Source organism: Alkalibacterium iburiense, from assembly GCF_039521845.1.
GTDB lineage: Bacteria > Bacillota > Bacilli > Lactobacillales > Carnobacteriaceae_A > Alkalibacterium > Alkalibacterium iburiense.
In genome coordinates this window covers 1-57,671 of record NZ_BAAACW010000039.1, presented here as the reverse complement: position 1 = coordinate 57,671, position 57,671 = coordinate 1, and the positions used below count along the sequence as shown (strand labels likewise).

Sequence of the window (57,671 nt, the reverse complement as noted above, 5' to 3'; positions counted from 1 at the left end):
ATTAAAAGTCACCTTTACATTAACGAACAAAGATGAATGGGTTATTGATTACGAAGCGACCACAGATGCCACCACTCTCTATAATCCAACGAATCATGTGTACTTTAATTTAACAGGCGATGTCAAACAAACGATTTTAGATCATGAGTTACAAATCGCCAGTGATTACTATGGCTCTTTAAATGAAGAAACGTTGCCAACGGGTAAATTAGAAAAATCAGATGGGACACCTTTTGATTTCTCATCTCCTAAGCCAGTTAAAGAGGCTGTGTTATCTGATCATCCTCAAATTAAACCTATCAATGGATTGGATCATCCATTTGTATTAAACCAAAAAGAAGACGTTAAAGTGGTTCTATTTGATCCTGAGAGTGGAAGGGAAGTTAAAATGTTCACGGATATGAACAGTGTCGTTGTCTTTACGCATAACGTCGAAATAGACGATTATTTAATTGAAGGTGAACCGGCTAAGCAATATGCGGGACTGACATTGGAGACTCAAGTACTGCCAGATGCTATTAACCAGCCAGGCTTTGGAAATATTATTCTAAGACCTAATGAAACTTTCCATTCTCGAACAACCTACCAATTCGGAGTGAGAGACTAAGGAGATAAAGGAGCGCAGAAATGGCTACATTAAAAGATATAGCAGAGAAAGCTAAGGTATCTCCTTCAACTGTTTCTCGCGTATTGAACTATGACCCTACCTTATCAGTTGGAGAAGACACGAAGAAACGTATATTTGAAGCAGCTGAAGAATTAGAATATAAAAATATAAAGCGTAGTCCGGCTAAAGCAAAGGGTAAGATAGCCATCATAAACTGGTATACTGAAGAAGAAGAGTTAAACGATGTTTACTATATGTCTATACGCTTAAGCGCTGAAAAAGAAGCAGAAGCACTCGACTATGATTATATTCGAGTCTACAATAAAGAAACACTGATAGAAGATTCAGAACTTGTAGGGATATTAGCCATTGGTAAATTTAGTGACAAACAAATTTCTGTACTAGCCAAGAAAAATATTCCTCTCTGTTTTGTTGATTACTTGCCTAAAGGCGACTACGATAGTGTCATTGTGGACTTTAAAAAAGCCATTAGACGGAACATTGACTATTTGATTTCAAAAAACCATGAGAAAATTGGGTTTATCGGGGGAACAGAATCCTTTAGTGACGGGTCTGGCACATGGGTGGACCCGAGAGAGAAAATCGTCAAAACGTATTTAAAAAGAAAAGGCATGTACCATGAGGATTACTTTTTTACTGGAGCGTTTCGTGTAGAAGAAGGCAGAAGAAATATGCTGGAAGCTATGGAAACCATACCAGAAAGCGAGAGGCCGACCGCATTTATTGCTGCGAATGATGCTATCGCCATTGGGTGTTTAAAAGCCTTGTATGAAAAAGACATCAAAGTACCTAATGAAATCAGTATTATTGGGTTTAATGATATTTCTACAGCTAAATATATCACCCCAGCCTTGACGACCGTACGTGTGCACACAGAAGAAATGGGTCAAACAGGGATTCAACTTCTGCATGAACGCATCTATAATGGGAGAGAAGCTTTAAAAACAGTTATTTTGTCTACTAAGTTAATCGAACGAGAAAGTACGTAATAAATTGAGAACACTCTCTTGATATCAAGAGAGTGTTCTTTTCCTATTATAATTTATTTAACTTTTCAAATGCATTGTCTTTTGGCTCGTACCCTAACTTGACTCGTGCTGACTCAATATCCAGTCTTGGGAAGGTGTTATTTGAAAGCCCATTGACGAGCAAGTAAGGCTCATCAAGAGTAGCTTCTAAACAGCAGTCAATTAAATGGTTCATGTCTCTAGCTGAAAAGTAAGCAGCCATGCCTCTTAAATCTGTATCCTCACCGAGTTCACTATCATCTGATTTATAATCACCAATACGAATACCGATTGATTCAATTCCTTTTTTAAAGGCATAGTAGCTGGCTAAAGCTTCTAAGTAGGCTTTTGACACACCATATAAATCATCCGGTCTCACTTGGTCTGTGGTTTTGACTTGGACATTATCCGGATAAGCATCTGATGCGTGGATGGAACTAGCAAATATGATACGTTTAACGGAAGATTCTGCCGCTTTATAATATAAATTTTGAGGTAAGAAATAGTTTAACTCAACGAGGTCTTCATAAAAATCAGCTTCAGGATCTGGGTTTCCAGCTAGTTGAATGACATAATCCACTCCATCTAGTAAACCGTTCCACTCTTCCAGCTTAGAGAGATCAGCTTCTACTATCTTAGCATTTTCCTTTAAATCGTCTGGAAAATCCGAGAAGTCAATATCTGCCAAGACCAGGTCATACTTGTCTTTTAAGTGTCTGGTTAAATTTTTACCAATGGTCCCTGTTGCTCCTGTAATTAATATTTTTGTCATTAATCGTCACCCTTTACTATTAAACTTCTTCTTTAGTGTATGATTAGTCTAAAAGAAAATCAAAAGATACGCCTTTAAGTGGCAGTTTAGTTCCTCACGGTCCTAAAATATGCTAAAATTATTTTAAAGAGAGAAGATTGAGGAGCCAGAAAATGAAAAGTTTAGGTATCGATACATCCAATCAAACCATGTCTGTTGCATTAGTTGAGGACGGAAAATTAAGGGCAGAACGCGTGGTCAATGTCAAAAGAAATCACAGCATCCAGTTAATGCCGACTATTGAGGCCCTTTTTAAAGAAGTAAACTGGAAACCGAATGAACTGGATCGCGTGGTCACGGCTAAAGGACCCGGTTCATATACAGGAGTAAGAATAGGAGTCACCATTGCTAAAACTCTGGCCTTTACTCTAGGTATTGACCTAGTGGGAGTATCCAGCTTAAAAGTCTTGGCAGCTAATGGGGAACGCATTCCCGGTTCCTATATTGTTCCTGTATTCAATGCCAGAAGAGATAATCTTTATACTGGCCTGTATCACTACCGTCAAGATGAACTGGTGCAGGTGGAAGCAGATACGCATATATCGGCAGAAAAATGGGCGCATTATCTTAAGCAATTAAAGGCGCCTATCCAAATAGTTGGAGAAGATAAGGAACGATTTGAAGACCTATTCAAGAGCGTCTTAGGAGATATGCTCTATACGCTGCCTGCCGCTAGAGACTATCCAAGAGCTAGTGCACTGATAGAACTGGGGGAAAAAGAGGAAGCGGAAGACGTTCATGTATTCGAACCTGATTATATCAAATTAGCTGAAGCCGAACAAAAGTGGGTGGAGGCCAATCCGGGTAAACTAGAAGGAGGCGAGTGGGTTGAAAAACTTTAAAGAATGGTTTACGGATAAAGTGTCTAAACAGACAACCAAAGTATTGGTCCCTTTGAAAATGCGAATGAAACTCCAGCAACCCTTTTATGCCTTGACGGATGAACGCTTTTTAAAAGCTAAAGTAGCTGAAGATGAAGATGTGGACAGTATAGTGATCATTGAGAGGCTATGCTATAATGGTCAGACGCCCTGGACCCGATCAGCTATTATGCATGAAATCCGGTACAATAAAAATGCCTTTTACATTGTTGTATATGATGAAGATCAACCTGTTGCCTTTATCGGAGCCTGGTTTGTGGATGGAGAAGCTCATATCACAAATATTGCCACCATCCCTGACTATCAAAATAAAGGGATCGCTAGTTATTTAATAAAAGAAATCATTGCTTTGGGTCATGCAGAAGATATGAAGAAATTAACTTTGGAAGTCAGAGTCTCTAATCATACCGCTCAAAGTCTCTACCGGACGTTAGGATTTAAAGATGGGAAGATTAAAAAGAATTACTATGCCAATGACTATGAAGATGCATTGGAAATGACGCTCCCTCTTTATCCCCCTCAAGGGGACATATCTGAATGGAAATAACGGAGTGGAGTATTCGCCCCTATCATCCAACCGAAAGACAAGAAAAGACTTTCTACTCTATCGCGAAAGAGGCCTTTGCTTATGGATCGCCTTGGTCCCCTGCTCAATTTCAGGAGACTCTTGCTAGAGAAGAGTTGTTTTTCTACGTGGCCGAAAGGCATAAGGAGATTATTGGTTATATTGGTGGGCAAGTTCTGCCAGATGATGGAGAAATCTATACGATAGTGGTAGGTAAAAAGTATCAGAAGCAAGGGATTGCTGAACACTTATTACGCGCGTTCAAAGAAGAATGCACAAGGCAGGGAGCGGCTAGTATCTTTTTGGAAGTTCGCCTTTCAAATAAAGAAGCTCAGGCTTTTTACCTAAAGAATGGATTTGAAGAAATAGGGATTCGGAAGAATTACTATCGGTTCCCAAAGGAAGACGCCTTACTTATGAGGTGTTCACTTAGAAAGAAGGAAAAGGATGTCTAAAAAACGAATTTTAGCCATAGAAACAAGCTGCGATGAAACGAGTGCAGCTGTCATAGAAAACGGAGAAACTATTTTGTCCAATGTTGTGGCTTCCCAGATTAAAAGTCACCAGCGTTTTGGAGGAGTCGTTCCAGAAATTGCGAGTCGTCATCATGTGGAACAAATTACCCTGATTATTGAAGAAGCAATGAAGGAAGCCCATGTGACGTATGAGGAATTGGATGCCGTTGCTGTAACAGAAGGTCCCGGTCTTGTGGGTGCCTTACTTATAGGAGTCAACTCAGCTAAAGCTATCGCCTTTGCTCATGATATTCCGCTAATAGCGGTGAATCATATTGCCGGGCATATATTTGCCAATCAATTGGTTTCTCGCCTAGAATTTCCCCTTTTGTCTTTGGTCGTCAGTGGCGGACACACAGAACTCATCTACATGGAAAAAGAAGATTCATTTGAGATTATTGGTGAAACACGAGATGATGCGGCAGGAGAGGCATATGATAAAATCGGGCGAGTATTAGGGGTACCTTATCCAGGTGGCAAACATATTGATGAGATGGCCCATAAAGGGGAAGACACTTTTCATTTCCCTCGAGCAATGATGCAAGAAGACACTTATGATTTTAGTTTTAGTGGACTCAAAAGTTCCTTTATTAATACGGTTCACAATGCAAAGCAAAAAGGGGAAGAGCTCGATTCTGAAGATTTAGCAGCGAGCTTCCAAGCAGCTGTGATAGAGGTGCTAGTAGATAAAACCATTCGAGCGGCTAAAGAAAAGAATGTGAAGCAACTGGCTTTAGCAGGCGGAGTGGCCGCGAACAAAGGCTTGCGGGAAGCACTTGAAACCAAGGTAGCTGAAGAGCTGCCAGATGTTGAATTACTCATTCCCCCCTTGTCTTTATGTGGGGACAATGCGGCTATGATCGGTGCAGCAGCGTTTACGAAATTGAAAAACGAGCAATTTGCGAACCTAGCCTTAAACGGTACGCCGGGTCTGTCTGTTTCCTGAATATAGAAAAAACGAGCACTCTATGACCAGAGTGCTCGTTTTTGTATGCAGAATAGAAGAGTACACATTAAAGAGATGAATTCCACTCCTCTAATTTTTCATGGGAATCTTCCCATTCTTCCATTAATTGATCTTGCTGTTCTTGTAATGTTTTGTTTTCCTTTGCCAATTCTTCAGCCTTCGTCAAATCCTCGAATGTCTCAGGTAAACTTAAAAGCTTTTGGACTTCCAAAATTTTGTTTTCAATGTCTTCCAGTTCACTTTCAATCGCTTCAATTCGTCTAGTGAGTCTGCGCTGTTCTTTTTGAAACTCTTTTTGATCTTGATACGTGCGTTTGCTTTCTGATAATGGTTTATCTTCTTCAGCAGGACTCTCTTGACTGCCTTCATCTATACGTTTGAGAGCTTCTAACTCTTCCTTCTTTTGAACGTAATAGTCATAATCTCCCAAATATTCTACAGTGCTGTCTTCATTGAGTTCGATGACTTTAGTCGCTATGCGATTAATAAAGTATCTGTCGTGAGAGACGAAAAGAATCGTCCCTTCAAATTCAATCAGTGCATTCTCCAAGACTTCTTTTGAGTCGATATCCAAGTGGTTGGTTGGTTCATCAAGCATGAGGACATTATTCTTCTCCAATGCCAGTTTAGCTAAGGCTACTCGTGCACGTTCTCCTCCACTTAAAGAAGCAATCGTTTTTTCAACATCTTCACCAGAAAACAGAAAGGATCCTAGTAGTGTGCGGATAGATTGTTCAGGGAGAGTGGGGTGATCGTCCCACACTTCATTTAAAACGGTTTTGGACTGATTGAGCAGGGTTTGTTCTTGGTCGTAATACCCTATGTCTACTTTTGTTCCTAAGGAAATGTCTCCTTTTAATGGAGGAATCATCCCGATTAATGTCTTCAGTAATGTAGTTTTGCCAATACCATTAGGTCCAACAATAGCTATGGCATCTTGTTTGCGTATATCCAAGTCAATACCACCGGATAAAGCTTTCTCACCGTATCCGATATCTAAATTATCTGTTTGAATAACGACCTGCCCAGAGGGTCTATTGGTAAGAAACTGAAAATGGGCACTTTTTTCATCCCCCATGGGCTTAGATAAAGGCTCCATCTTTTCAAGTTGCTTGCGACGGGCTTGTGCCCGTTTAGTAGTGGATGCGCGCACGATATTACGTGCCACAAAATCTTCCAGACTAGCCATCTTCTTTTGTTGTTTTTCGAATACTTTCCATTCTCGTTTGATTCTTTCAGCCTTTAAATCCAAATAAGCAGAGTAATTTCCAGGATAATGAGACACACTGCCTCTGGAGACCTCATAAATCTCATTTACCACTTTGTCTAAAAAATACCGGTCGTGAGAGACAATTAAGAGAGCTTTTGTGTAGCTTTGAAGATAGCTTTCTAACCAGGCCAATGTATCGATATCTAAATGGTTTGTGGGTTCGTCTAAAACCAGTAAATCTTTCTTTTCTAATAATAAACGGGCTAAGGCCAATCGTGTTTTTTGACCACCAGAGAGTTGTTCAATAGGTGTATTGTAATCTTCTTCGTAAAAGCGAAAACCATGAAGGACAGATTTGATCTCACTTTCAATGCCATATCCGTTATTTTCCTGAAAGCGGATTTGAAGCGCATCATATCGACTAAGAAGATCTTTATATTCTACTGTATAGTGATCTAAATGCGGATCACTGATTTGCTTTTCCAACTGGGTCATTTCTGATTGAATAGCCATTAAAGGTTCGGCGATTTTGAACATTTCTTCCCAAATCGTGAGGGAAGACTCCAAGCCTGTATGTTGATCAAGATATCCAATAGTCATATCTTTTTTCTTGTGAATTTCCCCCTCATCTGGTTCCGTTTTGCCTGAAATGATATCCAGAAGGGTTGTTTTTCCAGCTCCATTTCGACCAACTAATCCTATTTTAGAGGAGTCTTTAATCTCTAAAGAAACATTATCAAAGAGCGTTTCAGCTCCGAAATGTCGTGCAATTTTTTGAGTTTGTAATACAATCATGATAGTTTCCTCTTTTTCTAAGCAATCTTATCTTCTCTTAGTTTAGCATAATCGCACACGTTAACAAACCCTATCTGGTCCCTGTTACGGGATAACTAACTTAAAGTAATATGTGCATAATCAGTGGTAACGTTCACAAATGAACAAGAAGAGTAATGGGCTGTTTATGAAACTTTAAGCTTTCCTTTAGAGATAAATCTTTATTTTACTCATAATAGTGGTATAATAAATTATGTTCTAAGGTCACTAGTTTGTGAATGCACAAAAAGAATTGACTGATTGAGGATGAAACCCTAAAGTTATATATTTAAAAGAGGAGAATAAACATGGCAGAAAAGAAAATACCAAAAGCAACAGCAAGAAGATTGCCTTTATATTATCGCTATTTACGCTTTTTATATGAAGCCGGAAAAGAACGAGTTTCTTCAGCTAAGTTAAGTGAAGCAGTAAAAGTAGACAGTGCCACTATTAGACGAGATTTCTCTTACTTTGGTGCACTTGGAAAAAGAGGATACGGGTACGATGTCGAATCCTTAATGAATTTCTTCAGTAAAAAATTAAATCAAGATCGCTTAACGAATGTTGCCTTAGTTGGAGTTGGAAATTTAGGACAAGCCCTATTAAATTACAATTTCCGTCGCAACAATAATATTCGAATCAGTGCTGGGTTTGATGTTCATGAAGACCTTATTGGAACAATTCATCAGGGTGTCCCTATTTATCATGTAGATGAATTGATTGAACAACTGGATATGCAGCAGATTGATGTGGCTATTTTGACCGTTCCTTCTGATATTGCACAAGAGATGACAGATAAGCTGGTTGAAGGGGGAGCGAAAGGGATTATGAACTTTACACCAATCCGAGTCACGGTACCTAAAGGCGTACGGGTTCATAATGTTGACTTAACAAATGAATTACAGACACTTATCTACTTCATTAACTATTACCAGGATTTTGCAGATGATTCAGAAGAAGAGGCAGATAATCCATTAGACGATCTTTTTTATAACGACTAGCACAGACAAAAGCACGACCCTACTTCCTTTATTAAATAAGGAAAAAGGGTCGTGCTTTTAGTTATGAGAGGAATCACTGCATGGATGTCAGTTTTTCTTCTGATGTTTTTTTATTCGATAATAGACTTCTGCTAAACGCGTCCCTTGAACAAAGTCTCTTGTCGCAATAAGGGCAAAAAGTATGGAGAAAAGGCTCCATCCGCTTGAACCTACTGAATCAATTGTAAAGTAAAGAAAAAGCAGGAAGAAGACATATTTAAAGCCAATTTGAAATTTGATTTGTTTTTCAGTCATCTTGAATCCTTTCTATCTTTTAGTCCTATTAAGACCTTTCATTTAAAGCAAGTTAAGAACAACTGCCATAATATTCATCAAGCAGTGAGCAATAATGGGAGTCCAAATATTTTTCGTTTTGTAGTAAAGCCACGCAAACACAAAGCCCATAGATGAATAAACTAACAGTAAACCGTCAAAATGGATAAAAGCAAAAAGTAAAGAGCTGACTACCGCTGCTCCTATGCCTCCGATTTTATCAATAAGCATACCGAATATGGCTTTTCTAAAGACAAATTCTTCCATTATTGGTCCGGCAATACCTGCTAGAATTAAAAAGACAGGGTAACTTGATACAATTTGCATAATCTGTTCTGTGTTTTGAGATTCCATGGGGGAATTTAAGACGATCACTTCGATGATGCTCGCAATATTTTGTACAAATAAGGCTATAAACACCCCTGCAATCCCCCAAGTGAGGATTTCTTTGCGCTGTTGTGAAAAAGAATCTTCGAAATCAAATTGCATCTGCTGTCTTCTAACAATCCATATCATTCCAAGAGCTCCCAAGCTGAACATCACAATGGAAAAAGTGAGGAAGAGTTCTGGTCCTGAAGATTCTGGAAAGTAAAAAGGCACAATGGCTGTGACTAACTGAATAATAATATAAAGTACAATGATTTGTGTAGCAGCTTTCTTATTACTTCGGTTAAGGTTCATTAGTTTCATCCTTTAGCAATTAAAATCCATAATACTAGTAATTTAACACAAATCAAGAAGGGTTTCCACAAAGGAAGAAATCTATTTTTTTCAAATTTAGGACTTGCAAGATTCATGAGTTTTGAATATACTAATAAGTGGAGTTAGCACTCGACACCTTAGAGTGCTAACACTCACATCTCACTAGTAGACTAGTGAATAAAAATAACGACTAATATTATACGGAGGGATTTCAACATGTTAAAACCTTTAGGAAATAGAGTACTGCTTGAAGTACAAAAAGTAGAAGAAACAACTGCAAGTGGGCTTGTATTACCAGATTCTGCTAAAGAAAAACCTCAGACAGCAAAAGTTATTGCCGTAGGAGAAGGCAGAGTATTAGATAACGGCCAACGTGCAGCGGTTGATGTATCAGTTGGTGACGAAGTCGTATTTGAAAAATATGCTGGTTCAGAAGTCAAATATGATGGAACAGAATACCTCGTTGTAAAAGATACAGACATTATTGCGATTGTGGAATAATTAAGTCGATCACTATTACTTAACTAAGGAGAGGACATACACATGGCTAAAGATATTAAATTTTCTGAAAACGCACGTGCAGCTATGCTTCGCGGAGTAGACAAGTTAGCAGATACAGTTAAAGTTACACTAGGTCCAAAAGGGCGAAACGTTATATTGGATAAGTCTTTTGGAGCACCTCAAATTACTAATGACGGGGTAACTATCGCCAAAGAAATCGAATTAGAAGACAAATTCGAAAATATGGGAGCCCAGTTAGTTGTTGAAGTAGCAAGCAAAACAAACGATATTGCTGGTGACGGGACAACTACAGCGACTGTACTAGCTCAAGCGATTGTCAACGAAGGAATGAAAAACGTCACAGCGGGTGCTAATCCTGTAGGCATTCGTCGCGGAATTGAATTGGCTACTAAAAAAGCAGTAGAGGCTTTACGTGACATTTCGATTAATGTTTCTGATAAGGAATCCATTGCTCAAATTGCTGCTATTTCTTCTGGAGATGAAGAAGTAGGAAAGCTCGTAGCAGATGCTATGGAAAAAGTGGGAAGCGACGGAGTTATTACGATTGAAGAATCTCAAGGAATCGAAACGGAATTAGATGTTGTGGAAGGAATGCAGTTTGACCGCGGTTACCTATCTCAGTACATGGTAACAGACAACGAGAAAATGGAAGCAAACCTGGATAATCCATACATCCTTATTACAGATAAGAAGATTTCTTCTGTACAAGATATTCTTCCAGTTTTAGAAAATATTATGCAGCAAAATCGTCCTTTATTAATCATTGCGGATGATATTGAAGGAGAAGCTTTACCAACTCTTGTCCTAAACAAAATCCGTGGCACACTAAATGTTGTAGCTGTTAAAGCTCCTGGTTTCGGTGACCGCCGTAAAGGCATGTTAGAAGATATAGCTATCTTAACGAATGGAACAGTTATCACAAGTGACTTAGGATTAGACTTGAAAGATGTCACAATCGATCAGTTAGGAAATGCTGGTAAAGTGACTGTTACAAAAGATGACACGACGATTGTTGAAGGTTCTGGAGAAAAAGAACACATCGAACAACGTGTGGCGATGCTACGTGCACAAGCAGAAGAAACAACTTCTGAGTTTGATCGTGAAAAATTGCAAGAACGTATTGCGAAGCTAGCAGGTGGAGTAGCGGTTATCAATGTTGGAGCAGCTACTGAAACTGAAATTAAAGAACGTAAACTACGTATCGAGGACGCTTTAAACGCAGCTCGTGCAGCTGTTGAAGAAGGTGTTATCGCTGGTGGTGGAACAGCCTATATCAATATCTTAGATAAGATTGAAGAAATTGAAGTAGAAGGCGACGAAGCAACTGGTGTACGCATTGTCTTACGTGCTTTAGAAGAACCTGTTCGTCAAATTGCTTCCAACGCTGGTTTAGATGGAAGTGTGATTGTCGAGCGCTTGAAACATGTGGAATCTGGTATCGGCTTTAACGCTGTTTCTGGAGAAATGGTTAACATGGTTGAAGCAGGTATCATCGATCCAACCAAAGTAACCCGTTCAGCACTACAAAACGCCGCATCTGTTGCAGCTTTACTCTTAACTACAGAAGCAGCCGTTGCTGAAATCCCTCAAGAAAATGACAACCCAGCTGGTGGAATGGACCCTAGCGCAATGGGCGGTATGATGTAATTCAATCGATTAAAAAGCGAGCACCTACAAGAATTGTCTTGTAGGTGCTTTTTTAATAACCAAAGTCGGACCTATCTGGGTTAACTCATAAATAAAAAAGGCGCGAGTTGATTGAGATAGCCGTATATCGATTAACTCGCTCCTTAGAAGGTGAGTGAGATAATCGAGTTAGCCCCAGCTCCATTAACTCACACAAAAAATTTAGCTGAGTTAATCGAGACAGGGAAAAAATCAATGCTGTGTTCCAAATAATTGTGTGGCATATAAAAATTCACCATCATAATGCACTCCGACACCAATTTCTTCGTAATCCGGTCGAATCATATTTTCATAGTGACCTTGGCTTTCAACCCAGCCATCGAAAATTAATTCAGCCATTTCTTCTTCGCTCATATAATACGTTGCCATGCCTAAATTTTCACCTGCGGCTCTATAATTATAATCAATGCCATCTTCATTAAAGACAGAAAAAGCATCCATTCCATTAGGACGTGTGTGTGAGAATTTCTCTTCTGTTTCTCTCGCTCGTATAATGGCTGCGGCCTTAAGCATATCATTAGATTGAAGAGGTTGACGATTTAGTTCGGTACGCAAGTCATTAACTAAATCAATAATTGTCAGTTCAACAACGTCATAATTGACATCAGTGTGCTTATTCATTAAAGAAGGAACTGGATTTTCTGAGTTTGAGTGACTGGAATCGTCTAATTGGATGATATCTTCGAAAATAGGTAGACTGCTCGTTCTAAACCGACGAATATCATTGGCATCCGGTAGATAAGATACTGTTGTTTCCATTATATGACCCACTCGGGTACCACTTAAAATCCCGCTGAAACCTAGCCAGAAACCGACTAAAACTGCCAGCAGGGTTAAGATTAGTTTTCTAATAAATTTCATTGTAATCAACCCTTTCTTTCCCCGTTATTGTATCAGAAAACCAGAGGGATAGTGTAGATAGAGTTTAATTGTCAAATTTTAGCTAAATGCCTTCATTTAGTCTATACTATTTTGTATACTAGAGAGACGATTGTAACTAAAAAGACTAAGGGTAGGTGTGAGTATAAAATGAAAAACATGAATTCTGAAAAAATGGGAACCATGCCCATTAAACGATTAGTTCTAACTCTATCATTACCCATGATGCTGTCCATGTTTGTACAGTCTTTATATAGCGCTGTAGACAGTATGTTTGTCGCTCAAATCAATGAAGAAGCTTTAGCTGCCCTATCTTTAGCTTTCCCTGTTCAAATGCTCATGATTGCCATACAAATTGGTTCAGCAGTGGGTATGAACGCGGAGCTATCTAAACGACTAGGAGAAGGAAGACGGGATCTGGCGAGTGCTGCGGCCAATCACGGGGTATTTTTATCTATCATGCACTATTTTGTTTTCCTGATATTCGGCTTATTTTTAATCCGCCCCTATTTTGAAATGCAGACAGATAATCAAGCTATCATTCAGTACGGCGTAGAATACACAACGATTATAACCACTTTATCTATTGGAAAGTTCATGCAAATCACTTATGAACGCATTCTGCAGTCAACCGGTCGCAGTTTTTACACTATGATTACCCAAGGCACTGGAGCCATATTAAATATTATATTAGACCCTATTTTAATCTTTGGTCTCTTTGGTTTACCGGCGCTTGGCGTATTTGGGGCAGCAATCGCTACGATTATAGCTCAAATCGTTTCCGCAACCATGGCTATCGTTATTAATGCCAAAGTGAATACCGATTTAGATATGCAGTATGTTGGCTTCAAACCAGACCTGGCTGTTATTAAACGAATTTACAGTGTGGGGATTCCTTCAATGGTTATGACGTCCATCACATCACTCGTCACATTGATATTCAACAATATCTTATTGCAGTTCACTACAACGGCTACAGCGGTATACGGAGTCTATACCCGGTTGCAAGGATTTGCTTTCATGCCCGTGTTCGGCTTGAATAACGGAATGATTCCTATAGTCTCCTTTAACTACGGAGCCAAAAACAAAGAAAGATTAACGGAAACAATAAAGGTCTCGCTTTTATTTGGCCTAGGTATTATGGCTATAGGAACGGTAATTTTCCAGTTATTCCCAGAGCAACTGCTTTATCTATTTAATGCGACAGGAGACATGTTAACCATTGGAACAGCTGCCCTTCGCACAATAAGCTTAAGCTTTGTCTTTGCTGGAATAAGCATTATGCTCGGTTCAGTCTTTCAAGCCTTGGGAAATGCGATGTACAGCTTGTGGATTCAAGTCTTCCGTCAGCTCATCATTTTAGTACCAGTCGCTTATCTTCTGTCCCTTACAGGAGATGTCAATGCGGTATGGTGGTCTAAACTCATCTCGGAAGTACTCACAGCTGGCTTTGCCCTATTGGCTCTGCGTTCAATATACAAAAAGAAAATCGCTCCAATGCGGTCTAAACCTGAAATAAAAGAAGAGAGACAATACGCTCCAAAATAAAACAAGAATCTATAAGTGTTGAGAGGAAGGACCATTATCTCAACACTTTTTTCTTTACCTAACATCTGCATCATTTATATAAATGCTATTAAATGATTTTTGATAAGCGAGTTTGATACACTAGTAAAAGAAGGAAGGATGAGTTAGAGAAAGGAAGAGACATATGATTCCTAAAATTATCCACTATGCCTGGTTTGGAGGAAATGAATTAGGTCCATTAGAAGAAAAATGTTTAAAAAGTTGGGAAAAATATTGTCCCGATTGGGAGATTAAACGATGGGACGAATCGAATTTTAACCCGGAAGACCATGGTCTCTACACAAAGCAAGCTTATGAAAAAGAAGATTGGGCCTTTGTTTCCGATGTCGCGAGACTCTATGCCTTAAAAGAATATGGTGGGGTTTATTGCGATACAGACATGGAATTAGTCAAGCCCATAGATAAGTTTCGCAAGTTTCCTGCGTTTTTTAGTTTTGAAATTGAAACGGAGATATCAACGGGTATCATTGGATCAGAACCGCATCATCCATTTATAGAAGAGTTATATGACGATTACGATGGCCGGGAATTTATATTACCCGATGGCTCAAGAGATGATAAGACTAATGTCATTCGGATTACAGAAATTATGATTGAGCGGGGACTGAAACCCAACAATACCTTTCAGGAAATAGAAGGCTGTACGATTTTTCCAAGAGAATATTTTTCACCTAAAGATTACTGGACGAGAGAAATTGCTAAAACAAAGAATACACATGGAATTCATCAATTTACAGGCAGTTGGTTATAAGAAGAGAAGTCAGGACTTTGTTCTGGCTTTTTTGTTTTGGAGAAAAAACTATTAAGAAAGAAGTACAAACGGTATAATGAAAGAAGTGAAAAATCAAGGGGAGGACGATTCGATGCGATTATTTAAAAATGGAAAAATTTATATGGAAAGAAATCAGTTTACTGAAAGCATGATTGTAGAAGACAACCGTATAATGAAAGTAGGAGCTAACGAGGAGTGTGCGGCAAAGTATACTGGGACTGAGGTTGTTGATTTAGAAGGGAAAACGGTATTGCCCGGTCTGATTGATACGCATCTTCATTTTTTAATGACCGCCGAGTACCTCTCACTGCTTCCGATTACAGATGTGACATCCATGAGTGAGCTTATTCAGCGCACGACACGTTACATAGAGGAAAACGGCTTAACTTCTGAAGATATTGTGTATACCGAAGGCTGGAATCATACCCAATTTACGGATGAAAATCGGCTCCCTACAAGAGAGGATCTGGATAAAATCTCTACAATCGTTCCTATAGCGCTTGTGAGAGTAGACAGACATATGATGAGCTTGAACACGGCTGCTCTTCATCGCTTTAACATTCATAAGGACACAGAACTGGAAGTCGGGGGAGAAATACAAAAAGATGTCAATGGAAATCCGACGGGTGTTTTGACCGAAGGAGCTGTGGATCTGGTTCGTTCCCAACTGCCTGTAAAAACAGTTAGTGAGAAGAAAGCCTTGTTGATGGATACGATGAGGTTAGCCAACAGTTTAGGCTTAACGTCCATGCATACGAATGATGCCAAAGATGAGAACATATTTGACACTCTGAAAATCTATGAAGACTTGGATGCAGACGGCCAGTTGACGATACGATTCTACCAGCAAATCTGGTTTAATAACGGAAAGTATATGCCTGATTTTTTAAATAGCTCTTATGCGTTCCATCAAGGAACAGCGTGGAATAAAATAGGGCCAGTGAAGTTGTTTATTGACGGGACACTGGGTTCTCGAACAGCTGCTTTAAGAGAGCCTTACGCAGATGATCCAGACAATAAAGGAATCCTGACTAAGTCACAGGAAGCCTTGAATCAAGAAGTAGCTATGGCCGTGGACAATGGCTATCAAGTCATCATTCATGGAATCGGCGATAGAGGAATTGAAACGATTCTCAATGCGTTTGATCAGGCACTGGATGGAAAACCGAATGATTTGAGACTGGGTGTCAACCATATGCAGCTGACGTCGGGTGTTGATCTTATCGATCGCGTAGCTGAAAAGGGCTACCTCACTTATGTGCAGCCTATATTTATTGACGATGACCTACCGATTGTTTATGACCGAATGGGAACTGAGCGAGCAGAAGGGTCTTATTTATTTAAATCGATGAAAAACAAAGGGATTCATCAGTCATTCAGCAGCGATGCCCCTATTGTTTCCTTCAATCCTTTTTACAACATTCAGTGCGCAGTTACACGAAATCGTTTAGAACACCCTGCTGAGCAGCCATACTTATCTGAAGAGGCTATGGATATATATGAGGCCATTGATGCGTATACGTACGAGGGAGCTTATGCTAGCTTTGAAGAAAATGAAAAGGGGCGTTTGAAAGAAGGCTTTCTAGCTGATTTCATCATTTTAGAACAAGATATATTTACAGTAGCAAAAGAGAAGATTAAAGACACTACCGTTGTGTCGACTTATGTAAACGGGAAAGAAGTTTACAAGAAGGAGAACTGATATGAAGGAAAGGTTATTGACAAAAGATTTTTTTAGAAATATCACCTTGATCACTTTGGGCTCATTTTTGTATGCCCTTAGTGTCAATGCATTTACATTGCCTAATGATTTATCAGAAGGAGGGTTGACGGGTTTTTCTCTGATTTTATTTTATTTAACAGATATTCCTCCTTCTTATACTATTTTCACATTAAATATTATTATTCTTGGTATAGGTTATAAATTCCTAGACAAGCAAACCCTTTATTATACATTGATTGCAAATGCCATCATCTCTGTGTTGCTTTTAGTTGTCACCCCCTGGACGTTTGTCCCTGAAAATCAAATTTTAGCCCCTATTGGAGCAGGTATTTTCATGGGTTCTGGTATAGGTCTGATCATGTTAGGTCGGGGAACAACAGCCGGGAGTGACATTATTGCGAAATTAATGCACAAATACTTAGGGGTGAGTATTCCAGCTGGCCTTTTATTGATAGATGTCTGTATTGTCGTACCGAGTGCTTTTATTATTGGAGCAGAAAATGCTTTTTTAACTTTAATTAATCTCTATATATCGAATAAAGTGATTGACTTTTTCCTAGAAGGATTGAATCCTAAAAAATCATTTTTTATTGTTTCCGAGAAATACAATGAGATTGCTTCTGAAATCGAAAAGCAGATTGGCAGGGGGATTACTATATTAAATGGAAAAGGGTATTTCACCCAAGAAGATAAACAGATATTATACATCATTATTAGTCGAAGAGAAGTGCTTCAAATTAAACGAATCGTTGAAGCGATTGACGATAATGCGTTCATGACTATTTCTCATGTTCAAGAAGTAGCGGGGGAAGGCTTTACTTATCTTTCGCCGGAAACACAAGCTGAGCGCATTACTGATGCGGAAGATGCCTGGATAGAAGAACAGAATAGTTGAAATCAGATAGAGGTAAGATAAAATAGTGATTATGTCATCAAACCAAGGAGGCTTATTGTGTGGAACCGATTATCCAAGTTAAAAACGTGTCTTTTGAAGTAGACAAACAAATGATTTTGAAGGATGTCTCATTTGACATTCAAAAAGGGGAGAGAGTCACCATCACAGGACCGTCTGGTGGAGGAAAAAGTACGTTACTGAAAATTATAGCCAGCATACTTACTCCAACAGGAGGAACTGTTTCTTATCAAAATAAGGATATTCAAGAAATGGATCCTTTAGACTACAGGAAAGACGTGTCTTATTTTTTTCAAAATGCGACGTTGTTTGATGAGACAGTGGAAGACAACCTGACTTTTCCCTTTGACATTAAAGATGAAGAGTTTGATAAAGAAAAATGTCTGCGTATGTTAGCGCGTGTCAAATTAGATGAGACGTATTTAAAAAAACCGATAAAAGAATTATCTGGAGGAGAAAAACAGCGGGTTTCAATAGTAAGAAATCTTTTGTTTCGTCCTCAGGTTTTATTGTTGGATGAAATCACGAGTTCACTGGATGCGGAGAACAAAGATATTATCTATGCTATTTTAGACGAGCTGACGAATGAAGAAGCTATTACCATTCTTTTCGTCACACATGATGCACGAGAGATTGAGATGTCTCACCGAGTCATTACTATTCATAAAGGGGAAGTGGAGAATACACAATGAATGAACAGTTAGAAATCAACAATGTATCCTTAATACTGACGACCTTGCTCCTGGTTATAGCTATCCTCGTAGCCTATAAGGAAAAACTGGGTTTAGGAAATGATATTCTTATTGCTGGAGTGCGTGCCTTTATTCAGCTGTTTATTATCGGGTATGTTCTAAAGTATATTATTGAAGTAAACAACTTCTTCTTAACTTTACTCATGGTGTTATTTATTGTCTTTAATGCGGGTTATAATGCCCATAAGCGGAGTGAAGGGATACCTAATACGTTGTTTATCTCCTTGTTCTCCATCAGTTTAGGAACAGCTGTCACATTAACTATATTAGTTTTGACTGGTGCCATCGATTGGACACCGACGCAAATTGTTCCTATCTCAGGAATGGTTGCGAGCAACGCTATGGTGGCTATCGGTCTCACATTTCGCACGCTCAACAGTAAATTTACTGATTTGAGACAACAGGTATTGGAAAAATTAGCTTTAGGAGCCAATGAAAAGCAAGCTTCAATGACCATTATCCGTGAAAGTGTGAAAACAGGCATGAGTCCGTCCATAGACAGCACTAAAACGGTAGGCTTAGTGAGCTTACCCGGTATGATGTCTGGATTAATTATTGCAGGAGTGGATCCTATTGAAGCGATACGCTACCAAATTGTGGTGATGTTTATGATTATTTCAGTAACGAGTATAGCAAGTTTTACAGCCAGCTATATGGCTTACAGGCAGTTTTTCAATGAAAGAAAACAGTTAATTCTATAAACTTGTTGATAAATCCCCTTTAAAAACGGTAAACTTACCGATTTAAAGGGGGATTTTATGACAGTTCTGTGTAATATGCCATTTGTTTGACATATATAAGTGTAGAGTATTAAAAAAAATACGAACTAACTAAAAGGAAGTTACAAGTTTAGGAATATCCTTTATTCTCGCAGAATTCATGCTAAGATACGTATCAGTTGATGAGGCAAGACCTTTTATCAACGTAGCAGACATATATTAAAGGAGAATCCTAATGTATATTCAAGTCAAACATTTAGTCAAAGCAGGCATCACTTTATCTGCAGCTACATTATTTCTGTTAGGTAATGATACGGATGCGAGCGCTCAGGAATACAGTCACTCGAATTGGGAAGCCAGAACGGTTTCTGAAATTAGAGAAGAAATTAACTCACAAAAAGAAGAACAAAACGCCGACAATGGAACAATCGAATACACCTTCCAATGGGGAGACACGCTTTGGGGCATATCTGAAGCAACCGATTTTTCAGTTGACAAATTAGTTCAAGTGAATGACATTGATAACCGTAGTTTAATTCACGTTGGAACAACGATTTATTTAAGTGAAGACACGTCTATCATCTCTGTTAAAAACGAAGAAGACATTGTCAGTTATGATGTGTCTACTGATGAGGTAACAGAGACAGAAACGCCAGCTGAAGTGGTAGAAGCTCAGGAAGAAGAGGAAACTCAAGAAGCAGAAACGACCGTTGAAACCAGCGAACCGGAAGCAGAGACGACTCCTCCAGCTGAAACAGCTGAAACGGAAACGAATCAATCGAACGGCTATACGTTAACTGTTGAAGCAACAGCTTATTCTCGTAATCAGCCATCATTGAGTAATTTTACTTTTACTGGAATTGATTTAAGAGAGAATTCACGTGTCATTGCCGTGGATCCGAATGTTATTCCTTTAGGTTCAACTATTTATGTCCCTGGATATGGAGAGTATGTGGCAGGCGATACAGGTGGAGCTATCAAAGGAAACCGTATTGACCTTCATATGGAAGATTTACAAGCAGCTATCCAATTCGGAAGACGCACCTTAGAAATTCAAGTGGTAGAATAACCCATTACAAGCTATAAATGCTACTCAAATGAGTAGTGTTTATAGCTTTTTTATACATAAAACACTCATGTAATCTCTTGTTTATATATGTTAAATTAGACACACAAATGTAAAAGCGTTTCCTTTCTTTTTGAAAAGTATTCATGTTAGGGTATATCTATAGATGAAGATTACTTGTTTCTCCGAGATACCTATATTAATAAATGATTTAATTCGCATATTTATAAAGAGATTAAGTTGAGAAACTCAGTCCTTATTGTCAAGGCATATCACTTTTATTTAATGCCCTATTTTGATAGAATTTCGGTAGATAGAAGTAATCTGTACAAAAGGAGAGGAACAGATGAAGAAGGTAACGAAGTTAATGATGTTGTCGATGACTGCTGGTTTACTCTTGGCAGCCTGTGGGGATGGAGAAGATATGAATGAAGAGTTCCCTGGAGTAGATGATCCGGCTGTTGAAGACCCTCAAGTTCCTGAAGAAGAAATGGAAGACGGGGAAGTAGACGATAGCGCTGTAGACGATGAACTAGATAATGATGCCGGCGACGATGTAGACGGTTAAATGAAGTGAAAAAGGCATATGTAGGTAACGTATGGAGGAGAGATACCTTATGAAGAAAGTGAGCAAATGGTTAGCTGTTTTAAGTTTATCAGGCGGCTTATTACTGGCAGGATGTGCAGACCCTGATGAAGTGGATGAAGGGGACCTTCCAGCTGTAGAAGAGCCAGCAGACGATAACTTAGACGACGGCATGGATGATGGATTAGATGGCGATGTAGACGATGACACAGATGTGGAATAGTTAAAAGTAAAAAAGAATATGTTTTAATCATATAAAGGAGAGAGAATAATGAAAAAATTATCAAAATTATTAGCCATGACCATGACAGCGGGTATGCTTTTAGCTGCTTGTGGAGAACCGGCAGACGAGCCCGTAGATGATCCAATGATGGAAGATCCAGTGGATGATCCAGCAATGGATGAGGGTGTCGATGATGGTATGGATGACGGTATGGACGAAGACGTCGAATAGTCTAGTCACTTATGATTATTAGGTTCATATGAAAAAAGAGGAGTGTCGCCACATATAGATTGTGGCGACACTCCTTTACTTATTAATCAAGCAGAGCATTATGTTTAGCTTCCACTTCTCCTCTTTTCACGTAAACACGTGGAATCCGTTTGCCGATTCCACAAAGAATTTCATAATGAAAGCTGTCTGTCATATCTGCCATGGTGTAAATAGAAGGATAACCTGCTTTGGGATCCCCAATAAAGACGAGTTCGTCATCTTTAGTGAAATCAGGAATATGGGTTACTTCCACCATCATTTGGTCCATACAAATTCTCCCTACAATCTTCGCCTTTTCACCTTTAGAAGTTAAAAACCAGCGATTGGATAGCTCTCTGGGGATACCGTCTGCGTACCCAATAGTCAGTGTCGCGATTTTTTCGCCTTGATAAGTTGCATAGGTCCGACCGTATCCGATCGTTTCTCCTTGATTGACTTCTTTAATAGCAGCTGCTTGTGTGCTGATTTTCATTATGGGCTTCAAATCTATTTTATCTTCTAAGGTCTTGTCTGGATGATAACCGAATAAGGAGATACCCGTACGAATCATATCCATATGATAGTCAGGATATAAGAGGGTAGCCGCTGTATTGGCACAATGGTGGAGCTCAAAAGTAAAGTGGTTATTTTTTAGAAAATCAATGATTGACACAAAAAAGGCGTACTGCTGATGAGTATAATCTGGACTTTCTGTATTCTCTGCTTCGGCAAAATGTGTGTAAATGCCTTCGAAATGGATAAAGTCAGAAGTCATTAGCTGAGCCATTCTGAGCGCTTCTTCTTTTGAGCGAGCGCCGATTCTTCCCATACCTGAATCAATTTTCAAGTGGATAGAGACAGTCTTTTTTAATTTGTTTGCATAGGTATTGACGGCCTCTGCAATTTCTTCAGAGAAGACAGTGATAGCAATGTCCTTTTCAATAGCTACAGGAATGGTTTCTGGTTCAATAGGGCTAAATAACAAAATAGGACAGGATACCCCTGCCTCTCTTAATTCAACGGCCTCATCTAAAACGGCTACGGCTAAGAAGTCAATCCCTTGTGATTCTAAATGTTTGCCTACTTCCACTGCCCCATGTCCATAGGCATCTGCTTTTACAACGCCCATAAATTTGGTGGAAGGAGAAATGAATTCTCTCACTTGCTTGTAATTATAACTTAACTTATCTAAATCTATTTCTGCTTTTGTATGACGGTAACTTCCAAATTGCATGATTCACAGCTCCTTTATGCTTTAAAACGTGAAATATAATAAAGACTTATATGCTTTTTCTTAGTTGTTTTTTCTCATATTGTTATAGTAACATTAATAAGAAAAAATGAAACAAAAAATAAACGGGTTTTAGGGGAAGACAAATGTTAAAAAGAAAAATAATTGTGGCCACGGGTTTGATGCTTTTAACGGCCGCATGTACCGATGGAGAAGTGGATCAATTAGAAGAAAGTGGACAGGAAGAAGCAGGGAACGATACTGAAGGAAGTGATGGCGGGCTTAATTTAGAAGAAGGTGGAACCGACGAAGAGATGACTTCGGTAACTGCCGAAATGTATAATACAAATTCTGAAAGAGTGGGAACGGCTATCTTTGATGAAGGAGACGAAGGGGTCACGCTCACTTTAAACCTCGAAGACATCCCAGCTGGAGAATACGGGATGCATATCCATAAAGTAGGTCAGGCTACTCCTCCAAGCTTTGAGGACGCAGGAGGACACTTTAATCCAACTGATGCTGAGCATGGATTTGATAATGAAGCAGGTCATCATTTAGGTGATTTACCTAATTTAGAAGTACCTGAAAATGGCATAGTCAACTTGGTACTGGATATACCGGACGTGACTTTACTTCCGGATGAAGATTATACATTAGCTACTGAAGAAGGAACCTCACTCATCATTCATACAGAAGCGGATGATTATGAAACGGATCCATCAGGCGATTCTGGGGAACGCATGATTGGCGGAGTCATCTTTGCTCCACAAAATTAGCAGAATAAAGCCCACTCAACCGTGAATTGCTGGTGAGTGGGCTACATTTTTGCTTATTAACAGTGTTTAGTAACTACTTAAGCTAACTGAATTAATCTAAAGTGGTAGTTAACATCGTCTAGTTACTACTTTAGTAAATAGTTATTACTTAAAGTGGTTACTAACAGAGTTTAGTAACTACTTAAGCAAACTAAATTCGTTTAAAGTGGCAACTAAAACTGATAAATCACATGAGATTGAATTAACCTAAAAGTGTAATAAAAGGCTGTACATACTCAATTAAAGATACTCTAGTGCTATTGTTAAAGAAGAGGTTAGAGCTCCACCTATTATAAAATACATTACCATTTGTAAGGGGGTAAACCAGGGAATGTCAGCGAGCTTTCTCTCTTTGTCTAGACTACGGGAGAGAATGAAATAACCTACCCCGACTCCAATACCTAAAAGGGGTAACATGGATTGAACCTGTATAGGACGATACCACCCAAAAAGCAGTCCGATTATAAAGCCAAGTAATTGTAAGAGACGTCTTCTTGTTTTAGCAGACATATTTAAGCTCCTCAGTTGTGTTTTCCATAGTTTACCATATTTTTTCTATTGACTTAATTGCGAGCTTCCGTTAATCTGAAAGTAGTTCACAAGCAAGGAGTGTTTTTTAGGCCAATGAAAAATTAATCTCATTTTTTAGAAAATAGTAATCTAACGACTCAAGATGAATCGTTTATTTGGATTGCCATTTTCAGATAGAATGGGATTTTATAATTGAGGCCTAAGACATCTGTAGACTTTTTGTATACATTTTTCTGACCTTTTTATGCCCTCTATTCTATCTGATTGATGGAATAGGGGGTTTTTTAGATGAAAAAACTAACAATAAGGTAAAAATAACACTTATTGAAAGGATGAGAAAAATGGCTTTAGTGACATTACACAACGTTAAAAAAAGTTTCGGTGATCGATTATTGTTTGAGGTGGATCACTTGTCGGTTCATAAAGGGAATCGAATTGGATTGGTTGGAACAAATGGAAGTGGGAAAACCACCTTACTCAAACTGTTATCAGGTGAAATAGAACCAGATGAAGGAAGTCTGGAATCGCACGCATTGATTTCCTTTTTACCTCAGTTGAAAGAAAGCAGTCAAACAAAAAGTGGGGGAGAAGTAACAGCAGATTATGTCATTCAGGCTTTGAACGAAAAAAGTCAGGTACTGTTGGCAGATGAACCGACTACGCACCTGGATATGAATCACATTGAATGGGTAGAGAAAGCCTTTCTTAAATACCACGGTGCTTATATCGTTATATCTCATGACCGAGCTTTTCTGGATAATGTATGTGAGACGATTTGGGAGTTAGATAATCAAACTATTAAGATTTATTCAGGAAATTATTCGGATTATAAAGAAGAGAAAGAAAAAGAAAAACAGTTTCAACAAACAGAACATGAAAAATATATCAAAAAATCAAAACAACTGCAAGAGGCGAAGGTGATGAAAGCCAAACAGGCAAGAGATGCGACTAAAAGAAAAGTACCTGTAGGAGATTCTGAGTATAATTTAAAAGGAGCCAGTGATTATTTTCAAAGTAAAGCTAAAAAACTGCACAGTGTACAGAAATCAATCGAAACCCGATTAGATAAGCTTGAAAAAGTTGAAAAACCGAAAGAGGATGGAATCGTTAAAATGGAAGTGCCCGATAGCGAGATGATTCGTCAGCGCTTTATCATAAGAGGGTTTGATTTCGAAGGACATGTTCCAGGTAAACTATTATGGAAACCGGTGAATATCTCTTTAAAAGGAGGAGAAAAAGTCGGTTTAATAGGATCCAATGGAAGTGGAAAGACGACTCTGATCCGACAGTTATTATCTGGTCACCCTGATTTGGTTTTATCTCCAGCTATGAAAACAGGTTATTTTGCTCAAAATTTAAATACTCTGGATACAGATAAAAGTATTTTGGAAAATGTGTCGGAAGAAGCTGTACAGACAGAGACACTCATTAGAATTGTATTGGCTCAGCTCAGTTTTACTGGTGATGACGTCTTTAAAAAAGTGTCTGTTTTGAGTGGAGGCGAACGAGTCAAAGTATCTTTGGCAAAATTATTAGTAGGAGACTATAATACCTTGATTTTGGACGAACCAACAAACTTTTTAGACATTCAAGCAGTTGAAGCATTAGAAAACCTATTAAAAAACTACGATGGCACACTCATAGTCGTGTCCCATGATCGAGCGTTTATTTCTTCTATCGTTGATAAACTATGGATAATAGAAGAAACCAAACTGACTGAATGGAATGGAACGTATTCAGAATGGGAGCAATCATCCCATGACACATCATTAAATGAAAGAGAAGAAGAATTGATGCGCATAGAAAATCAGTTGACGTCTGTTTTAAGTGAATTGTCACTAAACCCATCTGAAGAAAAAGAAAAACAGTTCCAGGATTTATTAAATCGAAAGAGAATGTTAGAAAAGTAGAGTTAAAAAAAGACATGTCCTCAAACTGAGGACATGTCTTTTAAATAGTCTAATTAAAGTGTAGCTGGAGCGCCTGGTCCAAGTGGTAATCCTGTGAAGTACCAGATAACAAGCAAGATGGACCAAGTAATCAAGAATGCGATAGAATAAGATAGCATGGTGGAAACCAATGTTCCAATCCCACTCTTCTTGTCGTAACGCTGAGCGAAGACGATAATCATAGCAAAGTAACTCATCAGAGGTGAAATGATGTTAGTAGATGAGTCGGCAATACGGTAAGCCATCAATGTCATTTCAGGAGCAATATTTAACTCGAACAACATTGGAGCAAAGATAGGTGCCATGATGGCCCATTTAGCAGAAGCCGAACCAACGAACAAGTTGATGAAGGCTGTGACTATAATAAAGCCTAAAATAAGTGGCAAGCCAACAAATCCAATAGCATCTAATAAGTCAGCACCCGCAACAGAAAGAATTGTTCCTAAATTAGTATAAGAGAAGTAGTTAATGAATTGAGCAGCAAAAAATGCTAGAACTAAATAGCCACCCATTGAACTCATGGCTTCCGACATCCCTTTTACAAAATCATGCGACGATTTAATTTTACCTGTTGTACGTCCGTAAACGAATCCAGGTATGATGAACAGTAGGAAAATCATAAATAACAGACCTTGGGACAAGAAAGCATCCAGTGTCATTTGCCCGGTCTCTTCATTTAGTGCTCTAAATGGCGCATTTTCAGGAACCATTAAGAAAGCCATTATTCCAAGGAAGATTAGTAAAGCAATAAGCGCATTACGCATCCCTTTCTTTTCATCATCTGTAATAGGGTCTTCGTTTGGTTGGTAATCACCTGTGTACTCACCCAGTCTTGGTTCCACTATTTTATCAGTGACGTAAGCACCCACAATAGTTAACACAAAGGTTGAAACGATCATGAAGTACCAGTTGGCTGTTACGGCTGCTTCATAATTAATACCAGCTGATGCTAATGCTTCATTGGTTATCCCAACAAGTAAAGCATCTGTTGGACCAAAAATTAAGTTGGAAGAGAATCCTCCGGAAACTCCTGCGAAAGCTGCAGCTAAACCTGCAATAGGGTGACGTCCTGCAGCAGCAAAGACGATCGCACCTAAAGGAATAACGACAACATAACCAGCATCGGATGCGATATTAGAATTTATACCTGCAAACACAACAGCAGCGGTTAATAAGACGTTAGGAACATTATTTAATAATCTTTTTAAAGTAGTTCCAATTAATCCTGTCCATTCAGCTACCCCTACACCGAGCATTGCCACAAGCACGGTACCTAATGGGGCAAATCCTGTAAAGTTGCTGACGGCACTATTGAAAATATGTGCCAAACCGTCTCCAGTCATTAATGAAACAGCTTCAATTGTTATATCCTCATTTGCTCCTGCGTCAAAATAAGTTACTGTCACTCCTAAACGAGAAACAATTTCGGAAATGAGAATAATACCTAATGCTAATATAATAAACAGTACGACAGGGTGTGGTAACTTGTTTCCGACACGCTCAATCATACCGAAAAAGCCTTTTTGTGTATTCTTTTCAGAATCACTCATGTTAATTCCTCCTCGTATGTATTAAAAAACAATAAAATTCGTTAACAAGTAAATGTAAAATGACTGTTAAAACGATTAGAATTTTATTTATACGTTCTATATTTTAAACCAAATGATAGAGTGATTTCAACTCCTATTTAAAAATAAACAACTGACTGGTTATATTAGTTATTAGTTATTCTATTCATGTTTAAATTGTAATTTAGTGTGTTTCCTTCTATACTTATATAGATGAATGACAGTAAACGAGGGATGATGAAATGGCTCAATCTTATAAACAAAAACAAGTTGTTAGGTACTATATGTGTGATCGGACAAATAAACTTACACTTTCCATGTTAGTCAATGTACTACTGGAAATTTCAGGGCAACAATCTGCGCTACTCAATAGGGGAGAAGATTTTGTGAGAGCGATGGGACTTAGTTGGATTATCATCCACTATGATTTCGAAATAAGCCGTCTGCCTAAAGCAGAAGAAACAGTCGAAATCGAAACAATAGCTACGGAGTATAATAAATTATTTACATACCGGGACTTTTATGTAAGAGACAAAAATAATGAAGTGATTATAACGGTGAAAACAACTTTCGCATTGATGGATCTTGAAAAAAGAAAAATGGCTCGTCTACCTGAAATAGTCATAGAGCCTTATCAAGCTGAATTTTCTAAGAGAATTAGGCGAAATGTTAAAGCTCAGCCAGTAGAAAAAGAATCAGCTAGCCAAAAAGTTTTTGATGTCAGCTATTTTGATATTGACTCAAATAACCATGTCAATAATTCTCGGTACATTAACTGGGCGCTAGAAAGCTTGGATGAAGCCTTTTTATCCAATCATACAATTAAAAAGGGTGTCATTTCTTTTGAAAAAGAAGTGAAAGAAAATGAAACAGTGACCTCTTATTCTAATACATATGAGGAAGAAGAACTCATTACCACTCATCACTTGTCAGCGAATGGCATGACGAATTGTACAGCTACCTTTGTTTGGGATAGGAATAAGAAAGAAGGGTAATCATGGTTACGATTAACGATATTGCAAAAAAAGCTGGAGTAGCTAAGAGTACGGTTTCTCGTTACTTGAACAATGGATCAGTCAGTACTCAGACAAGAGAGAAAATAGACAAGATTATAAAAGAAACAGGCTATACGCCTAACACCTTTGCCCGCAGTCTCAAAGCGCAAAAAACAAATATGCTGGGTGTGATTATTCCCAGACTGAATTCTTCTTCAACCAACGAAGTGTTGGAAGGCATCGATGCGACAGCAAGAGAGCTGGGATACCAGTTGATTATAACGAATTCTGATCAGAATTTAGAAAGAGAACTGGAAAACATTCAAACCTTAGCGATTCAAAAAGTAGAAGGCATTATTATGCTTGCCAGACAAATTACGAAACAGCATATTGACTTGATTAATCAGGCTTCCCTGCCTTTTCTATTTATTGGACAAAAGGCAGGGACCATTCATAGTATGATTCACCAAGATTATGAAGCAGGCAAACAAATAGGAGAGTACGCCTTGGGGTTAGGTCACCGACACTTTTTATACGTAGGGGTGCCCGAGTACGACCAGGCCGTAGGTATTGACAGAAAAAAAGGCTTTTTGGATACATTGAAGAAAGAAAAGAGTTCAGAAGTAGAATACATTGAAACGACTTTTTCTCGAACTATCGCTTATGAAAAAGCACTAAAGTTTTTACCAGAGACGAAAGCAACATATATTGTGTGTGCAACTGATAATATTGCTGTAGCCGTATTAAAAGCAGCAAGTGAATTAGGCTATAGAGTGCCGGAAGATTTTTCCCTGTCAGGATTCGGTGGCTATGAAGCTACGAGTTATGTCACGCCGACTATTACAACCGTAAGTTATCCTTATAAGAGATTAGGAGAAGAATCAGTCAAAAAAATCGATTTGCTAATTAATAAAAAGACCGTTCCCATGTTGTCAGAATTAGGGAATGTATTAGAGGTTAAAGAATCGACAAAAGAATATAAAGAAAGTTGAGAAAGGGCTTTCTTTTTTCTTGCAAACGGCACCGGTTCCTGATATACTTTTTTTAGAATAGGATCCAGAAAACGGAACCAATAATTTTGAGAGGATGAAAAAAATGAAATATCAAGAGACAGTTGATGCCATAGTCGAGGCAGTCGGCGGAGAAGATAACATAAAAAACTTTGAGCATTGTGCCACTCGTATGCGCATTATTTTAAAAGATGACAGCAAAGTGGACAAAGCCAAAGCGGAAGAGGTGCCTGAATCAAGAGGGTATTTCTTTAATACTGGACAGCATCAGTTCATTTTTGGAACCGGTAAAGTTAATGCTGTACATGCTGATTTTGAAAAAGCAATGGGCGGCTCATCAACTAGCGACAGCAGTGGAGATTTTAAGGATGATGTGTATCAGAACTTGAATCCTCTGCAAAGATTAGTCCGAATATTAGCAGATATTCTTGTCCCGTTAATCCCGGCGTTAGTCACAACCGGTTTACTTATGGGAGTACGTGGCCTACTTCTTGAACTTGGCGTGCAGATGGATGAAAACTGGTTAGCTATATTTGAAATGCTGACAGATACAGCTTTTGCTTTCTTACCGGTGCTTATTACTTATAGTGCCACTCGTAAATTTGGTGGAAATGTGAGTATTGGTATCGTCGTTGGTTTAATGATGGTTGCACCACAACTGCCTAATGCATGGGCTGTTGCAAGTGGAGATGCAGCACCTATGACTTTACTTGGAATAGATGTGGTGGGCTATCAAGGTTCTGTTATACCTGCTATTGTTGCCGGTTATCTGATTTCTAAAATTGAAAAATGGCTACGTAAATTTGTTCCAGAAGTGATGGACTTAATTGTCACTCCATTCGTGTCTTTAGCTGTGACGATATTTGTTATGTTATTAGTATTAGGTCCCATTTTGCAAACACTGGAAAGTGGTGTATTAAACGGGATTGTCTGGTTAGTAGAAGCACCATTAGGTATTGGATACATTATTTACTCAGCCGTCCAGCAACTCATTGTTATTACTGGTCTGCACCACTCACTAAGTGTCATTGAATTAGGATTAATTAGTGATACAGGCTTTAACGTGTTAAACACACTTGGAACAGCATCGATGGCCGGTCAGTTTGGTGCGGCAATATCTGCAGCTTTATTAATGAATAATAAAGTTAAGCGGGCAAATGCCTTATCTTCAACTGTTTCAACACTGTTCGGAATTACTGAACCATTACTATTCGGTGTGAACTTAAGAGCTATCCGTGTCTTTGCTTCTGGTATGATAGGTGGAGCAGTCGGTGGATTTGTCACTTATCTCTTTGGCTTAGCGGCTACTGGATTGGGAATCACGTTTATCCCAGGTATTTTACTCTATACGCATAGTATCGCTGCCTTAATTCAGTATATTATTGTTATCGCTGCAGCATTTGCTGTCGCCTTTGTATTAGTCAGAGTTCAAAGCAAACCAATTAAGGAAGAGTTAAATGTCAAATAATAGATTAGGAAGATTTAAATGAGTGAATTATCAAGTCAATACTGGAAAGAACTAGCGGGGACTCAAGATGAATTAAAACAGAAAATTAAGCAGGATCCCTGGCGGTTAAACTTCCATTTAATGCCTGAAGCAGGCTGGTTAAATGATCCTAATGGATTGGTTCAGTTTAATGGCACCTATCATGTCTACCATCAATATGTACCGGACAATCCTAATGGAGGGCTAGTGCATTGGGGGCATAAGACTTCTAAAGACTTAGTTCATTTTGAAGATCAGGCTATTTTCTTGTCACCAGATCAACCCTATGATAAAGATGGGGTGTATTCTGGTAGTGCGTTTGTTAAAGATAATGCGATTCACTTTTTCTATACAGGCAACGTCAAACAGCCTGGTGAACATGATTATACCTTCAGTGGACGCGAGCAGAATACGGTTCATGTTGTAAGTAAAGATGGGTATACGATTGATTACCGAGAGGTTTGTATTCCGCATGAAGCTTATCCTGAAGGGTTTACCGATCATATTCGCGATCCAAAAGTATTTGAGAAAAATGGTCAATACTTCATGGTCTTAGGATCGCGTTCACTCGATCATCACGGGAAAATTCTACTTTATGTTTCTGATGATTTATATAACTGGGAGTATAAAGGTATCTTTTTAGAAGGAGACAGAGAAATGGGATATATGTATGAATGTCCTGATTTCTTTGAGACACCTGACGAAGATGTGATGCTATTTTCTCCCCAAGGTCTTAAAGCGACAAAGTATGAGTTTGAGAATGTTCATAATGCTGGGTACTATCTTGGTGAAACAGACTGGGAAAACAATCGATTTGTTCCACATACACCATTCAAAGAGTTGGACCGAGGTTTTGACTTTTATGCTCCTCAAACTTTTGAAGACGAGTCTGGCAGACGTCTATTAATTGGCTGGATGGGAATAGGCGACACGATGCCCGAATATTCTAATCCAACACCTGCTCGGGGCTGGCAGCATGCTCTGACCTTACCAAGAGAGTTAAGCATTGAAAATGGGCAGTTAATGCAGCGTCCATTAAAAGAGTATCAGAAAATCAGAAAGAACGAAGTTCAATCAATCATGGGAGCTGATTCAACTTTAGAATTCAACCAAACAGATACGTTTGAATTATTGGTTGAGATAAAAGAGTTAGAAGGACCATTAAATATGTATTTGAAAGAAGATACCACCCTTTCTTATGAGAACAATGTATTCAGTTTCAATCATGGTGTGTCTGGTTATGGGCGCTCGACTCGTTCCATTCAGCTGGAGGAGTTAAAGACTATTCATTTATTTGTGGACACATCGTCTATTGAGATTTTTATAAATGATGGCGAATATGTCATGACCTCTCGCGTGTATCCTAAAAAGCTTCGAGACACTGTTTTAATAAAAGGTAAAGCGGATCTTCTAGCAACAAAATGGGAATTAAGTAAATAATTGAGAAGGGCAGTCTATCCATAAGGAGCAGGCTGTCTTTTTTTACTTTATAAAAAGGCTTTCCCTTCATTCAAATTGAAAGTACTGTGAGCCCTGATATAAAAAAACGGAAGCCCCATTTTTAAAGGGAGGCTTCCGTTAGAGTTATATCAGTCATAAGGCCAATTTTGAGCCGTTTTTATTTTCAACTTATTTTAAAAACAAATCGTGTATGGCGTCTTCTGATAGAGATTGTTCTAATAAAACAAGTAGCTTGATGCGGGCTTTTAGACCAGTCAAACCAGGAGCGAAAATCACTCCTAATTGTTTCAAATGCTTTCCTCCGCCGGTATAAGCGTAAATATCTTGAGCAATACCATTAAATGCTCGGGAAGTCATGACGACAGGAATATTATTATCAAGTAATTTTTTGAGCCCCGGTAACGTTTCAGGAGGTAAATTGCCCGCACCCAGTGCTTCTATAACTAAGCCTTCGATTTGAGCTTCTGCCAAAGCATCCAGCAATGTGCTGTCCATACCGGCATAAGCCTTCACCAAAGATACCTTCTTTGTTATCTTTTCTAAAGGATACGTTTCATTAAAGACTAATTTTTGAAAGAAACGCACTTCTGCCTTAGAAACAATGCCAATAGGACCAAAGGTAGGTGTTCTGAAGGTCGCGACATTTGTCGTGTGCGTTTTCGTCACGTAACGCGCGGTATGAATTTCTTCGTTCATAACCACTAAGACCCCTTTATCTTTCGCTTCAGGAGCCAAGGCAGTCCATATAGCGCTTTGGAGATTGCGAACGCCGTCTGACCCTATTTCGTCAATCGGACGCATGGCGCCGGTTAAGACGACTGGAAATGGGGCATCTGTTGTTAAATCTAAGAAATAGGCTGTTTCCTCCAAGGTGTCTGTTCCATGAGTTAACACAACCCCATCATATAAATCTTCTTCTATTGCTTGATTAATCCGCTGCTGAATCTGATACATTTCTTTTATAGTGACATGAGGAGAAGGGAGTTGGAAAATGTCTTCTTCTATAATCTCAAGGTTCTCTTCAAATAAATGATTGTATTCATGTAACGGGTGTTCCGCACTGGGTTTGACAGCACCTGTCCGATGATCTGTACTCATGGAAATGGTACCACCGGTATGGATGAGTAATATTCTTTTCAAATAATAGCCTCCTTCATATTAGGTGAAAAATGGGTTGGTCTGTTTTTCATGACCGATGGTTGAATCCATTCCATGTCCAGGATAAATGACATAATCATCAGATAAAACAAACAACTCTTTTTCAATACTTGGTATTAATTTTTCCGGTTCACTGCCTATTAAGTCCGTACGGCCTACACTGCCTCTAAATAAGGCATCACCTGTTATGACAAATCGGTCGTCGTGAAAAATGAAGCTGACTCCTCCGGGCGAGTGACCAGGTGTCGCCACCACGTCAAACGTAAACGGTCCAATCGTCAAGGTTTGAGTCGGCTCAAACTGGTACTCAGCCTGGTTTGCTTTAATAGGGAAAGGTTTATTCGCTGATGCATTAAGAACAGGATCGGATAGCCATTCTTGTTCTAATGGACTGACGTATACTGGAATGTCATAATCGACCCGGATGTCCTCAAGTGAACCGATATGGTCAAAGTGAGTATGAGTTAGAAGAACGGCTAGGGGTCTCACTTCCAAAGCTTCTAGTTCATTTTTTATTTTACTCGTTTCATCACCCGGATCGACAATAAGGGCGTCCTGGTCTTTATAAATAATATAACAGTTTTCTTGAATTAAACCTGTTACGACTTGTTTAACTTGAATCATTTAAGTGCCTCCTTTGTATTCACTTAATAGTATAACTGATTCAGAGAAATCTGTCGAAAGATGAATGAGGGTGTGGTACGATAGGATTACTTTGAAAGAGGAAGGGTTAACATGAAGGTATACACAAAAAACGAAGAAGAAACAAAAGACTTAGCTAAAAGAATCGCACGATTATTGAAACCGAATATGACTCTGTTATTGGAAGGACAGCTGGGTGCTGGGAAAACCACCTTTACAAAAGGAGTAGCTGAAGAGCTAGGCATTAAGCGCATCATAAAAAGTCCAACCTATACGTTGATAAAAGAGTACACGGATGGAAAGTTACCCCTCTATCACATGGATTTATACCGTATGGAAGATATGGAAGAGGAAGATTTAGGTTTAGAAGAATACTTTTATGGTGAGGGTGTGACCCTTGTGGAATGGGGCTCTTTTATGGCAGAAGACTTACCGAAAGAGCATTTAAAAGTGTTGATTAAGGTCAATAGTGAAACAGGAGAACGAGAAATCACATTAGACGCTCAAGGAAAAGAGTATCAAGCTATTTTGGAGAGGTTATCACATGAGTGAAGCAATGGATGTTATTATTCGAGAAGCTATTCCAAGTGATGCGGAACAGGTATTGTCCTTCTTAAGAAAAGTATCTTCCCAAACAGATTATATTACTCAAAGTATGGATATGACGAATGTGTCTGTAGAAGAGGAAGAACATCACCTCGATGCCATTTATTTTTCTGAGAATAATACTCTCATACTAGCTTTAGAAGGTGAAGACATCATTGGGATGGCCACAATCTATGGAACCGATGAGACAAAGACTAAACACATCGGAGAAGTGGGAATTGTCATTGACCAATCATACTGGGGAATAGGCTTAGGGCGATTGTTAATGGAAGAGCTTATTAATTGGGCAGACGAATCGTCTATCCTTGCACGTTTAGAGCTAAAAGTCCAAGAAAGAAATGAAAGAGCCCGCTCACTTTATCAAAAAATAGGATTTGAGGAAGAAGCACGAATGGAAAGAGGCATAAAGATAGACGGAGAGTTTTTTTCTGTCTGTTTGATGAGCTATTTAATTTGAAATTTTAGTCTGATATTTCATGTGACTAGTCAATAGTGAGTTTATAACTGTATATGCAAAAAAAGTTTGTCACAGATAACTGAGAGTGACAAACTTTTTTATACTTAATTCATCTTACATATTACTAGTCCAAGTTCATTATTCATCTGTATGCTTTAATGCATTGTAAACTTGACTGAACTCCTTAGTATTAATTTGATAAACACTGTCTTCACGAGTTGCAATTTTAAAAATATGGTCTTCAAATCTGCCAAATACTAAATAGTGTTCGTACATTTCTGTATTAGATGGTAGATGAACTCTCAAATCACTTGTAAAGTTACCTTTTAGTCCCTCAATCAACTTTGCATTATATGCTTTTAAATTAGGGTTTTCTATTATTAATTCAGTCGTTTCGATAATTGCAATATGTGTTGAAAGCTCACTAAGTTGAGTTAGGTTATCTGTCTTAGTGATCACTTCTCTTTGAAAAGTTTCATCCTGTGTGAATAATATTGTTCTATTATTTATGGCATTATCAATATCAGCTTCTAAAGTTTTTTTAATTTCATGGTTATCTAAGAGGTTTTTATCGGACTTTAATTGCTGTTCATCAATTTTTACAATAGCTTGAAATAGCGCTTACATATTGTGGTGGGAATACCTATGTAGCCGAATGAAAACATATTACTCTACTATAGACAAAATATACCATATTGTGATTTTAAATACAGTACGCTATATCATATCATTATTAAAAAGGGTATTCCATACGTACATAGTTCTCTATTCATCACAATGAAAAAAACTGACAGTCACGTTTAATTTGCATTTTATCTAGCTAAATGTACTTCAATCATTTTTGATTCACTTTTACAGGAGACAACCTCAATTATCATTTAGACTTTCACATTACGGTTCATAGTGATAATTTAATGGTAAAGGTCATCCCCGTGAAGTTGAAATGTATAATCTGACGGTCAGAGCTCCTTTATTTGTTAGAAAGTGTTTATTGTTTTATCAATCGCTGCAGTGACAACTCACCAAATTCTCTCTCTTGGTTAAGCAAAATCGTTGCACAAGCTCTAGCATCATCTAAGGCATGGTGATGGTTAAAAGGAATCCCATAATGAGCTGCAACTGTATTTAATTTATGATTAGGAAGGGTTCTAAGCAGTTTTCGAGATGACTGCACCGTACACAAGGTTTTAAATTTCGGTGATCGCAAGCCGTAATAGTTTAATGTCCCTTGTAAAATACGCTTATCAAAAGGCATGTTATGAGCGACAACGAGTTGATCTTCCGTAAAGTACTGTTGCATGGCTTGCCATACCTCTGGAAATTTAGGAGAATCCGCAACATCTTCTTTACTAATACCATGAATTTGGGTGTTGAACTGATCAAACCATGTTTCTGGTTGGATGAGCGAGTAAAACTCGTCAACAATCTCACTGTCTTTAACAATGGTTAAAGCGACTGAGCAGGCACTGTGTGATTGACGGTTGGCTGTTTCAAAATCAATAGCTGTAAAATTCATTTAAATGACCTCATTATATTTAATCTTTCTAAAGTATAGCAGTATCCGCGGCACATTCAAGTAAAACTTAATCAAGAAAGCGCTTGTATGGAATCCATTTCATACTTTAGACTTAAAATCGAAGAAAACAATTAGGAGGAGACGTATGGCTAAGCAAAAGCTGAAAATTGTGACAATAGGTGGAGGATCCAGTTATACCCCTGAACTAATAGAAGGGTATATCAATCGAAAAGATGAATTGCCTATCGAGGAAATTGTTCTGGTCGATATTGAAGCAGGAAAAGAAAAGCTGGATATCGTAGGAGAAATGGCTAAAAGAATGGTGAAAGCAGCCGGGTTGGACTGGAAAGTCACCTTAACTTTAAACAGGAAAGAGGCCTTGAAAGGGGCTGACTTTGTAACAACCCAGTTTAGAGTGGGGCTATTGGATGCACGTGTGAAAGATGAACGCATCCCTTTATCTCACGGCGTTTTAGGTCAAGAAACAAACGGAGCGGGAGGAATATTTAAAGCGTTCCGTACCATTCCGGTTATTTTAGATATTATAGCAGATATGAGAGTGCAGTGTCCGGACGCCTGGCTGATTAACTTTACAAATCCAGCTGGTATGGTCACAGAAGCGGCGATTAAATATGGAGGATGGGAGAAAACACTCGGCTTATGTAACGTGCCTATCGGTCACTGTTCTTCTGCCGCTGACAAACTGGATATTCCTGAAAAGGATTTATTCTTCAAGTTTGCAGGAATTAATCACTTCCATTGGCATAGAGTCTGGGATAAGTCAGGTAAAGAAAGAACAAGTGAACTGATTGACATTTTATATGGACCAACACAGAATGAAGACGATAACCATTTGAAAAACATTCATAGTGCGGAGTTCCATTATGAACAGATTCAACATTTAAATATGCTGCCATGTGGATATCACAGGTATTACTACATTGAAGATGAGATGCTGAACCATTCTATTGAAGAATTTAAAAAGGGTGAAACACGGGCTCAAGTCGTTAAAGAAACAGAGAAACGGTTATTTGAATTATATAAAGACCCGGCATTAGATTATAAACCGGAAGAGTTATCTCAGCGTGGAGGGACGCATTATAGCGATGCGGCCTGTGAAATTATTGCCTCAATTCAAAATGATAAGCGTACAGAAATGGTCGTGTCGACAATAAATAACGGAACGATTATAGACTTACCGTATGATTCAGCTGTAGAAGTATCCGGAGTTGTAACAGGACATGGCTTTGAACCTTATAACTGGGGAGCATTTGAAAATGCCGGAGCCAGAGGGGATCTTCAATCAATGAAAGGAATGGAGGAAACGGTTATAGAAGCAGCTATATCCGGTGATTACGGTGCTGCTTTACAAGCCTTTACTGTGAACCCGCTTATTCCAGGAGGAACAATTGCTAAGAGGTTACTAGACGAAATGCTTTATGCCCATAAAGACTATTTGCCACAATTCGCATCAAAAATTAAGGAAATTGAAGAAAACGATAAAGAAGTTGTGACTTACGTGGATGAACTAATGAAATCAAACTAAAAGAAAAGACTAACCCATCATTTAACGGGTTAGTCTTTTTGCTTCATGTTAACTCATTTAAAAATTACACAGCGAGTTGATATTGATTATACAACAACGCAATTATTTAGCTGGGAACACAATCTTTCTCAATTCCATTATAACAGTGGTTGCCAAAGCTAATCCTGTGGCAATAGCCCAATGGACTAATCCAAACGTATCTGGAATAGAGAAGACTCCTCTAACAACAGGTAAAAGAGTGATTCCATATAGGCCTAAACAAGCAATAAAGGCCATTAATATAAATTTGTTAGTAAAGAATCCTGCTTCAAAACTAGTTTGAGTAGTCGAACGCGCAGGGAATACTTGCAATGTTCTAGATAAAATAAGTGTTGTAAAGGCCATCGCTACACTTATCTCAGCTGAGTACTGCAACCCAATAAACTGAGAAATGATAACCGCTAGACCGATTAAAGAACCCCGGAATATAACTGTGCTTAAGGTTTTTCCTGAGAAAATAGACTCATCAGGATCTCTCGGTGATTCATTCATGACGTTAGGTTCTCTAGGCTCTAATCCCAAAGCAATAGCAGGAAGGGAATCATTAGCTAAGTTAATAAAGAGTAATTGTAATGCTGTAAAGGGGTTAACCCAATTGAGTAATAAAGCAACTAAAATCGCAATAACAGCACCTAAGTTACCTGAGAATAGGTAAGCAATAGCTTTTTTAATATTACTGTAAACCGTACGCCCGACATCAACCGCATGAACGATAGATACAAAGTTATCATCTGTCAAAATCATATCAGAGGCATCTTTAGCCACATCTGTTCCACTACCCATGGCTATCCCGATGTCAGCTTGTTTTAAAGCAGGGGCATCATTCACTCCATCTCCAGTCATTGCGGTCACCTGGTTTTTCTTTTGCCAAGCATCTACGATTCTGATCTTGTTTTCTGGAGTAACACGCGCATAAACTGATATTTTTTCTAACTTGTCCATCAGCTCATCATCGCTTAACGCGTCTAATTCTTGTCCGGTATAAGCAAGGTCACCTTCCTTGAAAATATTCAAGTTCCGACCAATGGCTCGTGCAGTCGTTTTATGGTCACCAGTAATCATGACAGTTTTAATTCCTGCTTTTTCTGCATCCTGAACGGCGTGATACACTTCTTCTCTTGGAGGATCGATCATTGCAAGTAAACCGACAAAGATTAAATCACTTTCATCTTCAACTTCAATAGTATCTTTTTCAATAGGCTTGTAAGCGAAAGCTAACACACGAAAGGCCTGGTCAGAGAACTTTTCGTTTTGCGCTTTGAGAGCCTCTAATCGTTCTTCTGTTAATTCGACAATTTCACCGTTCAGCTTAATACGTGAGCACAAGTCGAAGATAATATCTGGCCCACCTTTGGTTAAGAGGTGTTTTTCACCATTGATTTCATGCACGGTTGACATGCGCTTTCTGCTTGAATCAAAAGGCAGCTCGAGTAAACGCGGGTATTTCTTACGGATTTCTTCATAGGGTGCATCTTGCTTGTTACTGTAAGCAATTAAAGCCACTTCCGTCGGATCACCGCTCGATTCCCCTTTTTCATCAATATTGGAATCATTCGCTAGTACGGCTATTTGCATGAGTAATCTTTCAGACTCTGACCACGTTTGCTTATCCCCTGAGAACAAGTTTGATTCACCATTTGGAATAAATGCATCCACTACCGTCATTTTATTCTGAGTTAAAGTACCTGTTTTATCAGTACAGATAACACTAGTTGAGCCCAGTGTTTCAACTGCGGGCAATTGTCTGATAATCACATGCTGTTTAGCCATTTTATTTGTTCCAACAGATAAGACAATCGTTACGATGGATTGGAGAGCTTCAGGAATAGCCGCAACAGCCACAGCTACCGCAAACATAAAGGCGTTAACTAATGGAACAGTATAGTCTTGTGAATCTCCTGAGAAGATTCGAACAGTTTGAATAGCAAAAATGAGAATGGATAAAATCAGAATACCAATACCCAGTTTTTTACTGAAATCTTCCAGCTTTCGTTGGAGAGGGGTTTGTTTGGCTTCTGCACTTTGAATCAACTGGGCGACTTTACCCATTTCTGTTTCTTCTCCAATAGCTGTGACAACCATTTTTCCTCTACCGTAAGTGACAAGCGTGCCACTATAAGTCATATTACTTCTATCCGCAAGAGGGGCATCTTCTTCCAGCTTATCAACGAATTTATCTGAAGCAACCGATTCACCTGTTAATGCCCCTTCTACGACTTGAAGAGATTCCGCTTCAATCAGTCTTCCGTCTGCTGGAATATTGTCTCCCGCTTCTAAAAGAACAATGTCCCCTTTGACCAGTTCTCTAGCCTCGACATTTTGTGGACGACCATTTCTAATGACTGTAGTCGTTGGAGTAGCCATTTGTCTTAAAGACTCTAAAGAATCTTCTGCCTTTTTTGTTTGAACGACACTTAAGATTGAATTGATGATAAGCACCGCAAAAATAATGAGAGATTCAGCAGCTTTTCCTAATACGATTTGCACGATGGCAACGATAAGCAAGACGATAACCAATGGGTCTTTAAAGGTATCAATGAACATAGAGAGTGTAGACTGTCTATCTTTTCTACTGATTTCATTAAACCCTTGTTCTTCTTGCCGCTTTTTTGCATCCTCCGTCATAATTCCTTCGGTAGAGGTGTTTAAAGACGACAATACCGTTTCAATACTTTCTTTATAATAATCCATTTTCTTTCCTTTCTATGCTTTTGGAGTGAGATAAAAAAAGACGCATACGGAAAAACTCACTCACTTCCGTATGCGTCTCACTATTTAATACAGCACCAGCAGATATTATATCTACGGTTGGTGGCACTGTAGCAGAAAAATCTGCCAGTTACTCCCGCATTTCCTATTTGAATGTTAGGCTCATTATAATTAAGGGGAGAAAAAAAAGCAAGTTAATTCACTTACAAAAATGAGGAGAGATTGTGTTAAGAGTTGACGAATAGGTGACAAATGCATTAATATCTACACATTGACTCTTTAAAATGTTAGAATATGAATGGTTATTTAAAAGACACCTACCCGAATTCGAAATAAATCTATTTTCTAGATCTAACGAGAGGAGATTATGACTACATGACTATTGAAAAATTAAAGCATGACTTTCCACATACTATTATAAAAGAAAATGAACCTTTATCATCCTATACCTATACTCGAACAGGTGGACCAGCAGACGCTCTTATTTTTCCTAAAAGAAAAGAAGAGGTCCAAGCCCTGATTAAATGGTTAACTAAAGAAGACTGGCCTGTGACTATATTAGGAAATGCAAGTAATTTAATCGTTAAAGACGGGGGCATTCGTGGAGCAACCATTATTCTAACTGAGATGAATCAGATTACGATTAAAGATAATGTCATCACAGCCTTAACAGGTGCGCCATTAATAGAAGTCAGTAAACGTGCATACAGTGCGAGTTTAACGGGCTTAGAATTTGCCTGTGGCATCCCGGGAAGCATTGGGGGCGCCGTCTACATGAATGCCGGAGCGTACGGCGGAGAAGTAAAAGAGGTTATTGAAAAAGTAACGGTGTTAACACGTGAAGGAGACATTGTCGAACGGACGAATGAAGAGATGGCCTTTACTTACCGACACAGCAAATTGCAAGAATCCGATGATATTGCTCTAGAAGTGACATTTGTACTCAAAGAGGGCAAAAAAGAGGAGATAAAAGAAAAGATGGATGAACTCACTTTTCTGAGAACCTCCAAGCAGCCTCTAGAGTACCCATCGTGCGGATCGGTGTTTAAGCGACCAACCGGTTATTTCACAGGAAAACTAATCCAAGACGCCGGCCTACAAGGCCTAGTCTGGGGTGGCGCACAAATATCAACCAAACACGCCGGCTTTATTGTTAACATTAACAATGCAACAGCGACTGATTATATCGAGTTAATCGAACACATTAAAGAAGTTATTTATAAAGAAAACGGCGTTGAATTAGAAACAGAAGTAAAAATTATCGGGGAAGATTTAACTCCAGAAGCCACTGGGGGAAGCACTTTGCTCAACAAAGCCAAAGAATCTTTAACTCCGAAGTTCAGTCAGATAAGCTTAGCCAAAGAAAATTAAAAAGAAACAACTCTAAAAAGTGAGAGCATTCATTTTTTTAGAGTTGTTTTTATTTTATGAAAATGGTGTCTCTCGTATCCATACTATGTATAATATAATTAATCGAACAGGGAGGGATACATAGTTGAAAAAAATCATGCTGTTTTGTTTGAGTCTACTGATAACTATTATGATCATTGGAGGGACTTACTTATTTGTGACAATCACATCAGGGGCACTTCTCTTCATAGCTGGATCTCTGGTTTTTCTTATGCTGTTTTTTATCGCAGTCATTGGCTTGATAAAAGGGAAAATACCACGCTTTAAACTGTATAATCGTTGGAGTAGTGTGAGGCTTTTACTTTATAGCAGCTTGTCTGCACTTGTCTTACTTGTAATTTGGTCTGTCAGCGCCTTTATTCAAACAGAATATGGGCCCATGACGGCAAGTGAAAAAATAGAGTTACTTTCAACAGTAAATGGATTAAGCGAAGACAAGGTACAGGCCTTTATTCAAGAGTATCCCAAACTAGAATACGAACATATAACCTTTACCTACCACCCTGAATCTGAGAATGAGTTACAAGATATGTTACATATCCTTCCTTCTCTTTTGGAACTTGAAAAAGAAATCTATGGAGGAGAGGTCGATAAAGCTGAAAGGTTAAATGTGTTGCTTTTACAAAATGAGGCAGACTACTTAAAGCTGAATCCTTATTCTATTGAGCAAGAATCCGGTTCTTATTATCCACTATTTAAAAGAATGGTTCTATTTAAAGATGACAATATAGATTCGGTCGGGACCTTTGTTCATGAGTATCATCATTATCTTTTCGATTTATATCTTTCGGAAGTAGAGATAGAGAAAGACACCTTACCCGTATGGTATAACGAAGGAATCAGTGAGTATATGAGAAAGCAATTAGTTGGCACACCTTACCTGTATGAGATGGAGGAGAGTGATGTCCTATTAACTAACCTTCATACGAACGGACAATGGCGATCAGCTTATGAGAATGAGAATGTGTATCATCTCGCTTTAAAAGGAGTGGAGGTTATTGTCAATCATCAATCCGAAGCAGGAGCACTGTCCGATATTCTTTTGAAATTAAAAGATGAAGAAACGTTTGAAGAGGCTTATACAAAACAAACAGGGTTAGACTTAAATGATCTAAATGAAATGTTGGTTTCTTCAAATGAAGAGGTCGATCAAGCATGGGTGACCTGGGATACCGAGGGAGACTACGAATCGGCGGAACAACTGTATCAAAATCTATTAAAAAAACATCCCCATGATAGTTTAGTCTGGCATCAGTATGCCATGATGCTGGAAGAACAGAACAAATGGGATGAGGCTCTTTATGCCAGGCAAAAAGTGATAGATATAGAGCCTCAGGGGGCATCTAGTTATTTAAACACGTCGTATTTACTGGTTGTTATCGATTCAGAAGCAGCCGTTGATATGGCTGTAAAAGCATGGGAGCTAACTCAAGCAGACCCGTTCGGGAATGTTATATTTGTTCAGCAGTGGATGGAGGAAGTGACTCACTTTCACACTCTAAAAGCGGAAGGAAGAAGCGAAGAAGCGAAGAAGCATATACTGGTCTGCTTAATAGTGAGTCCTTATTTATTCGTGAATCACTTTACGAAGAAATTAAGACTAACGCATCACTATTTTAGCCAATAGAAAAAGAATCAATTGGTTAGCGAATACTAAATATAATGGAGGTTTTTTATGAAAATAGGAGTTATTGGTTTAGGAAGTATTGCTCAGAAAGCTTATTTACCCATCTACACGACTGAATTTCCGCAACACGACTGGTATTTTTCAACGCGGAGAGAAGAGGTCTTACAACAGACAGCTAGAAAATACGGTGTTCCAAAAGACAGGCTGACGACCAACTGGAAAGCATTAGCTGAAGAGGTAGGGGCTGTTTTTATACATACACCTACTCATACACACGAAGAAATCATTCGTTATTATTTGGATAAACATATTCCTGTCTTTGTGGATAAGCCTATTACTGATGATTTAAATACAACCAAAGAATTACTCAAATTGGCAAAAGAAAACAACACTTTATTAACTACCGGTTTTAATCGACGATTTGCCCCGATGGTGCAGAAACTAAAAGCTTTGTCAGATAAAAATGTTCTATCAATAGAAAAAAATCAAGAAAATAATACAGATTTTTCAGTCCGTTATCGCTTATATGACATGATGATTCACCCCATAGATACGGCTTTGTATTTAGCGGGAGAAACTTTGACAGTGAGAGATTCACACATCCTTACAAAAGGAGAAGACTTTCTACATGCTTGGGTTCTATTGGAAAGTGACACGAAGAGTGTAACGGTGAGAATTAATAACCAATCTGGAGCGAAACGAGAAGTCTTTGAAGTTCAGAGCCCGTCTAAAACAGCGGTGGTTGAAAATTTGACAGATTGGATAGAGTACACAGTGGACGGAACAACTCAGATAGTAGCTGGTGACTGGACACCTACTTTAGAAAAAAGAGGATTTTTACCGATGATTCAAACCTTTTTAAAGGCTGTAGAAACCAAGGGAGAAAACCCTGTTTCATTGTCCTCTTCCTTAGCGAGTCATGAAGTATGTGAAGCCATTATAGACCGCTACGAACAGAGCTAAATAGTTTGTGACAACCCCTGTACACAAATGTAATAATTATTCACTTATGGCGTAAAATGAGATTGCATTTTACGTTCTGATAGATATAATTATCTAAGTTGAATAATTTTAAACGGTTTAAAAGGGGTGTTTTTGTTGACAGAAGAGATTATTGTTTCCTTCCAGCATGTAGAAAAAGTATTTGATGAAGAAAAAGTGTTAAAAGATATATCATTTGAACTAGAAAAAGGAAAGTTTTATACCTTGCTTGGCCCATCAGGGTGTGGAAAATCAACTATTTTAAACTTAGTTGCCGGTTTTACCTCGCCTTCTGAAGGGAAGATTATACTTAATGGAGTGGAAACAAATAATACCCCTCCTAATAAGCGTAAGGTTAATACCGTTTTCCAAGACTATGCGTTATTTCCACATATGAATGTGTTTGATAACGTCGCTTTTGGACTAAAGATAAAAAAGATGAAAAAGAATGTAATTGAAGAAAAAGTGATGTCAGCTTTACAAATGGTTCGGTTAAATGGCTTTGAACAGAGAGAAGTCTCTGAAATGTCAGGTGGACAAAGACAGCGTGTTGCTATTGCTAGAGCCCTGGTCAATGAGCCGGATGTTTTGCTACTCGATGAACCTTTGTCTGCATTAGATTTAAAACTGCGTACAGATATGCAGTATGAGTTACGTGAACTGCAAAGACGCCTAGGCATTACTTTCTTGTTTGTAACACATGATCAGGAAGAAGCTCTTGCGATGAGTGATGAGATTATGGTTATGAAAGAAGGAGAAATCATTCAAACAGGTTCTCCTACAGATATTTACGATGAACCGATCAACCGTTATGTTGCTGATTTTATTGGAGAAAGTAACATCGTTGAAGCACGTATGGTCAAAGATTACGTCGTTGCATTCGCCGGAAAAGAGTTCTCCTGTGTGGATGGTGGAATGAATCCAGATGAAAAAGTTGACGTGGTTATTCGTCCGGAAGACTTAGTGTTAACTGATTCTGAATCTGGAATGATTCTAATGACTGTTGATAGCCAGCTCTTTAGAGGAGTGCATTATGAAATCGTCGGATATGATTCAGTTGGGAATGAGTGGATGGTGCATTCGACTAGAAAGACAGAGCCTGGAAAAGAAGTGGGCTTATCTTTCGAACCGGAAGATATTCATATCATGAGATTAGGAGAGACCGAGGAAGCCTTTGATGAACGTATAGAACAATTCGCAACGCCTTCATCTACGGAAGTTAAAGATGAAGGAGTGGATAACTATGCATAATCAACGTAAATTACTTTCTATTCCATATTATTTATGGATTGCTTTATTTGTTATAGGACCTGTTTTCTTACTCCTTTTCCAATCCTTTCAAGGATTGGACGGGCAGTTCACTTTCTCAAATATTCAGACCTACTTTACATCGTCTGTTTATTTGACTATGACAGCTCAGTCCTTTTTATATGCGTTTTTAATTACAGTCATTACTTTGCTGATTAGTTACCCAGCTGCTTATTTCTTGACTCAAACGAAGCACAAGCAGTTGTGGCTACTTGTTTTAATTTTGCCAACATGGATAAATATTTTATTAAAAACATATGCTTTTATCGGGATTCTAAGTCAGACTGGGGTTGTCAATCAGTTTTTGGAAGCCACCGGTATAGGAGCCCAGTCTTTGCTCTTTACACGCATGAGTTTTTTAATTGTTGCTACCTATATTGAGTTGCCCTTTATGCTACTCCCTATTTTCAATGCTTTGGATGAAATCGATCCATCGCTGGTATTTGCCAGTCGGGATTTAGGGGCGAGTGAGTGGGAAACGTTTAAAACAGTCATATTTCCTTTGTCCCTATCTGGGGTAAGAAGTGGGGTTCAAGCGGTATTTATACCTTCACTTTCTCTCTTCATGTTGACTCGACTTATAGCAGGAAACCGAGTGATGACTTTAGGTACGGCAATTGAACAGCATTTCCTCGTCACTCAAAACTGGGGAATGGGTGCCACAATGGGCATTGTCTTAATTATCATTATGTTTGTAGTGATGTTCTTGACCGGAAAAAGAAAGAAAGGAGCACGCCGTTAATGACAAAAAAATGGAAAGTGTCATCCCTTTATTTAATTGTTGTTTTTACCTTACTGTATGCTCCTATTGCTTACTTGATTTATTATTCTTTCAATGCTGGAGGAACAATGAACCAGTTCAGCGGGTTTACTTTAGAGCATTATTGGGCATTAGCAGAGGATACACGTCTGATTACGATTGCGTTGGATACACTAAGAGTCGCTCTTTTGTCAGCTTTACTGGCCACTGTTATAGGAACACTAGGTGCTATCGGAATTTATTATGCAAAACAAAGACGGACTCAGCAAGTCTTACTCAGCTTAAACAATGTCTTGCTCGTATCACCTGACGTTATCATTGGAGCAAGCTTCTTACTCCTCTTTACACTGACAGGATTCCGTTTAGGTTTTTATTCGGTTTTTCTGTCTCACATTGCATTTAGTATTCCGATTGTTGTCTTGATGGTTCTGCCTCGCCTTGAAGAAATGAATGTGAATATGATTACAGCTGCACGAGACTTAGGGGCTAATCCTTGGCAAGTCCTGACTGAAATTGTTTTACCGAGTATCAGTCCAGGTATTCTAGCAGGATTCTTTATGGCCTTCACATACTCCATTGATGATTTTGCGGTGACCTTTTTTGTAACAGGAAATGGCTTTGCCACACTGTCAGTAGAAATCTATTCACGAGCCAGACAAGGGGTTAGCTTAGAGATTAATGCCTTAAGCACCTTACTCTTTTTAGTGGCGATGGCTTTAGTCATAGGGTATTACTTTATCCAGCAACAGCAGCGTACGAAACGAAAAACAGCTAAACTAGATCCAACGAATCATGGAAAAGCGGTGACACCATGAAAAAATTAACTGCCTTTTCTATCCTTGTTGTAGCTATTTCAGGCCTTTTATATTTTGCGGGACAAGCGATTGACTGGGCCAGAGGGAACAGTGGATCAGATGTTTTCCACCTGTATAATTGGGGAGATTATATTGATCCTGACTTGATTACTCAATTTGAAGAAGAAACAGGGTACCGTGTGATGTACGAGACATTTGATTCCAACGAAGCGATGTATACGAAAGTAGATCAAGGTGGAACGGCTTATGACTTAACCATTCCAAGTGAGTATATGATTGAGCGGATGATTGAGGAAGGACTCGTTAAAGAACTCGATCATTCCAAAATTGACGGGTTAAATCACATTGACGATGATTTTTTAAATTTAAGTTTTGACCCTCAAAATCGATATTCTATCCCGTATTTTTGGGGCACTTTAGGTATCGCTTATAACGAAGAATTATTAGATGGTGTGGTCTTAAATTCTTGGGAAGATTTATATCATCCCACTTTAGAAAACAGCATTCTGATGATTGATGGGGCGCGAGAAGTGATTGGCATTGGTCTGCAGACTTTAGGCTATTCTCTGAACTCCACAGACGATAAAGAACTCGAAGAAGCGGCAGAAAAATTAACTGACTTGGCACCTAACATAAAAGCTTTAGTAGCAGACGAGATTAAAATGTATATGATTCAAGAAGAAGCAGCTATTGCAGTGACCTACTCAGGTGAAGCAGCTGATATGATGTGGGAGAATGAGTCCATTCAGTATATCTTGCCTGAAGAGGGATCGAATTTATGGTTTGATAATATGGTAATTCCTCATACGGCTCAAAATGAAGAGGCAGCCTACGCCTTCATCAACTTTATGCTTGATCCAGAAGTGGCGGCTCAAAATGCTGATTATATAGGCTACAGTACGCCGAATGCCACAGCCTTGTCTTATTTGCCTCAGGAAACGGTTGAAGACGAGCAGTTTTATCCGAGTCAAGAGATGATTGATCAACTAGAAGTGTATGAAAATTTGGGCTTAGAGTATACTGGAATTTATAATGACCTGTTTTTAGAGTTCAAAATGATTAAATAAAATAGTACAAACAGATTATGGAAAAAATAAGAGACAATTATTCATCTTTATAATGGTTATATCGCTTAAACCATTAGAGATGAATAATTGTTTTTTTTGCATAAAATTGAATAGTGGTTTTATATATCTTGAAATACTTTACTATTGGTTAAGTATTGAAGATACGACCTTTTATCTTATGTTATAATTGTTTTAAGACTAGTCGAAAAAAATATCTTTTCAAAAGGAGAAGATTATGCTTACGAAAAATGAAATTAAGGATAATGCTTATGCATTCATAAAGGACCATGAGAATGATACAGATGAAAAGCAGCAGGCAGGGGCATGGATTAAGGACTTTTTAGGAGGAGTCTTTGGCTTGCATAACCGTAAAGTCAATGCTGGGTTTGAATGGCGAGTTAAAACAAAAAGCACTCAACAATATATTGATCATCTCTTAAATGGTGAATTATTAATTGAGATGAAAAGCCGAGGTCAGTCACTAGAAAAAGCAAAATCCCAGGCATATAATTATGTAATGAAGCTCAAAAAGGATGATATACCAAAATATGTCATGCTTTGTGACTTTGAACGTATACAATTATATGATTTAGATAACGGGAAAGAATTTGGGTTTCCGGTTGTTGATTTAGTAGATCATATCGAAGTTTTTAATTTTTTAATAAATAAAGACATTAAAGTTACAACACCACAAAGTCCTGTAAATAAGAAAGCTGCAATTAGATTAGAGCAATTACATATTAAATTAAGAGAACTAAATTATCCACCTAATGCTACAGCGTTGCTGATGACACGTATAGTATTTTGTCTATTCGCTGAAAATACACAAATTTTTGAAGCAAATCAATTTCACAATTATCTTATAAATCATACTCAAGAAGATGGTTCTGACTTAGTAAATAAGTTAAATGATTTGTTTATTGTACTTAATACACCGAAAGAAGAGCGATTTCAAACAGAGCCGTTAACAGATTTTGAATATGTCAATGGGGGATTATTTAAAATGCAAATCCCTACCGGTGTAGTCTTAAATTCAGAAGTAAGAAAGATGTTAATTGAATTAACTAGACTTGACTGGAGTGAAATTAGTCCTATTGTATTTGGGTCAATGTTTGAAGGAGCAATGGATCCAGAGTCCCGACATGATCTAGGAGCACATTTTACATCAGAAACTAATATCATAAAAGTCGTAGATTCTTTATTTTTGGATGACCTAACTAATGAGTTTGAACATATTAAAGGATTGAAGATAGGGCGATTAGCTAAGTATAGGCAATTTCATGAGAAGCTCGCAGAATTAAAGTTCTTAGATCCAGCCTGCGGCTCGGGAAACTTTTTAATTGTCGCATATCGTGAGATTAGACGCCTAGAACACGAAGTCATTCAACGTATTTTATATGAAGAATATTTAGCGGAAAATAATAATATAACGGCAAAAGATGCTGAAGTAATTCAGTATAATAATCCTTTACTATCAGTAGATGAATACATTAAAGTAGAAGTGTCTCAATTTTATGGAATTGAAATTCAACCTTATGCTGCTTCAATAGCCAGATTAGGATTGTGGCTGATGGAACACTTAATGAATTTAGAAGCGTCCTCTAAATTCGGAGAAAACATTGTAAGACTTCCACTCCATGAAGGTGCTCGTATAACAGTTGGCGATGCATTGAAACTAAAATGGGAAGATATTGTACCTGCAAGTCAGTTAGACTATATTTTAGGGAATCCACCGTTTTTGGGTTCAGCTATTATGAGCAAAGAACAAAAGGATTTATTAGTCAGTATTGCTAATGGTAATTCTAAAATTAAGAAGCTGGACTTTGTAGCTGGTTGGCACATTAAATCAGCTTTTATTATGAAGAAAAACCCTTATATAAGAACAGCTCTTGTTTCAACAAACTCTATAACACAAGGAGAACAGGCTATAATTCTATGGCACTTTTTATTTGAGCATGGCATAACTATTAATTTTGCTCATCGAACTTTTTCTTGGGATAACAAAGGAGCAAATGTATATGTTGTGATTGTTGGTTTTGGAATATTAGAATCCGATAAGAAATATTTATTCGAATATGAGCATGTACGAGGAGACTACCATAAAAGGAAAGTTTCTTCGATAAACGAATATTTACTAGGAACAAATCCTGTGTTTATCCAGCAGGAAAGAAAGCCAATATCAAATAATAGACCTATCGAGAGAGGAAGCCAGCCGACGGATGGAGGGAATTTAATTCTTTCTATAGAGGAGCGTAATGAACTTTTAAAAGAATACGGTTCAATGATAGAAGAGTACATTCGGCCTTTCATAGGCGCTAGAGAATTACTTTATAATATCCCTCGATGGATTCTGTATTTAAAAGATATAACACCAAATGAGTTAAGAAAAATGCCTAAAATTATGGATAGAATTGAAAAAGTAAGAGATATGAGATTGAATAGTAAAAGTGAAGCAACTAGAAAGTGGGCAGAAAGACCAACAGATTTACAACAAGATAAAGCACCCTCTAGTGATGTATTAGGCATACCGAAAGTATCATCAGAAAATAGAGAGTATGTTCCTATGAGTCTATTAAAACATCCTGCTATTCCAAGTGATTTGCTTTTTCAAATGAGGGAAGCTAATCTTTTCGTATTTGGAATCTTACAAACTAAAATGCATACTGCATGGCTTAAGACAGTGGGAGGACGCTTGAAAAGCGATGTCAGGTATTCTAACACTTTAGTTTATAATACTTTTGTCTTCCCGGAAGTTACTGATTCCGAGAGAGTAAAAATTGAGGGGCTTGCTCAATCCATTTTAAATATTCGTGAAAAGTATTTTGAGAAGGACAATACCTTAGCTGATTTGTATGATCCTTTAGTTATGCCATATGATTTACGTAAGGCTCACAATGAATTAGATAAAGCAGTTGAAATAGCTTATAATGGGAAGCCGTTTGATAGTGATGAACAAAGAGCTGAGTTTTTGATTAAATTGTATCAGAAACATAAAAAGACTAAGTAATTACTAAAAATCTCTAATAAATAATAAAATGTTGTTGAGAGGAAGTAGAGTATGAATTTAAAGAAAATGGTAGGATACAAAGCCGCAGAATTTGTTGAAGAAGGCATGACAGTAGGATTGGGAACAGGTTCAACGGCTTATTATATGGTTGAAGCTATAGGGAAAAGAGTTAATGAAGAAGGTTTAAATATAGTAGGTGTCACCACTTCCCATAGAACAACGGAACAGGCTAGTGAACTAGGCATTCCCCTTAAAAATATAGATGAAGTGGATCACATTGATGTAACGATTGATGGGGCAGATGAAATTTCAGATGATTTTCAAGGGATAAAAGGGGGCGGAGGCGCGCACTTATTTGAGAAAGTCGTCGCTAATTTGTCTAAAGAAGTGATTTGGATAGTCGATGAAAGTAAGTTAGTCTCTAAACTAGGTGTTTTCCCCTTACCAGTAGAAGTCGTTGAATTTGGTAAAGGGCAGTTGTTCCGCCTTTTCTATGATAAAGGAATGAAGCCTCAATTCAGAAAGAAAGACAATGGTGAAGACTATCTCACTGATTCAGGTAATTACATCATCGATCTTCAGTTAGATAGAATTGAGAACCCACATGAACTCGCTCAGTGGCTGGACTCTTTAACAGGGGTAGTCGAACACGGTTTGTTTTTAGATACTGTGACAAAAGTGATTGTAGGAACAGAAGAGGGTCCAGTAGTAAAAGAAGTCGAAAGATAAATAAACAGACACAGTCAGGAATAATAGCCTTTCTGTGTCTTTATTTTTGCTTTATCAAACCTAAAGACGAATGTACATCCCTCTGGGGTCTAATATCAGCTGTTTATACGACCTCCAACCTCAGAATAACCCCATACAGGTCTTATAAAAGAGAGTTTTGCGACCGGAGAGTGTCCACTTTATAACATGGGGTCGAATAAAATAAAAAATAGAGTAAGCAATTAATGCCTACTCTATAAGTTTATTATTAATTAATCCCTTTATTCTTTAACTGAGTTAACATGTCTTCAGTCATTTTATCTAAATCATACTGAGGTGAGAAGCCCCATTCTGTTTTGGCAACAGTAGTATCAATGGCATTTGGCCAAGATTCAGCTATTTTTTGTCTGGTAGGATCGACCTCATATGATAATTTAAAGTCTGGCATATGCTTTTGAATCGCTTGTGCGACATCTTCTGGAGCAATGCTCATCGCACTGACATTATACGCGTTACGGTGAATAAGCTGATCACTTGGTGCTTCCATCAGTTTAATTATGGCGTCAATGGCGTCTGGCATATACATCATATCCATATAGGTTCCTTGAGCTATGAAAGAAGCATAAGTCTGTTTTCTTAATGCTTCGTAATAGATATCGACAGCGTAATCCGTGGTTCCTCCACCAGGAAGGGTCTCATAAGAAATTAATCCAGGGAAACGGACACTTCTTGTATCGACACCAAATTTCTGGTAGTAATAATCCCCCAGTAATTCGCCACTTACTTTTGTTACACCGTACATAGTCGTTGGACGCTGGATAGTCACTTGAGGCGTTTGATCTTTGGGTGTGTTCGGTCCGAATGCTCCAATAGAGCTAGGTGTAAAGAATTTCAACTGATACTCCCTAGCCAGTTCTAAGGCATTAATCAATCCACCCATATTTAAATCCCATGCCAGTTTGGGTTTCGCTTCTGCCACTGCAGAAAGCAAAGCGGCTAAGTGAATAAGCGTGTCCACTTGATAGTGTGTAATGAGTTCTTTCATTTTTTCAGCGTCTGTCACATCTAAAATCTCAAATACACCTTCCGAGACTACTCTAGAGTCTTCAGGTTTTCTGATATCTGTTGCGATGACATTTTCTACACCATATTTTTCGCGTAAGGCATGGGTCAGCTCGGAACCGATTTGACCTAGCGCACCTGTTATGAGTATTTTTTTCACGAGATTGTCCTCCGAATAACTTGAATTTAGTTATGTAAGGCAAGAGAAGAGAGTTCCCACTCTCTTCCATTGGCCTTATTATTGAATAACGTTTAGTTCTTTTCCTACTTTTTCATAAACGGCTAACACTGTGTCTAGCTGTTCTTTGGTATGAGCCGCAGTCGGCATGTTTCTGACACGACCTGTTCCTCTTGGGACAGTCGGGAAGACGATGGACTTCGCATAGACGCCTTCTTCTGTTAAACGTTTAGAGAAAGTCTGAGTCAGTTTTTCATCACCAATAATACATGGTGTAATAGGTGTTTCGGATGCACCAATGTCAAAGCCTAATTTCTTCAGGCCTTCTTTCAGGTAACGCCCATTATCCCATAAACGATCATGTTCATCTGTCGAGTTTGACATAATATCAATCGCTTCAATGATGGCAGCTGAAGCTCCAGGCGTTAAGGAAGTAGAAAATAGGAACGGACGGGCACGCACTTTCAACCAATCAATTAAATTCTGAGTCCCTGCTACATATCCTCCTACGACACCAACAGCTTTAGATAAAGTTCCCATTTGTAAATCCACTTTGTCTTGTAAACCAAAATGCTTCACTGTTCCGGCACCTTTACCCATTACTCCTGATCCATGGGCATCATCCACATAAGTAATTAAGTCGAATTCTTCTGCAATTTCAACGATTTCTGGTAACTTCGCTACGTCACCATCCATAGAAAAGACGCCATCAGTGATGTACATCACTTTTTCGTACTGTCCGCTCTTGACGGCCTCTTTAGCTTTTGCACGTAAATCATCCATATCCTGGTGCTTCACACGAATCACTTTTGCACCAGATAAACGACACCCGTCAATGATGGATGCGTGATTTAATTCATCAGATAAGATAGCATCATTCTTAGTCATGACAGCTGGAATAGCTCCCATGTTACTATTAAATCCGGATTGGAAAGCTACAGCTGCTTCAGTTTGTTTGAACTGAGCCAATTTTGTTTCTAGTTCTTCATGAATAGCTTGAGTTCCGTTAATCGTGCGAACAGCTCCTGCTCCTACACCGTAAATGTCTGTCGCTTCATTGGCTTTTACTTTCAGACGCTCATCATTTGAAAAACCTAAATAGTTATTAGAAGACATATTAATTACTTTTTTACCTTGAATGGAAATCTCAGCTCCATTTGGGCCATCTAAAATATCAATCTCGTTATACAGACCGTTATCTTTTAGATCTTGTAAATTCTGTTCCAAAAATGAATTTAATTTTTGGCTTGTCATAGTATCTCTCCTCTATAATTTTTCACTCTTCCTAATTTTACCATTATTTCCTTCAATCTTGTAGTGATGAAAGGAATTATGGGAGGATTCTTATTGTCTTTGAGAAAAAACTACGAAAACTTTAAGGCGTCTGTGGTAAACTATGTCGTATAAGAGATCAAGATAGGAGTGCATAGGCGTATGCGAATGGTAGATTTAATTGAAAAAAAACAACATAAAGATCCACTAACGGAAGAAGAAATAAAATGGATGATAGAGAATTATACAAATGACACGATCCCTGAATATCAAATGAGTGCAATGGCCATGGCCATTTACTTTAACGGAATGACAGACGAAGAGTTGAGTGCACTGACGCTGGCAATGGTAGAGTCAGGTGATCAGATTGATTTATCTGAAATAGACGGAGTGAAAGTAGACAAGCATTCTACAGGTGGTGTAGGCGATACTACGACACTGGTTTTAGCTCCATTAGTAGCGAGTGTAGGTGTTCCAGTAGCCAAAATGAGCGGACGCGGTTTAGGACACACAGGAGGCACCATCGATAAATTAGAAGCCATTCCTGGTTTTCACGTTGAACTCTCACAAGAAGATTTTATTTCTCTCGTGAATCAGAATAAAGTCGCTGTTGTGGGTCAATCAGGGAATTTAACACCTGCAGATAAAAAAATCTATGCGTTAAGAGATGTCACAGGTACCGTTGAATCCATCCCTTTAATTGCTAGTTCTATTATGAGTAAAAAAATTGCTGCAGGAGCTAACGCTATTGTTTTAGACGTCAAAACCGGAGCGGGTGCGTTCATGAAAAGTGTCGAGCGTGCTAAGGAATTAGCTGAAACAATGGTTAATATCGGGAAGTCTGTTGGTCGAGATACGATGGCCGTTATTTCAGATATGAGTCAGCCTTTAGGAAAGGCGATCGGCAATGGCTTGGAAGTGAAAGAAGCCATTGACACATTGAAAGGAAAAGGACCAGACGATCTGACTGAGCTCTGTTTAGTGCTTGGTAGCCAAATGGCCTTTCTAGGTGGAGTAGGTTCTTCCTTGGAAGAGGCACGCGCTTTGCTGGAAGAGAACCTTCACAACGGGAAAGCATTGGATAAGTTTAAAACATTTATTCAATCCCAAGGAGGAGATGAAACGGTTGTCGCACAGCCTGATACGGTTCTTCCTCAACCCCGTCATTCTCTAGAAGTGAAAGCGAAAGAAACTGGGGTTGTATCGAAAATAGTAGCGGATCAAATCGGTATAGCGGCAATGATGTTAGGAGCAGGAAGAGAAACGAAAGAAAGCCAAATCGATTTGGCGGCTGGCTTGTACCTCCATAAAAAAGTGGGAGATGAAGTAAAAGAAGGCGATGTGCTAGTGACGCTTTACTCCAGCAATGAAATTCATGACCAAGTTGTTGAAAAAGTGCTGAATCATATCTTCATTTCAGAAGAAGGTTCCAAACCGACCCTTATTTATGATATAGTTCGATAAGAATGTAAAACTAGAATAGGTTAAGCGACTCTCTTATCTTTTAAGAGTCAGTGGCTGACCTATTCTTTTTCTATAGATGGGAGAATAGAAATGACAAAAGATATCATTCAGTCTGGAGTAAAAGTCAGTTTGCCGGTCATGGTGAGCTATGTTGTTTTAGGAATTGCGTGTGGGATTGTATTATTTGATGCGGGTTTCAATATCATTGAAATTGCATTAATGAGTGGCCTTGTTTATGCTGGAGCTGCCCAGTTTCTTGCAGCGAGTATGGTCGCTATGGGAGCGTCTGTCCCTTCTATAGTTATCATGGTTTTCTTTTTGGGACTCAGGCATATCCTCATGTCTGCGAGTATTTCCAGATTTTTAAAAGAAAAATCCCTGCTTTACATGTTAGTTTTTGGTCATACGCTGTCTGATGAATCCTATGGCTTGAATTATTCACGCTTTTTAGAAGGGGATTGGACTCCAGGTGAAGCCATGGTAGTCGGTTTGTCTAACTATCTGACCTGGGGGTTAAGTACGGTTGTAGGAGGAATGATTGGAAGCCAGCTAGCCATCAATACCATTATCATGAACTATGCCTTAATTGCGATGTTTATCTGCATGATGGTTCAACAATTTATTTCTACGGAACATATGATTGCCGGCATCGCTTCGGTTGTGTTGACAGTGATTTTAATGGTCATTTTAAAACATAATATTGCATTAGTACTATCATCCATTATCGCTTCTTTTTTTGGGTATTCTTTAGAAGTCAGAAAACGGAATCTTGGAAAGGGGAAGGAACATGTCTGATTATTATTTAATAGCCATTATTATAGGTATGGCAGTGGTTACGTATATTCCGCGCTTGCTTCCTATGATGCTACTTAGTCGAAAAGAAATCTCACCTTCCTTTAATCGCTGGATGACATATATTCCGGTTTCAATATTTGCAGCTTTAGTGGCTTCTGATGTCTTTTTCTGGGAAGATACATTCAATATAAATATTTTTGAAAATGGGAAATTAATCCCAACCGTTTTTGTTTTGCTGGTTGCCTATAAAACGAAAAGCCTGTTATGGTCCATGGTTGTAGGAATCGGAGGCATAACGGTCATGTGGCTATTCATGTAAAAAAGGACAGTGGTCATTTGAGAGACTGCTGAAAAACCCCTATTCTACCTATGATTTCAATAGATAGAATAGGGGGTTTTTAGTATAATA

At 38.5% G+C, this 57,671-nt stretch carries 54 protein-coding genes and 1 pseudogene (1 of these 55 running past the window's edge); 40 read left to right on the top strand and 15 right to left on the bottom strand.

The features are described 5' to 3' along the window. Positions 1-607, top strand: partial view of an aldose epimerase family protein gene (locus ABDZ53_RS03350; protein WP_343753970.1) — the 3' portion only. The gene continues 440 nt to the left of window position 1, outside the view; the window shows 607 of its 1,047 coding nt (coding positions 441-1,047); its start codon lies off the left edge, out of view; the stop codon is at positions 605-607. Between the two features lie 20 nt (positions 608-627). Next, positions 628-1,617 carry a LacI family DNA-binding transcriptional regulator gene (locus ABDZ53_RS03345; RefSeq protein ID WP_343753968.1) on the top strand — a complete coding sequence of 330 codons (990 nt, stop codon included), beginning with the start codon at positions 628-630 and terminating at the stop codon, positions 1,615-1,617. Positions 1,618-1,663: 46 nt separating this feature from the next. On the opposite strand, the gene ABDZ53_RS03340 is transcribed toward ABDZ53_RS03345, so the two are convergent. Next, positions 1,664-2,407 (bottom strand): NAD-dependent epimerase/dehydratase family protein, encoded by a 744-nt coding sequence (locus ABDZ53_RS03340; protein WP_343753966.1) that lies wholly within the window; start codon positions 2,405-2,407, stop codon positions 1,664-1,666. A gap of 152 nt (positions 2,408-2,559) precedes the next feature. Here ABDZ53_RS03340 and tsaB point away from each other — a divergent pair, with 152 nt between their 5' ends. From tsaB to tsaD, 4 genes are read left to right on the top strand one after another with little or no spacing between them, the layout of a single operon-like run. Next, positions 2,560-3,288 carry a tRNA (adenosine(37)-N6)-threonylcarbamoyltransferase complex dimerization subunit type 1 TsaB gene (gene tsaB, locus ABDZ53_RS03335; protein ID WP_343753964.1) on the top strand — a complete coding sequence of 243 codons (729 nt, stop codon included), beginning with the start codon at positions 2,560-2,562 and terminating at the stop codon, positions 3,286-3,288. After that, positions 3,275-3,874, top strand: coding sequence for a ribosomal protein S18-alanine N-acetyltransferase (gene rimI, locus ABDZ53_RS03330; protein ID WP_343753962.1), 600 nt, complete (start codon positions 3,275-3,277; stop codon positions 3,872-3,874). The genes tsaB and rimI (ABDZ53_RS03330) overlap by 14 nt, the downstream gene beginning before the upstream one ends. Next, a complete protein-coding gene (gene rimI, locus ABDZ53_RS03325) occupies positions 3,865-4,347 on the top strand; it encodes a ribosomal protein S18-alanine N-acetyltransferase (RefSeq protein WP_343753960.1) in 483 nt (160 codons plus the stop codon). The genes rimI (ABDZ53_RS03330) and rimI (ABDZ53_RS03325) overlap by 10 nt, the downstream gene beginning before the upstream one ends. Further along, a complete protein-coding gene (tsaD, locus tag ABDZ53_RS03320; protein ID WP_343753957.1) occupies positions 4,340-5,353 on the top strand; it encodes a tRNA (adenosine(37)-N6)-threonylcarbamoyltransferase complex transferase subunit TsaD in 1,014 nt (337 codons plus the stop codon). Before rimI (ABDZ53_RS03325) ends, tsaD begins: the two co-directional genes overlap by 8 nt. Positions 5,354-5,420: 67 nt before the next feature. Here tsaD and ABDZ53_RS03315 read toward each other — a convergent pair whose 3' ends face one another. Then, positions 5,421-7,379 carry an ABC-F family ATP-binding cassette domain-containing protein gene (locus tag ABDZ53_RS03315; protein WP_343753955.1) on the bottom strand — a complete coding sequence of 653 codons (1,959 nt, stop codon included), beginning with the start codon at positions 7,377-7,379 and terminating at the stop codon, positions 5,421-5,423. Positions 7,380-7,705: 326 nt separating this feature from the next. Between ABDZ53_RS03315 and ABDZ53_RS03310 the strand changes: the two genes are divergently transcribed. Beyond that, on the top strand, positions 7,706-8,398 hold the full coding sequence (locus ABDZ53_RS03310; RefSeq protein ID WP_343753953.1) for a redox-sensing transcriptional repressor Rex: 693 nt from the start codon (positions 7,706-7,708) through the stop codon (positions 8,396-8,398). A gap of 87 nt (positions 8,399-8,485) precedes the next feature. Here ABDZ53_RS03310 and ABDZ53_RS03305 read toward each other — a convergent pair whose 3' ends face one another. Together ABDZ53_RS03305 and ABDZ53_RS03300 are read right to left on the bottom strand one after the other, a co-directional pair. Continuing rightward, entirely contained in the window at positions 8,486-8,692 is a 207-nt protein-coding gene (locus ABDZ53_RS03305; protein ID WP_343753951.1) for a DUF4305 domain-containing protein, read from the bottom strand. 42 nt (positions 8,693-8,734) lie between these two features. Beyond that, complete coding sequence (locus ABDZ53_RS03300; RefSeq protein WP_343753949.1) at positions 8,735-9,391, bottom strand: CPBP family intramembrane glutamic endopeptidase; 657 nt, start codon at positions 9,389-9,391, stop codon at positions 8,735-8,737. Positions 9,392-9,628: 237 nt separating this feature from the next. Between ABDZ53_RS03300 and groES the strand changes: the two genes are divergently transcribed. Both groES and groL read left to right on the top strand, forming a co-directional pair. Next, on the top strand, positions 9,629-9,913 hold the full coding sequence (gene groES, locus ABDZ53_RS03295) for a co-chaperone GroES (RefSeq protein ID WP_343753947.1): 285 nt from the start codon (positions 9,629-9,631) through the stop codon (positions 9,911-9,913). A 42-nt stretch (positions 9,914-9,955) separates the two neighbouring features. Continuing rightward, positions 9,956-11,581 (top strand): chaperonin GroEL, encoded by a 1,626-nt coding sequence (gene groL / locus ABDZ53_RS03290; protein WP_343753945.1) that lies wholly within the window; start codon positions 9,956-9,958, stop codon positions 11,579-11,581. 231 nt (positions 11,582-11,812) lie between these two features. Here the strand turns inward: groL and ABDZ53_RS03285 are convergent, their stop codons facing one another. Then, on the bottom strand, positions 11,813-12,481 hold the full coding sequence (locus ABDZ53_RS03285; RefSeq protein WP_343753943.1) for a CAP domain-containing protein: 669 nt from the start codon (positions 12,479-12,481) through the stop codon (positions 11,813-11,815). Positions 12,482-12,649: 168 nt separating this feature from the next. Between ABDZ53_RS03285 and ABDZ53_RS03280 the strand changes: the two genes are divergently transcribed. From ABDZ53_RS03280 to ABDZ53_RS03235, 10 genes and pseudogenes are all read left to right on the top strand, one after another. Further along, complete coding sequence (locus tag ABDZ53_RS03280; RefSeq protein ID WP_343753941.1) at positions 12,650-14,047, top strand: MATE family efflux transporter; 1,398 nt, start codon at positions 12,650-12,652, stop codon at positions 14,045-14,047. A gap of 160 nt (positions 14,048-14,207) precedes the next feature. Further along, positions 14,208-14,837 (top strand): annotated as a pseudogene (locus ABDZ53_RS03275) (glycosyltransferase family 32 protein); the annotation flags it as partial. Between the two features lie 112 nt (positions 14,838-14,949). After that, on the top strand, positions 14,950-16,560 hold the full coding sequence (locus tag ABDZ53_RS03270) for an amidohydrolase (RefSeq protein ID WP_343753939.1): 1,611 nt from the start codon (positions 14,950-14,952) through the stop codon (positions 16,558-16,560). A gap of 1 nt (position 16,561) precedes the next feature. After that, positions 16,562-17,476, top strand: coding sequence for a YitT family protein (locus ABDZ53_RS03265; protein ID WP_343753937.1), 915 nt, complete (start codon positions 16,562-16,564; stop codon positions 17,474-17,476). Between the two features lie 59 nt (positions 17,477-17,535). Then, on the top strand, positions 17,536-18,186 hold the full coding sequence (locus ABDZ53_RS03260) for an ABC transporter ATP-binding protein (RefSeq protein ID WP_343753935.1): 651 nt from the start codon (positions 17,536-17,538) through the stop codon (positions 18,184-18,186). Then, complete coding sequence (locus tag ABDZ53_RS03255) at positions 18,183-18,947, top strand: ABC transporter permease (protein WP_343753933.1); 765 nt, start codon at positions 18,183-18,185, stop codon at positions 18,945-18,947. Before ABDZ53_RS03260 ends, ABDZ53_RS03255 begins: the two co-directional genes overlap by 4 nt. Positions 18,948-19,200: 253 nt before the next feature. After that, positions 19,201-20,034 carry a 3D domain-containing protein gene (locus ABDZ53_RS03250; protein ID WP_343753931.1) on the top strand — a complete coding sequence of 278 codons (834 nt, stop codon included), beginning with the start codon at positions 19,201-19,203 and terminating at the stop codon, positions 20,032-20,034. Between the two features lie 343 nt (positions 20,035-20,377). Continuing rightward, positions 20,378-20,599, top strand: a complete 222-nt coding sequence (locus tag ABDZ53_RS03245; RefSeq protein WP_343753929.1) for a hypothetical protein — start codon at positions 20,378-20,380, stop codon at positions 20,597-20,599. A 49-nt stretch (positions 20,600-20,648) separates the two neighbouring features. Next, positions 20,649-20,840, top strand: coding sequence for a hypothetical protein (locus ABDZ53_RS03240; protein ID WP_343753927.1), 192 nt, complete (start codon positions 20,649-20,651; stop codon positions 20,838-20,840). A gap of 48 nt (positions 20,841-20,888) precedes the next feature. Then, on the top strand, positions 20,889-21,071 hold the full coding sequence (locus tag ABDZ53_RS03235; protein WP_343753925.1) for a hypothetical protein: 183 nt from the start codon (positions 20,889-20,891) through the stop codon (positions 21,069-21,071). Positions 21,072-21,153: 82 nt separating this feature from the next. Here the strand turns inward: ABDZ53_RS03235 and alr are convergent, their stop codons facing one another. Beyond that, positions 21,154-22,323 (bottom strand): alanine racemase, encoded by a 1,170-nt coding sequence (gene alr / locus ABDZ53_RS03230; RefSeq protein WP_343753923.1) that lies wholly within the window; start codon positions 22,321-22,323, stop codon positions 21,154-21,156. A gap of 143 nt (positions 22,324-22,466) precedes the next feature. Here alr and ABDZ53_RS03225 point away from each other — a divergent pair, with 143 nt between their 5' ends. Next, positions 22,467-23,096, top strand: coding sequence for a superoxide dismutase family protein (locus tag ABDZ53_RS03225; protein ID WP_343753920.1), 630 nt, complete (start codon positions 22,467-22,469; stop codon positions 23,094-23,096). Positions 23,097-23,375: 279 nt separating this feature from the next. On the opposite strand, the gene ABDZ53_RS03220 is transcribed toward ABDZ53_RS03225, so the two are convergent. After that, complete coding sequence (locus tag ABDZ53_RS03220) at positions 23,376-23,645, bottom strand: hypothetical protein (RefSeq protein WP_343753918.1); 270 nt, start codon at positions 23,643-23,645, stop codon at positions 23,376-23,378. 362 nt (positions 23,646-24,007) lie between these two features. On the opposite strand from ABDZ53_RS03220, the gene abc-f reads away from it, so the two are divergent. Continuing rightward, complete coding sequence (abc-f, locus tag ABDZ53_RS03215) at positions 24,008-25,576, top strand: ribosomal protection-like ABC-F family protein (protein ID WP_343753916.1); 1,569 nt, start codon at positions 24,008-24,010, stop codon at positions 25,574-25,576. A 53-nt stretch (positions 25,577-25,629) separates the two neighbouring features. On the opposite strand, the gene ABDZ53_RS03210 is transcribed toward abc-f, so the two are convergent. Then, positions 25,630-27,165, bottom strand: coding sequence for an AbgT family transporter (locus tag ABDZ53_RS03210; RefSeq protein ID WP_343753914.1), 1,536 nt, complete (start codon positions 27,163-27,165; stop codon positions 25,630-25,632). Positions 27,166-27,425: 260 nt separating this feature from the next. Here ABDZ53_RS03210 and ABDZ53_RS03205 point away from each other — a divergent pair, with 260 nt between their 5' ends. The 4 genes from ABDZ53_RS03205 to ABDZ53_RS03190 all read left to right on the top strand — a co-directional run bounded on the left by ABDZ53_RS03205 (position 27,426) and on the right by ABDZ53_RS03190 (position 32,114). After that, positions 27,426-28,178, top strand: a complete 753-nt coding sequence (locus tag ABDZ53_RS03205) for an acyl-[acyl-carrier-protein] thioesterase (protein WP_343753912.1) — start codon at positions 27,426-27,428, stop codon at positions 28,176-28,178. A 2-nt stretch (positions 28,179-28,180) separates the two neighbouring features. Continuing rightward, positions 28,181-29,170: a LacI family DNA-binding transcriptional regulator gene (locus ABDZ53_RS03200; RefSeq protein WP_343753910.1), complete on the top strand. Its 990-nt coding sequence runs from the start codon at positions 28,181-28,183 to the stop codon at positions 29,168-29,170. A gap of 103 nt (positions 29,171-29,273) precedes the next feature. Beyond that, the gene (locus ABDZ53_RS03195) at positions 29,274-30,656 is read left to right on the top strand and encodes a PTS transporter subunit EIIC (protein ID WP_343753908.1); all 1,383 of its coding nucleotides are present in this window, start codon (positions 29,274-29,276) and stop codon (positions 30,654-30,656) included. A gap of 18 nt (positions 30,657-30,674) precedes the next feature. Further along, entirely contained in the window at positions 30,675-32,114 is a 1,440-nt protein-coding gene (locus ABDZ53_RS03190; RefSeq protein WP_343753906.1) for a glycoside hydrolase family 32 protein, read from the top strand. A 189-nt stretch (positions 32,115-32,303) separates the two neighbouring features. Here ABDZ53_RS03190 and ABDZ53_RS03185 read toward each other — a convergent pair whose 3' ends face one another. Continuing rightward, entirely contained in the window at positions 32,304-33,275 is a 972-nt protein-coding gene (locus tag ABDZ53_RS03185) for an asparaginase (protein ID WP_343753904.1), read from the bottom strand. Positions 33,276-33,293: 18 nt separating this feature from the next. Beyond that, positions 33,294-33,914 carry an MBL fold metallo-hydrolase gene (locus ABDZ53_RS03180; protein ID WP_343753982.1) on the bottom strand — a complete coding sequence of 207 codons (621 nt, stop codon included), beginning with the start codon at positions 33,912-33,914 and terminating at the stop codon, positions 33,294-33,296. A 114-nt stretch (positions 33,915-34,028) separates the two neighbouring features. On the opposite strand from ABDZ53_RS03180, the gene tsaE reads away from it, so the two are divergent. Both tsaE and ABDZ53_RS03170 read left to right on the top strand, forming a co-directional pair. After that, positions 34,029-34,487 (top strand): tRNA (adenosine(37)-N6)-threonylcarbamoyltransferase complex ATPase subunit type 1 TsaE, encoded by a 459-nt coding sequence (gene tsaE, locus ABDZ53_RS03175; RefSeq protein WP_343753902.1) that lies wholly within the window; start codon positions 34,029-34,031, stop codon positions 34,485-34,487. Then, positions 34,480-34,998 (top strand): GNAT family N-acetyltransferase, encoded by a 519-nt coding sequence (locus tag ABDZ53_RS03170; protein WP_343753900.1) that lies wholly within the window; start codon positions 34,480-34,482, stop codon positions 34,996-34,998. The genes tsaE and ABDZ53_RS03170 overlap by 8 nt, the downstream gene beginning before the upstream one ends. Before the next feature lie 138 nt (positions 34,999-35,136). Here ABDZ53_RS03170 and ABDZ53_RS03165 read toward each other — a convergent pair whose 3' ends face one another. Together ABDZ53_RS03165 and ABDZ53_RS03160 are read right to left on the bottom strand one after the other, a co-directional pair. Then, positions 35,137-35,457 (bottom strand): hypothetical protein, encoded by a 321-nt coding sequence (locus tag ABDZ53_RS03165; RefSeq protein ID WP_343753898.1) that lies wholly within the window; start codon positions 35,455-35,457, stop codon positions 35,137-35,139. 529 nt (positions 35,458-35,986) lie between these two features. After that, complete coding sequence (locus ABDZ53_RS03160; protein ID WP_343753896.1) at positions 35,987-36,514, bottom strand: 3'-5' exonuclease; 528 nt, start codon at positions 36,512-36,514, stop codon at positions 35,987-35,989. Between the two features lie 145 nt (positions 36,515-36,659). Between ABDZ53_RS03160 and ABDZ53_RS03155 the strand changes: the two genes are divergently transcribed. Beyond that, positions 36,660-38,060 carry a 6-phospho-beta-glucosidase gene (locus tag ABDZ53_RS03155; RefSeq protein WP_343753894.1) on the top strand — a complete coding sequence of 467 codons (1,401 nt, stop codon included), beginning with the start codon at positions 36,660-36,662 and terminating at the stop codon, positions 38,058-38,060. 102 nt (positions 38,061-38,162) lie between these two features. Here ABDZ53_RS03155 and ABDZ53_RS03150 read toward each other — a convergent pair whose 3' ends face one another. Then, a complete protein-coding gene (locus ABDZ53_RS03150; protein ID WP_343753892.1) occupies positions 38,163-40,790 on the bottom strand; it encodes a cation-translocating P-type ATPase in 2,628 nt (875 codons plus the stop codon). A gap of 393 nt (positions 40,791-41,183) precedes the next feature. On the opposite strand from ABDZ53_RS03150, the gene murB reads away from it, so the two are divergent. The 9 genes from murB to rpiA all read left to right on the top strand — a co-directional run bounded on the left by murB (position 41,184) and on the right by rpiA (position 52,512). Further along, positions 41,184-42,179, top strand: coding sequence for a UDP-N-acetylmuramate dehydrogenase (gene murB, locus ABDZ53_RS03145; RefSeq protein ID WP_343753890.1), 996 nt, complete (start codon positions 41,184-41,186; stop codon positions 42,177-42,179). A gap of 196 nt (positions 42,180-42,375) precedes the next feature. After that, the gene (locus ABDZ53_RS03140) at positions 42,376-43,845 is read left to right on the top strand and encodes a tetratricopeptide repeat protein (protein WP_343753888.1); all 1,470 of its coding nucleotides are present in this window, start codon (positions 42,376-42,378) and stop codon (positions 43,843-43,845) included. Positions 43,846-43,893: 48 nt separating this feature from the next. Further along, a complete protein-coding gene (locus ABDZ53_RS03135; RefSeq protein ID WP_343753886.1) occupies positions 43,894-44,808 on the top strand; it encodes a Gfo/Idh/MocA family protein in 915 nt (304 codons plus the stop codon). A 135-nt stretch (positions 44,809-44,943) separates the two neighbouring features. Further along, positions 44,944-46,077 (top strand): ABC transporter ATP-binding protein, encoded by a 1,134-nt coding sequence (locus ABDZ53_RS03130; protein ID WP_343753884.1) that lies wholly within the window; start codon positions 44,944-44,946, stop codon positions 46,075-46,077. Further along, positions 46,070-46,876 (top strand): ABC transporter permease, encoded by an 807-nt coding sequence (locus tag ABDZ53_RS03125; protein WP_343753882.1) that lies wholly within the window; start codon positions 46,070-46,072, stop codon positions 46,874-46,876. The genes ABDZ53_RS03130 and ABDZ53_RS03125 overlap by 8 nt, the downstream gene beginning before the upstream one ends. Then, on the top strand, positions 46,876-47,709 hold the full coding sequence (locus ABDZ53_RS03120) for an ABC transporter permease (protein WP_343753880.1): 834 nt from the start codon (positions 46,876-46,878) through the stop codon (positions 47,707-47,709). Before ABDZ53_RS03125 ends, ABDZ53_RS03120 begins: the two co-directional genes overlap by 1 nt. Then, positions 47,706-48,776 carry an ABC transporter substrate-binding protein gene (locus tag ABDZ53_RS03115; RefSeq protein WP_343753878.1) on the top strand — a complete coding sequence of 357 codons (1,071 nt, stop codon included), beginning with the start codon at positions 47,706-47,708 and terminating at the stop codon, positions 48,774-48,776. The genes ABDZ53_RS03120 and ABDZ53_RS03115 overlap by 4 nt, the downstream gene beginning before the upstream one ends. Positions 48,777-49,011: 235 nt before the next feature. Continuing rightward, the gene (locus ABDZ53_RS03110) at positions 49,012-51,783 is read left to right on the top strand and encodes a class I SAM-dependent DNA methyltransferase (RefSeq protein ID WP_343753876.1); all 2,772 of its coding nucleotides are present in this window, start codon (positions 49,012-49,014) and stop codon (positions 51,781-51,783) included. Between the two features lie 51 nt (positions 51,784-51,834). Then, on the top strand, positions 51,835-52,512 hold the full coding sequence (rpiA, locus tag ABDZ53_RS03105) for a ribose-5-phosphate isomerase RpiA (protein ID WP_343753873.1): 678 nt from the start codon (positions 51,835-51,837) through the stop codon (positions 52,510-52,512). Between the two features lie 247 nt (positions 52,513-52,759). Here the strand turns inward: rpiA and ABDZ53_RS03100 are convergent, their stop codons facing one another. Continuing rightward, positions 52,760-53,713, bottom strand: a complete 954-nt coding sequence (locus ABDZ53_RS03100) for an L-threonine 3-dehydrogenase (RefSeq protein ID WP_343753871.1) — start codon at positions 53,711-53,713, stop codon at positions 52,760-52,762. Between the two features lie 78 nt (positions 53,714-53,791). Continuing rightward, positions 53,792-54,985: a glycine C-acetyltransferase gene (locus ABDZ53_RS03095; RefSeq protein ID WP_343753869.1), complete on the bottom strand. Its 1,194-nt coding sequence runs from the start codon at positions 54,983-54,985 to the stop codon at positions 53,792-53,794. A gap of 180 nt (positions 54,986-55,165) precedes the next feature. Here ABDZ53_RS03095 and ABDZ53_RS03090 point away from each other — a divergent pair, with 180 nt between their 5' ends. The 3 genes from ABDZ53_RS03090 (at position 55,166) to ABDZ53_RS03080 (ending at position 57,581) form a co-directional block, all read left to right on the top strand. Beyond that, positions 55,166-56,467: a pyrimidine-nucleoside phosphorylase gene (locus ABDZ53_RS03090; protein WP_343753867.1), complete on the top strand. Its 1,302-nt coding sequence runs from the start codon at positions 55,166-55,168 to the stop codon at positions 56,465-56,467. Between the two features lie 90 nt (positions 56,468-56,557). Continuing rightward, positions 56,558-57,262, top strand: a complete 705-nt coding sequence (locus ABDZ53_RS03085) for an AzlC family ABC transporter permease (protein WP_343753865.1) — start codon at positions 56,558-56,560, stop codon at positions 57,260-57,262. Further along, complete coding sequence (locus tag ABDZ53_RS03080) at positions 57,255-57,581, top strand: AzlD domain-containing protein (protein WP_343753863.1); 327 nt, start codon at positions 57,255-57,257, stop codon at positions 57,579-57,581. The genes ABDZ53_RS03085 and ABDZ53_RS03080 overlap by 8 nt, the downstream gene beginning before the upstream one ends. The last annotated feature ends 90 nt before the right edge of the window (positions 57,582-57,671 follow it).

Excerpts from the sequence above, each read along its gene's own strand:
- groES (WP_343753947.1), top strand. The coding sequence starts at position 9,629 with ATGTTAAAACCTTTAGGAAATAGAGTACTGCTTGAAGTACAAAAAGTA.
- ABDZ53_RS03110 (WP_343753876.1), top strand. The coding sequence starts at position 49,012 with ATGCTTACGAAAAATGAAATTAAGGATAATGCTTATGCATTCATAAAG.
- rpiA (WP_343753873.1), top strand. The coding sequence starts at position 51,835 with ATGAATTTAAAGAAAATGGTAGGATACAAAGCCGCAGAATTTGTTGAA.
- tsaE (WP_343753902.1), top strand. The coding sequence starts at position 34,029 with ATGAAGGTATACACAAAAAACGAAGAAGAAACAAAAGACTTAGCTAAA.
- ABDZ53_RS03255 (WP_343753933.1), top strand. The coding sequence starts at position 18,183 with ATGAATGAACAGTTAGAAATCAACAATGTATCCTTAATACTGACGACC.
- ABDZ53_RS03125 (WP_343753882.1), top strand. The coding sequence starts at position 46,070 with ATGCATAATCAACGTAAATTACTTTCTATTCCATATTATTTATGGATT.
- ABDZ53_RS03220 (WP_343753918.1), bottom strand. The coding sequence starts at position 23,645 with ATGTCTGCTAAAACAAGAAGACGTCTCTTACAATTACTTGGCTTTATA.
- ABDZ53_RS03340 (WP_343753966.1), bottom strand. The coding sequence starts at position 2,407 with ATGACAAAAATATTAATTACAGGAGCAACAGGGACCATTGGTAAAAAT.
- ABDZ53_RS03115 (WP_343753878.1), top strand. The coding sequence starts at position 47,706 with ATGAAAAAATTAACTGCCTTTTCTATCCTTGTTGTAGCTATTTCAGGC.
- ABDZ53_RS03245 (WP_343753929.1), top strand. The coding sequence starts at position 20,378 with ATGAAGAAGGTAACGAAGTTAATGATGTTGTCGATGACTGCTGGTTTA.
- murB (WP_343753890.1), top strand. The coding sequence starts at position 41,184 with ATGACTATTGAAAAATTAAAGCATGACTTTCCACATACTATTATAAAA.
- ABDZ53_RS03155 (WP_343753894.1), top strand. The coding sequence starts at position 36,660 with ATGGCTAAGCAAAAGCTGAAAATTGTGACAATAGGTGGAGGATCCAGT.
- ABDZ53_RS03170 (WP_343753900.1), top strand. The coding sequence starts at position 34,480 with ATGAGTGAAGCAATGGATGTTATTATTCGAGAAGCTATTCCAAGTGAT.
- ABDZ53_RS03120 (WP_343753880.1), top strand. The coding sequence starts at position 46,876 with ATGACAAAAAAATGGAAAGTGTCATCCCTTTATTTAATTGTTGTTTTT.
- ABDZ53_RS03240 (WP_343753927.1), top strand. The coding sequence starts at position 20,649 with ATGAAGAAAGTGAGCAAATGGTTAGCTGTTTTAAGTTTATCAGGCGGC.
- abc-f (WP_343753916.1), top strand. The coding sequence starts at position 24,008 with ATGGCTTTAGTGACATTACACAACGTTAAAAAAAGTTTCGGTGATCGA.
- ABDZ53_RS03090 (WP_343753867.1), top strand. The coding sequence starts at position 55,166 with ATGCGAATGGTAGATTTAATTGAAAAAAAACAACATAAAGATCCACTA.
- ABDZ53_RS03205 (WP_343753912.1), top strand. The coding sequence starts at position 27,426 with ATGGCTCAATCTTATAAACAAAAACAAGTTGTTAGGTACTATATGTGT.
- ABDZ53_RS03135 (WP_343753886.1), top strand. The coding sequence starts at position 43,894 with ATGAAAATAGGAGTTATTGGTTTAGGAAGTATTGCTCAGAAAGCTTAT.
- groL (WP_343753945.1), top strand. The coding sequence starts at position 9,956 with ATGGCTAAAGATATTAAATTTTCTGAAAACGCACGTGCAGCTATGCTT.
- rimI (WP_343753960.1), top strand. The coding sequence starts at position 3,865 with ATGGAAATAACGGAGTGGAGTATTCGCCCCTATCATCCAACCGAAAGA.
- ABDZ53_RS03200 (WP_343753910.1), top strand. The coding sequence starts at position 28,181 with ATGGTTACGATTAACGATATTGCAAAAAAAGCTGGAGTAGCTAAGAGT.
- ABDZ53_RS03150 (WP_343753892.1), bottom strand. The coding sequence starts at position 40,790 with ATGGATTATTATAAAGAAAGTATTGAAACGGTATTGTCGTCTTTAAAC.
- ABDZ53_RS03250 (WP_343753931.1), top strand. The coding sequence starts at position 19,201 with ATGTATATTCAAGTCAAACATTTAGTCAAAGCAGGCATCACTTTATCT.
- tsaD (WP_343753957.1), top strand. The coding sequence starts at position 4,340 with ATGTCTAAAAAACGAATTTTAGCCATAGAAACAAGCTGCGATGAAACG.
- ABDZ53_RS03190 (WP_343753906.1), top strand. The coding sequence starts at position 30,675 with ATGAGTGAATTATCAAGTCAATACTGGAAAGAACTAGCGGGGACTCAA.
- alr (WP_343753923.1), bottom strand. The coding sequence starts at position 22,323 with ATGCAATTTGGAAGTTACCGTCATACAAAAGCAGAAATAGATTTAGAT.
- ABDZ53_RS03195 (WP_343753908.1), top strand. The coding sequence starts at position 29,274 with ATGAAATATCAAGAGACAGTTGATGCCATAGTCGAGGCAGTCGGCGGA.
- ABDZ53_RS03225 (WP_343753920.1), top strand. The coding sequence starts at position 22,467 with ATGTTAAAAAGAAAAATAATTGTGGCCACGGGTTTGATGCTTTTAACG.
- ABDZ53_RS03305 (WP_343753951.1), bottom strand. The coding sequence starts at position 8,692 with ATGACTGAAAAACAAATCAAATTTCAAATTGGCTTTAAATATGTCTTC.
- ABDZ53_RS03280 (WP_343753941.1), top strand. The coding sequence starts at position 12,650 with ATGAAAAACATGAATTCTGAAAAAATGGGAACCATGCCCATTAAACGA.
- ABDZ53_RS03285 (WP_343753943.1), bottom strand. The coding sequence starts at position 12,481 with ATGAAATTTATTAGAAAACTAATCTTAACCCTGCTGGCAGTTTTAGTC.
- ABDZ53_RS03160 (WP_343753896.1), bottom strand. The coding sequence starts at position 36,514 with ATGAATTTTACAGCTATTGATTTTGAAACAGCCAACCGTCAATCACAC.
- ABDZ53_RS03085 (WP_343753865.1), top strand. The coding sequence starts at position 56,558 with ATGACAAAAGATATCATTCAGTCTGGAGTAAAAGTCAGTTTGCCGGTC.
- ABDZ53_RS03265 (WP_343753937.1), top strand. The coding sequence starts at position 16,562 with ATGAAGGAAAGGTTATTGACAAAAGATTTTTTTAGAAATATCACCTTG.
- ABDZ53_RS03270 (WP_343753939.1), top strand. The coding sequence starts at position 14,950 with ATGCGATTATTTAAAAATGGAAAAATTTATATGGAAAGAAATCAGTTT.
- ABDZ53_RS03310 (WP_343753953.1), top strand. The coding sequence starts at position 7,706 with ATGGCAGAAAAGAAAATACCAAAAGCAACAGCAAGAAGATTGCCTTTA.
- ABDZ53_RS03080 (WP_343753863.1), top strand. The coding sequence starts at position 57,255 with ATGTCTGATTATTATTTAATAGCCATTATTATAGGTATGGCAGTGGTT.
- ABDZ53_RS03315 (WP_343753955.1), bottom strand. The coding sequence starts at position 7,379 with ATGATTGTATTACAAACTCAAAAAATTGCACGACATTTCGGAGCTGAA.
- ABDZ53_RS03345 (WP_343753968.1), top strand. The coding sequence starts at position 628 with ATGGCTACATTAAAAGATATAGCAGAGAAAGCTAAGGTATCTCCTTCA.
- tsaB (WP_343753964.1), top strand. The coding sequence starts at position 2,560 with ATGAAAAGTTTAGGTATCGATACATCCAATCAAACCATGTCTGTTGCA.
- ABDZ53_RS03300 (WP_343753949.1), bottom strand. The coding sequence starts at position 9,391 with ATGAACCTTAACCGAAGTAATAAGAAAGCTGCTACACAAATCATTGTA.
- ABDZ53_RS03210 (WP_343753914.1), bottom strand. The coding sequence starts at position 27,165 with ATGAGTGATTCTGAAAAGAATACACAAAAAGGCTTTTTCGGTATGATT.
- ABDZ53_RS03095 (WP_343753869.1), bottom strand. The coding sequence starts at position 54,985 with ATGACAAGCCAAAAATTAAATTCATTTTTGGAACAGAATTTACAAGAT.
- ABDZ53_RS03235 (WP_343753925.1), top strand. The coding sequence starts at position 20,889 with ATGAAAAAATTATCAAAATTATTAGCCATGACCATGACAGCGGGTATG.